The 57,671-nt window shown below is 49.2% G+C and carries 47 protein-coding genes, 1 tRNA gene and 1 pseudogene (1 of these 49 running past the window's edge); 23 read left to right on the forward strand and 26 right to left on the reverse strand.

All coding sequences use genetic code 11. The features are described from left to right. Window positions 1–89: 89 nt before the first annotated feature. A pseudogene (locus DFP83_RS11055) lies at window positions 90–329 on the forward strand (septal ring lytic transglycosylase RlpA family protein); the annotation flags it as partial. On the opposite strand, the gene DFP83_RS11060 reads toward DFP83_RS11055, so the two are convergent. Further along, window positions 330–1,076 (reverse strand): 3',5'-cyclic-nucleotide phosphodiesterase, encoded by a 747-nt coding sequence (locus tag DFP83_RS11060; RefSeq protein WP_110575703.1) that lies wholly within the window; start codon window positions 1,074–1,076, stop codon window positions 330–332. A 114-nt stretch (window positions 1,077–1,190) separates the two neighbouring features. On the opposite strand from DFP83_RS11060, the gene DFP83_RS11065 reads away from it, so the two are divergent. Genes DFP83_RS11065 through DFP83_RS11085 form a run of 5 tightly spaced genes read left to right on the forward strand, consistent with a single transcriptional unit; the run spans window position 1,191 to window position 5,602 of the window. After that, window positions 1,191–1,514 carry a heavy metal-binding domain-containing protein gene (locus tag DFP83_RS11065; protein ID WP_110575705.1) on the forward strand — a complete coding sequence of 108 codons (324 nt, stop codon included), beginning with the start codon at window positions 1,191–1,193 and terminating at the stop codon, window positions 1,512–1,514. A gap of 9 nt (window positions 1,515–1,523) precedes the next feature. Next, entirely contained in the window at window positions 1,524–2,159 is a 636-nt protein-coding gene (locus DFP83_RS11070; RefSeq protein WP_181416409.1) for a DUF998 domain-containing protein, read from the forward strand. A gap of 8 nt (window positions 2,160–2,167) precedes the next feature. After that, a complete protein-coding gene (locus DFP83_RS11075; RefSeq protein WP_110575707.1) occupies window positions 2,168–4,408 on the forward strand; it encodes a heavy metal translocating P-type ATPase in 2,241 nt (746 codons plus the stop codon). A gap of 9 nt (window positions 4,409–4,417) precedes the next feature. Continuing rightward, window positions 4,418–5,164, forward strand: a complete 747-nt coding sequence (gene murI, locus DFP83_RS11080; protein WP_110575709.1) for a glutamate racemase — start codon at window positions 4,418–4,420, stop codon at window positions 5,162–5,164. Window positions 5,165–5,173: 9 nt separating this feature from the next. After that, window positions 5,174–5,602: an MAPEG family protein gene (locus tag DFP83_RS11085; RefSeq protein WP_110575711.1), complete on the forward strand. Its 429-nt coding sequence runs from the start codon at window positions 5,174–5,176 to the stop codon at window positions 5,600–5,602. Here the strand turns inward: DFP83_RS11085 and DFP83_RS11090 are convergent. Then, window positions 5,599–6,006, reverse strand: coding sequence for a hypothetical protein (locus DFP83_RS11090; protein WP_110575713.1), 408 nt, complete (start codon window positions 6,004–6,006; stop codon window positions 5,599–5,601). The genes DFP83_RS11085 and DFP83_RS11090 overlap by 4 nt on opposite strands. 198 nt (window positions 6,007–6,204) lie before the next feature. On the opposite strand from DFP83_RS11090, the gene DFP83_RS11095 reads away from it, so the two are divergent. Continuing rightward, window positions 6,205–7,896, forward strand: coding sequence for an NAD-dependent malic enzyme (locus DFP83_RS11095; protein WP_110575716.1), 1,692 nt, complete (start codon window positions 6,205–6,207; stop codon window positions 7,894–7,896). Here the strand turns inward: DFP83_RS11095 and DFP83_RS11100 are convergent. Beyond that, a complete protein-coding gene (locus tag DFP83_RS11100) occupies window positions 7,893–9,044 on the reverse strand; it encodes a trans-sulfuration enzyme family protein (protein WP_110575718.1) in 1,152 nt (383 codons plus the stop codon). The genes DFP83_RS11095 and DFP83_RS11100 overlap by 4 nt on opposite strands. Before the next feature lie 82 nt (window positions 9,045–9,126). On the opposite strand from DFP83_RS11100, the gene azu reads away from it, so the two are divergent. The 3 genes from azu to DFP83_RS11115 all read left to right on the forward strand — a co-directional run bounded on the left by azu (window position 9,127) and on the right by DFP83_RS11115 (window position 13,815). Continuing rightward, the gene (azu, locus tag DFP83_RS11105) at window positions 9,127–9,576 is read left to right on the forward strand and encodes an azurin (protein WP_110575719.1); all 450 of its coding nucleotides are present in this window, start codon (window positions 9,127–9,129) and stop codon (window positions 9,574–9,576) included. Between the two features lie 64 nt (window positions 9,577–9,640). Continuing rightward, on the forward strand, window positions 9,641–10,702 hold the full coding sequence (locus tag DFP83_RS11110) for an efflux RND transporter periplasmic adaptor subunit (RefSeq protein ID WP_110575721.1): 1,062 nt from the start codon (window positions 9,641–9,643) through the stop codon (window positions 10,700–10,702). Then, the gene (locus DFP83_RS11115) at window positions 10,702–13,815 is read left to right on the forward strand and encodes an efflux RND transporter permease subunit (RefSeq protein ID WP_110575723.1); all 3,114 of its coding nucleotides are present in this window, start codon (window positions 10,702–10,704) and stop codon (window positions 13,813–13,815) included. Before DFP83_RS11110 ends, DFP83_RS11115 begins: the two co-directional genes overlap by 1 nt. Here the strand turns inward: DFP83_RS11115 and DFP83_RS11120 are convergent. The 8 genes from DFP83_RS11120 to DFP83_RS11155 all read right to left on the reverse strand — a co-directional run bounded on the left by DFP83_RS11120 (window position 13,796) and on the right by DFP83_RS11155 (window position 22,004). Further along, window positions 13,796–14,545, reverse strand: a complete 750-nt coding sequence (locus DFP83_RS11120) for a substrate-binding periplasmic protein (RefSeq protein WP_110575725.1) — start codon at window positions 14,543–14,545, stop codon at window positions 13,796–13,798. The two genes, DFP83_RS11115 and DFP83_RS11120, sit on opposite strands and share 20 nt — an antisense overlap. Then, window positions 14,542–15,003, reverse strand: coding sequence for a tellurite resistance TerB family protein (locus DFP83_RS11125; RefSeq protein ID WP_110575727.1), 462 nt, complete (start codon window positions 15,001–15,003; stop codon window positions 14,542–14,544). Before DFP83_RS11125 ends, DFP83_RS11120 begins: the two co-directional genes overlap by 4 nt. A gap of 22 nt (window positions 15,004–15,025) precedes the next feature. After that, window positions 15,026–16,390: a GAF domain-containing sensor histidine kinase gene (locus tag DFP83_RS11130; RefSeq protein WP_110575728.1), complete on the reverse strand. Its 1,365-nt coding sequence runs from the start codon at window positions 16,388–16,390 to the stop codon at window positions 15,026–15,028. A 65-nt stretch (window positions 16,391–16,455) separates the two neighbouring features. Continuing rightward, on the reverse strand, window positions 16,456–17,397 hold the full coding sequence (locus DFP83_RS11135) for a LysR family transcriptional regulator (protein ID WP_110575730.1): 942 nt from the start codon (window positions 17,395–17,397) through the stop codon (window positions 16,456–16,458). Window positions 17,398–17,465: 68 nt separating this feature from the next. Then, window positions 17,466–18,683, reverse strand: coding sequence for an ABC transporter permease (locus DFP83_RS11140; RefSeq protein ID WP_110575732.1), 1,218 nt, complete (start codon window positions 18,681–18,683; stop codon window positions 17,466–17,468). Window positions 18,684–18,697: 14 nt separating this feature from the next. Next, on the reverse strand, window positions 18,698–20,011 hold the full coding sequence (locus tag DFP83_RS11145; protein ID WP_110575733.1) for an ABC transporter permease: 1,314 nt from the start codon (window positions 20,009–20,011) through the stop codon (window positions 18,698–18,700). A 9-nt stretch (window positions 20,012–20,020) separates the two neighbouring features. Then, window positions 20,021–20,722, reverse strand: coding sequence for an ABC transporter ATP-binding protein (locus DFP83_RS11150; RefSeq protein WP_110575735.1), 702 nt, complete (start codon window positions 20,720–20,722; stop codon window positions 20,021–20,023). Window positions 20,723–20,732: 10 nt separating this feature from the next. Then, entirely contained in the window at window positions 20,733–22,004 is a 1,272-nt protein-coding gene (locus DFP83_RS11155) for an efflux RND transporter periplasmic adaptor subunit (protein ID WP_110575737.1), read from the reverse strand. Window positions 22,005–22,115: 111 nt separating this feature from the next. Between DFP83_RS11155 and aceK the strand changes: the two genes are divergently transcribed. Then, window positions 22,116–23,816 carry a bifunctional isocitrate dehydrogenase kinase/phosphatase gene (aceK, locus tag DFP83_RS11160; RefSeq protein WP_110575739.1) on the forward strand — a complete coding sequence of 567 codons (1,701 nt, stop codon included), beginning with the start codon at window positions 22,116–22,118 and terminating at the stop codon, window positions 23,814–23,816. On the opposite strand, the gene aceA is transcribed toward aceK, so the two are convergent. The 4 genes from aceA to argE all read right to left on the reverse strand — a co-directional run bounded on the left by aceA (window position 23,800) and on the right by argE (window position 29,738). Then, window positions 23,800–25,134, reverse strand: a complete 1,335-nt coding sequence (gene aceA / locus DFP83_RS11165; RefSeq protein ID WP_110575741.1) for an isocitrate lyase — start codon at window positions 25,132–25,134, stop codon at window positions 23,800–23,802. The two genes, aceK and aceA, sit on opposite strands and share 17 nt — an antisense overlap. Before the next feature lie 24 nt (window positions 25,135–25,158). Further along, entirely contained in the window at window positions 25,159–26,742 is a 1,584-nt protein-coding gene (aceB, locus tag DFP83_RS11170) for a malate synthase A (RefSeq protein WP_110575743.1), read from the reverse strand. Window positions 26,743–26,908: 166 nt separating this feature from the next. Continuing rightward, a complete protein-coding gene (locus DFP83_RS11175; protein WP_110575746.1) occupies window positions 26,909–28,537 on the reverse strand; it encodes a methyl-accepting chemotaxis protein in 1,629 nt (542 codons plus the stop codon). Window positions 28,538–28,577: 40 nt separating this feature from the next. Continuing rightward, window positions 28,578–29,738: an acetylornithine deacetylase gene (gene argE, locus DFP83_RS11180; RefSeq protein ID WP_110575748.1), complete on the reverse strand. Its 1,161-nt coding sequence runs from the start codon at window positions 29,736–29,738 to the stop codon at window positions 28,578–28,580. 92 nt (window positions 29,739–29,830) lie between these two features. Between argE and argC the strand changes: the two genes are divergently transcribed. The 7 genes from argC to DFP83_RS11215 all read left to right on the forward strand — a co-directional run bounded on the left by argC (window position 29,831) and on the right by DFP83_RS11215 (window position 41,290). Continuing rightward, window positions 29,831–30,868, forward strand: coding sequence for an N-acetyl-gamma-glutamyl-phosphate reductase (gene argC, locus DFP83_RS11185; RefSeq protein WP_110575749.1), 1,038 nt, complete (start codon window positions 29,831–29,833; stop codon window positions 30,866–30,868). Further along, the gene (gene argB / locus DFP83_RS11190) at window positions 30,865–31,608 is read left to right on the forward strand and encodes an acetylglutamate kinase (protein WP_110575751.1); all 744 of its coding nucleotides are present in this window, start codon (window positions 30,865–30,867) and stop codon (window positions 31,606–31,608) included. Before argC ends, argB begins: the two co-directional genes overlap by 4 nt. Before the next feature lie 21 nt (window positions 31,609–31,629). Then, window positions 31,630–32,562 (forward strand): ornithine carbamoyltransferase, encoded by a 933-nt coding sequence (locus DFP83_RS11195; protein ID WP_110575753.1) that lies wholly within the window; start codon window positions 31,630–31,632, stop codon window positions 32,560–32,562. Between the two features lie 10 nt (window positions 32,563–32,572). Beyond that, complete coding sequence (locus DFP83_RS11200) at window positions 32,573–33,775, forward strand: argininosuccinate synthase (protein ID WP_110575755.1); 1,203 nt, start codon at window positions 32,573–32,575, stop codon at window positions 33,773–33,775. 9 nt (window positions 33,776–33,784) lie between these two features. Beyond that, entirely contained in the window at window positions 33,785–35,614 is a 1,830-nt protein-coding gene (gene argH / locus DFP83_RS11205; protein WP_110575757.1) for an argininosuccinate lyase, read from the forward strand. Window positions 35,615–35,769: 155 nt separating this feature from the next. After that, entirely contained in the window at window positions 35,770–38,532 is a 2,763-nt protein-coding gene (locus tag DFP83_RS11210) for a hypothetical protein (protein ID WP_110575759.1), read from the forward strand. Between the two features lie 91 nt (window positions 38,533–38,623). Beyond that, window positions 38,624–41,290, forward strand: coding sequence for a TonB-dependent receptor domain-containing protein (locus DFP83_RS11215; RefSeq protein WP_110575761.1), 2,667 nt, complete (start codon window positions 38,624–38,626; stop codon window positions 41,288–41,290). Between the two features lie 30 nt (window positions 41,291–41,320). On the opposite strand, the gene DFP83_RS11220 is transcribed toward DFP83_RS11215, so the two are convergent. The 4 genes from DFP83_RS11220 to DFP83_RS11235 all read right to left on the reverse strand — a co-directional run bounded on the left by DFP83_RS11220 (window position 41,321) and on the right by DFP83_RS11235 (window position 44,689). Further along, window positions 41,321–42,244, reverse strand: a complete 924-nt coding sequence (locus tag DFP83_RS11220; RefSeq protein ID WP_110575763.1) for a mechanosensitive ion channel family protein — start codon at window positions 42,242–42,244, stop codon at window positions 41,321–41,323. A gap of 12 nt (window positions 42,245–42,256) precedes the next feature. Beyond that, entirely contained in the window at window positions 42,257–42,874 is a 618-nt protein-coding gene (locus tag DFP83_RS11225; protein ID WP_110575765.1) for a glutathione S-transferase family protein, read from the reverse strand. Window positions 42,875–42,898: 24 nt separating this feature from the next. Next, window positions 42,899–43,543 (reverse strand): DUF1707 SHOCT-like domain-containing protein, encoded by a 645-nt coding sequence (locus tag DFP83_RS11230; protein WP_110575767.1) that lies wholly within the window; start codon window positions 43,541–43,543, stop codon window positions 42,899–42,901. Between the two features lie 138 nt (window positions 43,544–43,681). Then, window positions 43,682–44,689 carry a hypothetical protein gene (locus DFP83_RS11235; protein WP_110575769.1) on the reverse strand — a complete coding sequence of 336 codons (1,008 nt, stop codon included), beginning with the start codon at window positions 44,687–44,689 and terminating at the stop codon, window positions 43,682–43,684. 196 nt (window positions 44,690–44,885) lie between these two features. On the opposite strand from DFP83_RS11235, the gene DFP83_RS11240 reads away from it, so the two are divergent. From DFP83_RS11240 to DFP83_RS11255, 4 genes are all read left to right on the forward strand, one after another. Next, the gene (locus DFP83_RS11240) at window positions 44,886–45,224 is read left to right on the forward strand and encodes a thioredoxin family protein (protein ID WP_110575771.1); all 339 of its coding nucleotides are present in this window, start codon (window positions 44,886–44,888) and stop codon (window positions 45,222–45,224) included. Between the two features lie 291 nt (window positions 45,225–45,515). After that, window positions 45,516–47,909 (forward strand): TonB-dependent receptor, encoded by a 2,394-nt coding sequence (locus DFP83_RS11245; RefSeq protein WP_110575773.1) that lies wholly within the window; start codon window positions 45,516–45,518, stop codon window positions 47,907–47,909. A 13-nt stretch (window positions 47,910–47,922) separates the two neighbouring features. After that, window positions 47,923–48,627, forward strand: a complete 705-nt coding sequence (locus tag DFP83_RS11250; RefSeq protein ID WP_110575775.1) for a response regulator transcription factor — start codon at window positions 47,923–47,925, stop codon at window positions 48,625–48,627. Then, window positions 48,627–49,856 (forward strand): sensor histidine kinase, encoded by a 1,230-nt coding sequence (locus tag DFP83_RS11255; protein ID WP_110575777.1) that lies wholly within the window; start codon window positions 48,627–48,629, stop codon window positions 49,854–49,856. The genes DFP83_RS11250 and DFP83_RS11255 overlap by 1 nt, the downstream gene beginning before the upstream one ends. A 171-nt stretch (window positions 49,857–50,027) precedes the next feature. Here DFP83_RS11255 and DFP83_RS11260 read toward each other — a convergent pair. The 4 genes from DFP83_RS11260 to DFP83_RS11275 all read right to left on the reverse strand — a co-directional run bounded on the left by DFP83_RS11260 (window position 50,028) and on the right by DFP83_RS11275 (window position 54,083). Further along, a tRNA-Phe gene (locus DFP83_RS11260) sits at window positions 50,028–50,103 on the reverse strand. A 90-nt stretch (window positions 50,104–50,193) separates the two neighbouring features. Continuing rightward, a complete protein-coding gene (speA, locus tag DFP83_RS11265) occupies window positions 50,194–52,104 on the reverse strand; it encodes a biosynthetic arginine decarboxylase (RefSeq protein WP_110575779.1) in 1,911 nt (636 codons plus the stop codon). Between the two features lie 4 nt (window positions 52,105–52,108). Further along, the gene (gene speB, locus DFP83_RS11270; RefSeq protein ID WP_110575782.1) at window positions 52,109–53,023 is read right to left on the reverse strand and encodes an agmatinase; all 915 of its coding nucleotides are present in this window, start codon (window positions 53,021–53,023) and stop codon (window positions 52,109–52,111) included. A 16-nt stretch (window positions 53,024–53,039) separates the two neighbouring features. Then, window positions 53,040–54,083, reverse strand: coding sequence for a 6-phosphofructokinase (locus DFP83_RS11275; RefSeq protein ID WP_110575784.1), 1,044 nt, complete (start codon window positions 54,081–54,083; stop codon window positions 53,040–53,042). 72 nt (window positions 54,084–54,155) lie between these two features. Between DFP83_RS11275 and DFP83_RS11280 the strand changes: the two genes are divergently transcribed. After that, the gene (locus tag DFP83_RS11280) at window positions 54,156–55,223 is read left to right on the forward strand and encodes an Ldh family oxidoreductase (protein ID WP_110575785.1); all 1,068 of its coding nucleotides are present in this window, start codon (window positions 54,156–54,158) and stop codon (window positions 55,221–55,223) included. On the opposite strand, the gene pdxH is transcribed toward DFP83_RS11280, so the two are convergent. The 3 genes in view from pdxH to DFP83_RS11295 are tightly spaced (at most 13 nt apart) and all read right to left on the reverse strand, a layout consistent with a single transcriptional unit that may run on beyond the window. Further along, window positions 55,220–55,861 carry a pyridoxamine 5'-phosphate oxidase gene (pdxH, locus tag DFP83_RS11285; protein WP_110575787.1) on the reverse strand — a complete coding sequence of 214 codons (642 nt, stop codon included), beginning with the start codon at window positions 55,859–55,861 and terminating at the stop codon, window positions 55,220–55,222. The two genes, DFP83_RS11280 and pdxH, sit on opposite strands and share 4 nt — an antisense overlap. Window positions 55,862–55,874: 13 nt before the next feature. Further along, window positions 55,875–57,422, reverse strand: coding sequence for a response regulator (locus DFP83_RS11290; RefSeq protein ID WP_110575789.1), 1,548 nt, complete (start codon window positions 57,420–57,422; stop codon window positions 55,875–55,877). After that, window positions 57,415–57,671, reverse strand: partial view of an amidohydrolase gene (locus DFP83_RS11295; RefSeq protein WP_181416410.1) — the final stretch only. The gene runs 1,420 nt beyond the window's last position; only the last 257 of its 1,677 coding nucleotides appear in the window; its start codon lies off the right edge, out of view; it ends in the stop codon at window positions 57,415–57,417. Before DFP83_RS11295 ends, DFP83_RS11290 begins: the two co-directional genes overlap by 8 nt.

Consider the following 57,671-nt stretch of genomic DNA (forward strand, 5'->3'; position numbering starts at 1 on the left):
CGATCACTTAGCGTAAAAAGAGGGTTATGAAAAAGAACGGCTAACAGGTGATCGGATAACTCCGGAATCGCTGTTCGGAATCACCGAAATACGCAAGTGGCGAGCGTTACAGCCATTTTGACGATACCGCGGCGCATAAAACCTTGCCGTTCGGCACCTTGGTGCGTGTGACCAATCTCGCCAATGGTGAGTCAGTGGTGGTGAAGATCAATGACCGGGGCCCCTTTATCAAAGGACGTATTATTGATCTTTCACGTTCCGCTTTTGGCGAAATCGCTGACCTCGATGTCGGTATCATTGATGTAAAAATGCAAGTGATTACTGACTAACTAAAGCACATGCCATGGCTCTGCGCGCAAAACGTCGCGGAGCTCTTCCTCGTAGCTCGGTTTAAGATGTGTTATCCAGACGCTATGTGGCGGCTTTTCGAGTTGCTCTAATAGGCGGCTGACTAATGACGGCGTCATGTGCTGGGTTTTGATTGCCACTTCTTCGAGCCTGTCAGGGAACGAACATTCCACCATCAGTGTGCTAATGGGGGGTAATTCGTTGAGCTTTGAGACAAGGGCGTCGGTCACGATGCAGTCGGCACAAAACACAAAATGTGAGTGAGCACTGACTTTGGGTTGTTGCACTGCGTACCCAATGGTGGGTATGGCGTGTGGCACTTCGAACGCGGTGAGCGTCATGCCTTGATGCTCAATGACCTGGCCTGGCTTAATCTCCACTAACTCGAGCATGGACGTGCCATTATCTTGCACCTGAGTAAAGTCGGGCCAAATATCATTATTAAAAATATGCTGTTTAAGGCGCTCTAAGCTGTGGGCGAGACCATACACTTTAAGCGGTAAACGACTTTGGTCAAACAGGTTACTGACGAAGGTGGGTAGCGCCGCTATATGATCCATGTGGGCATGGGTCAAAAAGATATGGCGGATGGCTTTCATTTCGCTGAGTTGTAGCGACGATAAGCCGGTTCCGGCATCAATGAGCGTTTCACCGTTTAATTGAATGCAGGTCGACCCTTTTTGCGGGTTACCACTGAGTCCACCACTACTTCCGAGCACTCGAAACATTGCACACCTGTTATAAAAAGAGGACACTTATCGTTACAACTATAGTATCGATTTAATTGTCAGTTCGAAATAGGATTCGCTAGGATTATTCCAGACAACTCGAAGGAGAATGAGATGATAAAAACAACAACCGCAACCATCCAAGGTCATGAAGTTGAAAAGTATCTCGATATTGTGGTGGGTGAGGCGATCTTAGGCGCCAACGTATTCAAAGATATCTTTGGTGCGGTGCGCGATATTGTGGGTGGCCGTGCGGGAGCCTACGAGCGTGAGATGACTCGGGCGCGCGAAATTGCGTTTGCAGAGGTCGAAGAAAAAGCCAAGTTATTAGGTGCTGATGCGGTGATTGGCATTGATATCGACTATGAAGTGGTTGGTCAAAAAGGTGCTATGATGATGGTCAGCGTCAGCGGTACCGCCGTTAAACTTAAAAAATAAGGAGCAACAGTGCAGACATCAACACCCGATCACACTTCCGCAAAACAAGCGATGATGCCACAACTTGTGGTGGTATCGATTTTTTGGCTGGGTTTACTGTTGGTGGCAAGCTGGGTTAAGCCCGATTACAGCCATATGAGCCAGTACATCAGCGAAATTAATGCCACCGGCACAACGGCAGCCGGTGTTCTAGGCTGGGTGGGCTTTGTACCCTTTGCGATTGTGGTGTTAAGTTTCTTGGTGTCTGCGCGTAGCCGAGTACGTGTTGAGGGTATCAGTGCACTCGGCTACGCATTACTGTTCTTTTACCCCTTTGCTTATTTGGGCGCAGCGCTTGCGCCTTGCGATGCGGGTTGTCCGATTGACGGTTCGGCATCGCAGACGATTCACAATTGGATCGGTATTCTAAGTTACTTGGGCTTTGCCGCCGGTACGTTGTTGCTCGCCTTTACTCCTCGCGCGCATTGGGTGTTGCGAATTGTCTTTGTGTTATTGGCGATCATTATCGGGTTAGGCTTTTTCATCATGCCAACCGAAAACCTCGAACCCGTTCGCGGCGCAATTCAACGGTACCTCGAAATTGCCCAGTTAGCTGTATTCTGGCTCCTACTTGGAATCACCCGTAAACACTCCTCAAACGAATAGAGGGCAGTATGGCACGCACACAAATACGTTTATCGGTCGAAGGAATGAACTGCGGCTCCTGTGCGAGTCGCGTTGATAAAGCGTTAAATAGTGTCAAAGGTATTGAGGATGTCAGTGTTAACTTAGCGTCTGATGCCGCAGAAATGACGTTGGTTTCGGCCTCGCAAGAGGATGCGATTCAGGCAATTCGAGATGCGGGTTATGATGCTCATGCGATTGTCGATCGTGAAGCCGAAATGGCGCGACAAGAGCAGCAGAAGGCGAGTGAGTTCAAGGAATTAAAGCGCGATCTGATTATCGCCGTGCTACTGACCCTGCCTGTGTTTGTCCTCGCGATGGGCAGTCATTTGATTCCAGTATTTGGCGAGTGGATTGATTCCACGCTTGGCCAATCGACTCATTTCTGGATACAAATGGTGTTGACTACCCTAGTGTTGGCATGGCCGGGGCGTCGCTTTTATCAATTAGGTATACCCGCGCTATGGCGACGTGCCCCTGATATGAACTCATTGGTTGTGTTGGGCGCGACAGCCGCTTGGGGGTATTCAGTGGTTGCTACGCTAGCGCCACAATGGCTGCCAGCACACGCGGTCAACGTTTACTTTGAAGCCTCCGCGGTCATCGTCACACTGATTTTAGCCGGGCGATTTTTAGAGGCTCGGGCGAAAAGCCACACCTCCGACGCGATCAAGCGTTTATTGAACTTACAAAGCAAAACCGCACGTCGTGTGCGTGACGACGACAGTAGCGAGACTGTCGATATCAAATCACTGAGCAAAGGCGATATGATCGAAGTGCGTCCAGGCGAACAGGTACCTGTCGACGGCACAGTCGTCAACGGCGCCAGCTATGTTAATGAATCGATGATTACCGGTGAGGCCGATCCGGTCGCGAAAGAAACGGGCGATAAGGTCGTTGGCGGCACCATTAATCAACAGGGTAGTTTCCGCTTTAAAGCTACCGCGATAGGTGAAACCACGGTGCTGGCGCAAATTATCCGCATGGTTGAACAAGCGCAAGGCGCCAAGTTACCTATCCAAGATACCGTTAACCGAATTACGCTGTGGTTTGTTCCTGCGGTTATGGCGGCAGCGGCACTCACTTTTTTGGTGTGGTTTTTTGCTAAAGGCGACAATGCGCTCACGTTTGCCTTAATTAACGCAGTAGCGGTACTCATTATTGCATGCCCTTGTGCCATGGGGCTTGCGACGCCCACTTCTATTATGGTGGGCACGGGACGCGGCGCCGATGAGGGGGTATTATTTAGGCAAGGCAGCGCATTACAGCAAATCGAAAACGCGCGTATTGTGGTGTTTGATAAAACCGGTACCTTGACTTCAGGTCACCCAGAGGTAGTGAGTTGGGAGACAACGCAAGCAGATCATGATGCGTTAACGCTCGCGGCGAGTCTTGAGCAACGTTCAGAGCATCCAACCGCTCAGGCGCTGGTTAATTATGCTGAAGCTAAAAGCAAGCAGCTGACCCAACCCGATAATTTTAATGCCTTAGCGGGGCTTGGTGTTGAGGGCAAGGTTGATGGCCGTACGTTATTGGTTGGCTCGCGTACCTTAATGGATGAGCAGTCTATTGCGGTCGACAGCGCTCAGCAGCATACTCAAACTATCGAGCGCAACGGGCAAACCCCACTCTATGTGGCGATTGATGGTCAGCTAGCTGCTGTGTTTTCGGTTGCGGATCCGATTCGACCGTCAGCAAAGGCATTAATTAACTATTTGGGTGAGCACAACATACACACCGCTATGGTGACTGGTGATGCCGAAGCGACCGCACAAAAAGTTGCAAAAGAGCTCGGTATCCGTGAAGTGGTGGCTGGGGTTAAACCCGATGGTAAAGTGGACGCGGTTAAAAAACTGCAAGCACAGTATGGTACGTTAATTTTTGTCGGCGATGGTATTAATGATGCGCCCGCTTTGGCTGCTGCCGATATCGGGATCGCTGTCGGCACGGGCACCGATGTGGCGATTGAAAGTGCCGATGTGGTGATGATGTCAGATGATTTGAATGGCGTGCGTAATGCGTTTGGGTTGTCACGTCAGACAATGCGGAATATTCGCCAGAACCTATTTTGGGCATTTGCTTATAACACCGCACTGATTCCGGTGGCGGCGGGTTTACTCTACCCATTTTGGGGCATTACCTTGTCACCTATGTTAGCTGCTGGCGCGATGGCGCTTTCAAGTGTGTTTGTCATTTCTAATGCGTTACGTCTTAAACGTATTTCTTTGTAAGGAACCTCAGTGAAGTTAGGAGTTTTTGATAGCGGCGTAGGGGGGCTCACCGTTGCCCGCTCATTGCAGCGCAGTCGTTACTTTTCCGAGTTGTTATATTTCGGGGATACGGCACGCGTGCCGTATGGTAGCAAAGACAGTAACACAGTGACTCGATACGCACTTGAGGCGGTTGAGTTTTTCAATGGTACTGATGTGGACGCTTTGGTTGTTGCGTGTAACACCGTGAGTGTGGTGGCGCTGGAAACCATGCAGAAGTTTTCTAATAAGCCGGTCTATGGCGTGTTAGAGCCTGGTGTAATGGCACTTGAGCAAGCGACTGAAGTTAACCACGACAGCCATGTACTGGTGATAGCAACACGCTCGACGATTCAATCGGGTGAATACCAGCGGCGTATAAAGCAGCTTGGTTTTGAGCATGCCACGGCGATGGCGACGCCTTTGTTTGTGCCGATTGTCGAGGAGGAACTTTACGACGGCGCGATTTTACATGCCACCTTTGAGCATTACTTTAGCGCGCTAGAGCGGCCAGACGTTGTGCTGTTAGGATGTACTCACTTTCCACTGATTAGCGATGCGATCAGTGAATATTTTAGTGGCGCAAAAACGATCCATTCGGGCGAAGCAATGGTACAGTGGTTAAGTCAGCATTTAGATCTAAAGCGTCAGTTTGAGCAAACACCGATAACCATTCACGCCTCTGAAAATGTCGATGCGGTAAGACGCGTCGCGAAACGGTGGCAATTGAGTTTATAAGGACACGTCATGTTTGAAGCATATGGTGTAACATTTTTTGCAATCGCGGTTATTTTAGCAACGGTACTGGTTCAGTGGTTGATAGCCAGCGGTCAAAAAGCAAAAGAGCAAGGGGCAATACCCGGCACGCCACCGCAGCAGCAGGGACACGAAAGTTTTATCTTTAGAGCATGGCGCACACACCAAAATAGTGTAGAGAACCTGAGTGTCATGCTGGGAACGGTGTTTCTAGCCGTTATAAGCGGTGTAAGCCCGTTTTGGACTGCGCTTTTGACGGGATTATTTGCCCTAGCGCGTATTCTGCACATGATTCTCTATTACGTGATCGCCACGAACAAGAACCCAAGCCCACGTAGCTATTTTTTTATGCTAGGTTGGCTTGCCAACGTCGCTTTATTGTTATTGACTGTGGGTCACTTAATCGGAAGCTATCTTTAAAGGGGCTTTCTATCAGGGCTGACAAACGTACGTCGGGCGGTCGCAGAGTTGAGCGTTTCGAGATTATAGTGCTGGCTTAAAATTCCGGCTAAATCATCAACTAAATCGCTATTGTGCTGTTTGAACTCGGCAAAGTCAGTGATCGGCTGTTCATTTAGACGTTGGCTCATAATACGCAGCGTTGCCACCGTTACGGTATGGTGGTAACGCTCGTTGAGTGCCATGATGTGTTGATTAGCGCGTAGCGTGGTGACCACTTCGGCGAGAGCAATAGGCCACGGTGCTCGCTTGAGGTGTATCCAAGCAAGTCTCAAATGCCAATTGTGATCAGTATCGCCTCTGCTAAACAGGCCCTGCTCGATGGACTCTAAAAAGCCATCGTCTGATAGTGAGCGGTTATCCATAACTCTTGCTTTCTAAAAAATTTAATCTATTGTGCCTCAATTACTCGTATACTGTCGATTTAGTTCACCCTTTTTGCAAGTCCATTAACCGCATCTGGTCAGTCCTGTTTTTAGAGTGTGTGCTTCGTTCAACCTAACCTGTTGATTTTCTGCTATCATCTCGGCAGTCAATTTATCTTGGTTTAGGAGTCCGAGCGCATGTCTGACGAACAAAAACGTCCTTTGTATATTCCCTATGCGGGACCATCGTTGTTAGAAACACCGTTGCTGAATAAAGGCAGCGCGTTTAGTAAAGAAGAGCGAGCGGCATTTAACTTAACGGGCTTGTTACCGCCCCGTTATGAATCAATCGAAGAACAGGCCGAACGTGCCTATATGCAATATAAGAGCTTCGAGACTCCACTTAACAAGCACATCTATTTGCGCGCTATTCAAGATAATAATGAAACCTTGTTTTATCGTTTGCTAACGGATCATTTAGAAGAAATGATGCCGATTATTTATACCCCTACAGTGGGCGATGCGTGCGAAAAATTCTCTGACATTTACCGCAGTTCACGTGGCTTGTTTATCTCCTATTCTGAACGCGATCAGCTCGATGATATTTTGCGCAACGCGACTAAGCAGAAAGTCAAAGTGATCGTCGTCACCGACGGTGAGCGCATTCTCGGTTTAGGTGACCAAGGTATCGGTGGTATGGGCATTCCCATTGGTAAGTTGTCGCTGTACACCGCTTGTGGTGGTATCAGTCCCGCGTACACCCTGCCAGTGATGCTGGATGTCGGTACTAACAACGAAAAATTGCTGAATGACCCGATGTACATGGGGGCTCGCCACAAGCGGATTAATCAAGAGCAATATGATGAGTTTTTGGAGAAGTTTATTAAGGCAGTGACCCGCCGTTGGCCCGGCGTGATGCTGCAGTTTGAAGATTTCGCGCAGCCCAATGCGATGCCGTTATTACGTCGCTACCGTGATGAAGTGTGCTGTTTCAATGATGATATTCAGGGCACCGCATCTGTCACCGTGGGCACATTGCTGGCGGCTTGTCGTCAAAAAGGCAAACAACTCAGTGAACAGAAAGTCGTCTTCGTTGGGGCAGGCTCTGCCGGCTGCGGCATCGCTGAGCAGGTGATGATTCAAATGATGGCCGAAGGACTCAGCGAAGAACAAGCGAAGAAGCAAATCTTTATGGTTGATCGCTATGGTCTTGTGGTAGATAGCATGAGCGATTTGCGTGACTTCCAACAGGCGCTAGCGCAACCTGTGGATAGTCTGGGGGATTGGCAATACAGTGGCGACTATCCATCGCTGTTAGATGTCATTCATTGTGCTGAACCCGATGTATTAATTGGGGTTTCAGGTCAGGCAGGCTTGTTTACCGAACAAGTCATTACCACCATGGCACGGTACGTGGATCAACCGATTATTTTCCCGCTATCGAACCCGTCGAAGCATGTCGAGGCGCACCCCCATGATGTGATTAAATGGACACAAGGTAAGGCGATTGTCGCCACCGGTAGCCCATTTGGTGAAGTCGAGTGGGAAGGCACCACGTATCCGATAGCGCAATGTAATAACAGCTATATCTTTCCGGGCATCGGTTTAGGTGTTATCGCGGTGAAGGCGACACGTGTCAGTGATGAGATGTTCCGAGTGGCCAGTAAGACGCTGGCGAAAGCCTCGCCGAGCGCCAACGGTAAGAATAAGAACTTATTACCCGGTTTTACCGAGCTGGCTCAATTGAGTAAAGACATTGCCTTTGCGGTTGCGAAAGTGGCACAAGAAGAGGGCGTTGCGCTTGAAATCGACGATGAGGTACTCAAGCAACGTATTGAGAAAAACTTCTGGTCACCTGAGTACCGTCGTTACAAGCGCGTCAGCATTTAAGCTGACGCCTCGATGGCATGAACTAAATCGGCGAGTAAATCTTCTTTCCGCTCAATGCCGACAGACAATCTTAGTAAGTCGTTGGGTACAGGCGTGCCCGACCCTTCAATACTGGCACGATGCTCAATGAGGCTCTCGACGCCGCCAAGCGAGGTGGCGCGGTGCCATAACCGTGTTTTGGCAGCAGTGCCGACCGCTTGGTGCTCGCCTCCGACTAATCGAATCGATAGCATGCCACCAAAGCCGCCTTGCATTTGCTTACGGGCGACTGCATAACCAGTAAAAGACGGCAACCCTGGGTAGAGCACTTCGCAAACCATGGGGTGTTGCTCCAATTGCTCAGCAAGAAACATTGCCGAGTCACAGCTTTCGCGCACACGCAGATATAAAGTACGCATCCCTCGTAATAGCTGAGCTGCATCCATCGGTGACGGTACTGCGCCGCCTTGTGCACGTATTGCCAAAATACGCTGCCAGAAATCATCTTTTTCTCGCGTGGCGAGTGCGCCGGCGATAACATCAGAGTGGCCGTTCAGATACTTAGTCGCAGAATGCATAACGATATCAGCGCCCAATTCGAGTGGACGTGTTAGTATCGGTGTGGCTACGGTTGAATCGACAGCTACTCGCGCGCCATGTTGCGTAGCAATATCGGCAATGGCGCGAATGTCACTCACGGTCCACATCGGGTTGCCGGGCGTTTCGAGCCAAATCAGTTTGGGTTGGAGCTGCATGACTTTATTTTCGACTTTATCGAGTTGCGTCATATCGACAAAGTGAACGTTAAGCCCGGCATCGGTTGCCAAACCCTTTAACCAATTACGTAATGCCCAGTACATGATGTCTGGCGCCAATACCGTGTCGCCGGGCTTCAGTGCTTGAAATACAGCGGTCGCGGCCGCCATGCCGGAGGCAAATAATTTTGCATCCGCGGCATGTTCGAGTTGAGCAATGAGTTTTTCCGGTGCGTCGTAGGTTGGATTATCGGCGCGAGAATAGACTCTTCCGCTACGATATTGATTATCCTCATCTCTTTGGTAAGTGGTTGATGTAAAAATACCGGGGATGATCGGCTTGAATGGCGTTGTTAAGTTATCCCCGCCTTGAGCGAGGGATGTTTGGAAGCTGTCGTTGATCTTTTTTGTCATAAATTTGTTTACTCAGTAATCTAATTTAGCTCTATTGCGTATGATCTGAGTGTATTTTGGTCTCAAAATGAGAGGTAATGCAATGCGTTTGTTAAAAGCTTTATTCGCGGGTTCGGTGTTGTTGGTCGCAAACTCGGCACTTGCTAACGAATGTGAACTGACAATTACTAGTACAGATAACATGCGTTATGATAAAAGTGAACTTTCTGTTCCAGCCAGTTGTTCTGAAGTAACCCTTACTTTAGAACACTCAGGCAAAATGGGTAAGAAAGTAATGGGTCACAACTGGGTGCTGAGTAAATCTAGCGATATGCAATCAGTTGTGCAACAGGGTATGTCGGCAGGCCTCGATAACAACTACGTGCCTGACTCGGATACAGTGATTGCTGCAACTGACGTGATCGGTGGTGGTGAATCAACGAGTGTGACATTTTCTACTGAAGGAATGAGCGCAGATGGAGACTACATGTTCTACTGCACATTCCCAGGTCACTCGGCAATTATGAAAGGTCAGTTCAAGCTGACTCAATAATCTGAATCTAAGCGAGTTAAAAAACCCGCGGCTGCTCGGCACCCGCGGGTTTTTATAGGGAATTATGAGACGTTTTACATCGTGTTTGCAGGTTACATTTCTAGCTACATTATTCACCTTATCAACGGGTCTTCATGCGCAGAGCTTTGGTGCAAGAGAAGCACTTGTTAATGTTGCACCGGTTCAATTCGAAAATGAGAAAAATCGAGTTGAAGCTGTAGGTACAGCTGAAGCACAGCGAGCCGTGACGTTATTCTCTCCGGTCAGTGAACGTGTAACTCAGGTTAACTTTGAACCCGGCGACCGTGTGCAAGCGGGCCAAGTATTAGTGCAACTCGATGATCGCCGCGAACAGGTGGCATTGCGGCAAGCACAAATCAGCTTAAAAGATGCTGAACGCACCGTGAAACGTTTAAGACAAAGTTTTGAGCAGGGCGCCGTCCCGCAATCGGAACTCGATAATGCGATTTTACTGCGCGACCTTGCTGAGGTTGAGGTCGATCGTGTTAAAACAGAAATTGCTGACCGCACCATCATTGCGCCCTTCAATGGCATCGTGGGTATTACCGATATTGAAGAAGGCGACCGCATTAATGAACAAACACAGATAGCAACGATTGACGATCGCGACACATTGTTAATTAATTTTCAGATCCCCGAGGCAGCGGTCTATTTGCTTAAGCCGGGGGTTACTCTCGAAGTCGAACCGTGGCGCTATTCGGGGCAGCCGGTGAATGCCGAGATCGTTGAACTCGACTCACGCATTAACCCAACCACCCGGATGTTTAGAGCACGTGCAAAAGTCGATAATAAAAACGATGATTTCTTACCTGGCACAAGCTTCCGTACTGCGATAGAAGTCGCAGGTGAGGAGTTTGCCTCGATCCCCGAAGTGGCGCTTTCTTGGGGCGCTAACAACCCTTATATTTGGCTTGCCGAAGATAACAAAGCAAAGCGGGTTGAGGTTCAAATTGAACAACGGCTTGAGGGGCGTGTACTGGTATCCGGCGAGATTAACCGTGATGACACCTTGATTGTTGAAGGTGTGCAAAGTCTTCGTGATGGTCAACCCATTAAGTACGAGTTAAGTGAGTTAGATGCAGGCGCTGAAGAGGTGGTTGAGTAATGTCTGACAAACAACAGCTGCCTGCACACGAGGGTAATGACCTACCATCCGTGTCAATTCGCCGGCCGGTACTTATTGTTGTACTCAATATTCTCATTGCACTGGCGGGCGTGGCTGCGCTCATGGGTGTAGAAGTACGTGAACTACCCGATGTCGACCAGCCGGTAGTTACGGTGCGTGCCTCATTACCTGGCGGGGCGCCCGAAACAGTTGATGCAGAAGTTACAAGTATCCTAGAAGGTGCCGCTGCACGCGTATCCGGGGTTAAATCGATTCGCTCGCAGTCAGAGGAAAACTCTGCTCGTACTGTGGTCGAATTTCAGCCGAGCGTTGATCTGGATGTTGTGGCGGCAGAAGTACGCGAGGCGGTTAACCAAGTTAGACGCGAATTACCTGAGGACGTTGAGCAAGTCAACGTCGTAAAAGCGGATGACGATGCCCGCGCGGTATTGGATATCGCGGTATCGAGCGAAACGCTTAGTCTAGAAGAGTTAACGCGCCGCTTAGAAACTGACTTTGCGCCAGAGTTTCTGTCGATCGAAGGCGTAGCCGACGTGCGTTTGAATGGAGCGCGTGAGCGCGTCCTCCGAGTCGCTCTTGATCCACTTCGATTAACCAGTTTTGGCCTGTCTGTCACCGATGTCGCTGACGCGTTGCGGCAAGCGCCCTTTGATGTGCCTGCTGGCAGCCTAAGGTCGACTGACCAACGTATTATTATTCGTGCCGATGCGACGTCGGTTAACGCTGAGCAAATCGAAAATATCATCATTTCGGGTGACACCCGTATTGGCGATGTTGCACAAGCTTACTTTGGCCCCGCGGATGCCGATAGCTTTGTACGTCTGAACGGCAAGCCGGTGGTCGGTGTTGGTGTTATCCGTCAAGCGGGTTCAAATACCATTGAAATTTCCGACCAAGCGTTAGCCATGTTGGAGCGCTTGCGTGAGCGGTTTCCTGACATGGAAATGACCGTCACCAATGATGACGCGCTATTTATTCGTAAGTCGGTCGCCGAGGTGGTGACCACGCTAGCCATTACCATTGCCTTAGTGGTTGCCACTTTGTGGGTCTTTATTGGTTCATTCCGTGCGACCATTGTGCCGGCGCTCTCAATCCCCGTGGCGTTATTTGGCGCGATTGCGGCGATTTGGCTGATGGGCTTCTCGATTAATATTCTCACCTTGCTCGCGCTGGTCTTGGCGACGGGGTTGATTGTCGATGATGCCATCGTTGTGGCGGAAAATATTCAGCGGCGTCGTGCCATGGGCTTGGGAAGCCGGGCGGCAGCAGTGCTGGCGACGCGTGAAGTGTTCTTCGCGGTTGTCGCGACAACCGCCGTGCTGGTTGCCGTGTTTGTTCCTATCGCCTTCCTGCCTTCAACCGCCGGACGATTGTTCCGAGAGTTTGGCGGCGTGCTTGCAGCGGCGGTCGTTATCTCCTCCTTTGTCGCGCTATCATTGGTGTCCGCGTTTACTGCGAGATTGCCAAAGAATGCCGGTAAGAAGAATATTTTTGGTCCGATTGGCCATTGGTTTAAGACAGGTTATGAGCGGACGTTGAAGCTCGCGCTCAATGCGTCCTGGGTCATTGTCGCTTTCTCATTGATTGCAGCGACGGGGGCGGTTTTTGTATACGATAATGTCGCCAGTGAGCTGTTACCGAACGAGGATCGAGGCGTCGTACGTATTTTTGCTCGTGGTCCTGATGGTGTTGGTCTCAACTTTATGGACCGGCAAGCCCGTGCACTGGAAGAGGTGCTGATTCCGTATCAGCAAGAAGGTGCGTTCGAAACACTCTACACCGTGGTGGGTCAATGGGACCCTAATATCGCGTTTATTACTGCCAACATGTATCCGTGGGAAGATCGCGATATTACGCAACAAGAAGTGATTAACGAAATTCGTGGCCCACTGGGACAAATCCCGGGTGCTCCGGGGCGTGCTTTTGGTAGTAACTCATTGAATGTTCGCGGTGGACAAGGTGGTGGTGCCGTTGAAATGGCTATAACGGGTGAAAGTTACGCCGAAATTTACCAAGCAGCGCGTCAGTTTACGGCGGCTGTGCAAGCGCGCTCCGAAACTTACAGTAACCCGAATATCTCCTATCAACCGACTCAGCCTCAGTTACGGTTTAAAATTGATCGTCGCCGTGCCGCTGAATTGGGTGTTTCATTAAACGATATTTCTTCAACCTTACGCGCTGCGATCAATGGTGATGATGTCGCCGATCTGAATGTCGGAGACCAACAGATCCCGGTGATCTTACAGACGCGATTAAATGCAATTAAGTCGCCGCAGGATATGCAAAACCTTTACGTATCATCGACCTCAGGTGAGCTCGTACCTATCTCGAGTGTTGCTGAGATTGTCGAAGAAGGCGTGTCAGCCGAACTCGAGCGTCATGCGCAACGACGTGCGATTGAGGTAGAAGTAGAGATACCACCCGAGTATCCGCTGTCTGAAGCTACTGAAGAACTGCGCGCGATTGCACAAGACGTGTTGCCTGACAGCATGGGCCTCATTTTCTTGGGCGAAGCACAAACATTTGAAGACACCAATCGTGAAGTTGCGATGACTTACATCCTGGCATTTTTGATTGTGTTGTTGGTGCTTGCTGCCCAGTTCGAGAGTGTTAACAGTGCCTTTGTCGTCATGCTTACGGTGCCCTTTGGTATTGCCGCGGCCATTTACGCATTGGCGTTAACCGGGATATCACTGAATATTTACTCTCAAATAGGTTTGGTGATGTTAATCGGGTTGTTGGCGAAAAACTCGGTATTGTTGGTCGAGTTCGCGGACCAATTGCGCGACCGTGGACTTTCGGTGCGTGATGCGGTGGAGCAAGCGGCATCTATCCGCTTACGTCCTATTATGATGACCTTGGTCTCAACCATTTTAGGTGGATTGCCACTGATTCTCTCGACAGGCGCGGGTGCAGAGGCACGTAACTCAATTGGTTGGGTTGTATTTGGAGGACTCGGTTTAGCAACTGTCTTTACGCTTTACCTCACGCCTGTGCTGTATTTGTGGTTAGCGCGCTTTACTAAACCACGGGCTGACGAAGCGCAACGTCTGCACGATGAACTCGAAGCGGCTAATCAGCAGGGTCATTAATCGACCATTTAGCCTTGATACGTTGCAAAGTGCCGTTAGCACGCAGGGTATCAAGGCTACGATTAATCCGCTTAACCAGCTCAGGGTTAGTACTGGTCACACCGAAGCCGACGGGCGTTGGCTGCGGTGATTCCCATAACACTTTCAACTTAATATTAAGTTTATCTGCGATATAAAAAGCGACGCGTTTGGGCATAATAACGGCTTTAACCTTGCCTTTAGCCAACGCATTCATCGCCTCTGATTTGGAACTCATCTGCTCGATACGAAACTGACTTTTTAATCCCAATTGGCTCAAATACGACTCTAACGAGGAATGACGATCGCCCGTAATATGCTCACCGACCAAGTCTTTTACGCGCCGAATGTTTTGATTATTCGCCAGTGTGAGTAAGGCGGGCTGACGAGTGTAATACGAGTCGGTAAATAGAAAATAGGGCTTTCTGGCGGCACTGACTTCGGCGCCCACGGCAATATCGATAGCGTGATGGCGGAGTAAACTCATGACGTCATCCCATGTGTGGGCTTCAAAGCGATAGTCCGCTTGCAGTTCATTGAGTATTGCTTTCGCGACATCAACATCGAATCCAGTTGCTTGCCCCTCAGTACTAACAAACTGATAGGGTTCAAAGCCTGTGGCGAGTCCAACGGTGAGTGGGTCCTGCGCACTGACTGAGGTCGATACGAGTGATATGAGTGAGGTCATACCCAGCCAGCAGCGACGGTTCATTGAACGGACTCTTGCGCCGCTAACTTACAACGAATGTAGTCGGCGTGATCAATATAAAGTAAGTCGGCTAATTTGCGCAGCATGCTCTCTTCATGTGGGTCGAGCGCGCCATCGGCATATGCAACTTGCCATAACGACTCGAGTAACATGACCTTATCATCGTAAGCGAGTGCCTTTAAGGGGGCTGTAGCGTCATAGAGAGAGGCCGCATCGCGGACATGCGCTTTGGCATGGGCGATAAGTTCATTGGCCGACTCCGCCGACTGTTTAAAGTCTTGTTGTAACTCGTGTACGAGGTAATCGTGCTCGCTCTGTTCAAATTGGCCATCGGCTAAGGCAACTTCCATCATCAAAATGAGGCTTAATGTCTCATTCGCGTCCAAGTTACCAAAGTGAGGGCGAGTGTCACTTTCGTCCGCAACGCGGGTATTCAACCATGTTTTCAATTTTTGTAGCATGATACTTCGTTCACTCTCGTGTTCAGTCTAAAATATTGGGTAAACGCACAATAAAGGTAGTGCCTTCATTGAGTTGCGATTGCACCTCTATGGTTCCATTCAGTTTGCGTTGAACCAAATTGTAAACAATGGACAAGCCCAAACCTGAGCCACCATCGTCGCGAGCAGTGGTATAAAACGGCTCGAATATCTTATGCTGAATAGCCGGATCGATGCCTGCGCCATTATCGGTAATACGTAGCAACGCATCGTTATCTTGCTTTTCTACGAAAATATCAATCTGATGGTTCTTATCGGGCGCTTTAAAAGCATGCTCGGCACAGTTGCTGATCAGGTTGGTGATAACTTGAGCTAAGGCGCCCCGATAGGTTTTAATGGTGAGCTCTTGTTTGCAGTGCGTATTGATACTGACTTTTTTATTTTTCACCATCGGTCGCAAGCTCATCACGAGCGAACTAATGTAATCGCAAAGAGCGCATTCAACGAGCTCAAAGCTCGATTGGTCAACCGCAGTTTTTTTGAAGTTCTGAATTAAACTTGCCGCTCGCTCTAAATTGCTGTTCATCAGTGTGTAAGCATCGAGCGTGTCGTCGATATACTGGGTGAGTGCATTGCGTGAAATTTTGCCGTCTTCAAAACTCTGCTTGAGCTTTTTTAGTCGATGTTCGCAGTGTGTGGTGGCGGTGACTGCGATACCGAGTGGCGTATTGACCTCATGTGCGACGCCCGCTACCAGCTTGCCTAAGGCGGCCATTTTTTCAGTTTCTACGAGACGATCTTGTGCCTGCTTGAAATTGCTCAGCGCATCTTCTAACGATTGTGTTCGTTCTGCCACCCGTTGCTCGAGTTGCTCGTTGTGGCTAATTAACAGTTGCTCATATTTGACACGCTCGGCAGCACTGACGGCGCGACCATAAATATCGGCAAGGATACCGACAAAGGCGACTTCATCGCTGCTCCACTGGCGATTCTTTTGAATGCTTTCGCAGCACATCACGCCTATCATTTTGCCTTTATGGCGCAGAGGAACATCGAGCATGGCAACAATGCCATAATGCGCTAGGTAATCTTTGAGTTCAGATGTCGCTGGGTGCTCGATTGCGCGATTAGCGATAATAGTGCGCTCTTGTTTGAGTGCGTTGAAATAATTAGGGAAATCGACTGCGCAGACCGTCGCGGATGACTGTTCGCCCTGATTGGCATCAAGTAAGTAATCACTTTTGATGCATGCGCTCTCGTCATCATAGAGCCAAACACCAACGCGACTAATATCGAGCCCTTCAATGACAGACTTTACTATCAGCTGCGTTGCTTGTTCGAGTTTTCCTTCGTCGATAATCGGCGACTTAGAAACCTGCAAGAGGATGTTCTCGAGTTTCTCGACCATGATATTAGGTATCGATTGCTTGTAACCCCACTATACAACAGTGGGGACTATTGTCGAACCCTTCATCAAAAGGCTTCATTTGCCGCTGTGTCAGCGACCAGCTGTCGGAACCAGCGGTGCCCAGCATCATGTTGTAATAACGGGCTCCATATCATGGTCAAAGTGAGTCCAGGAATGCGGAATGGCGGTTCCTTCGTGACAAGATAGTCATCGTCCTTGTAGAGCGCCGCCGCACGGGTTGGTAGGGTTGCAATCAGCCCTTGGCGAGCGAGGTACATCGCTACGTGGTAGTTTCGTGTAAACACTTTAATTTGTCGGCGTTTACCCAGCTCTGCGAGTGCTTCATCGACCCAGCCCAGCTTTTGCACATCTTGTGGATCCATACCTACGCCCACGCCAAATCCGGTTTTTGAGACCCACACGTGTTGTGCTTTTAAATACTCGTCTAGGGTATAGTTGTTAAGTAAAGGGTGCTGGTGATGGATTAAACAGGAGAACTCGTCTTGCCAAAGTACCTTTTGGTGAAAGGATTGTGGCAGCTTTTCAAAGCGGTTAATGGCTAAATCAACTTTACCATTTTCGACGTCGTGAAAGCTGATATCACTGGGAGTCATGATATCAAGCGAAACGTTGGGTGCTTGCTCTTCGAGTTGGCTCAGTAATCGTGGCATCAGTGTCGATGCAGCATAATCCGAAGCCATGATACGGAACACACGCTTGCTAGTCGGCGCATCAAATTCACGTACGGGTTGGATCATCTCCTCTACAGAATACAAAACAGTGCGTAATGACTCTTGCATATCCAAAGCGCGCTGTGTTGGCGTCATGCCGTCAGACGTGCGCACTAAGATAGGGTCATTGAGTAAGTTGCGTAGCCGTTTGAGACCATTGCTCATTGCCGGCTGGGTAATATTTAATTGCGCAGCTGCGCGCGTGACGTTGCGCTCTCTAAGCAATACGTCTAGATAAACCAGAAGGTTAAGGTCGATATCCTTGATGGTATTCATAAAACGCAAAAATCCCGATACAAAGCATGTATCGGGATTATAAATGTTATGAATGTGTAACGCTAGTGTTATACATTACGTGTTGCCGTCGCTGGTGAAATCTGTGCAGCACGCAGCGCAGGACCCCAGACAGCAAGTATACCAATCACCCACATCGTTAGCATTGCGATGGGTAAGTAGATATAGCTTAATCGTGGCAGATTAAAGCTGCTCACTAACCACATATTAAGTGCTATGCTGCCTGCGACGCCCACAAAAATGCCGACACTTGTTACTAGGATGTTTTCTGTTAAAAAGTAACTCATGATGTCACTTTTTTGTGCGCCTAATGCGCGGCGCGTGCCAATTTGACGGCGGCGACGGTTAATTGAGAAGCTCACTAGGCCGACAATACCTAACGCAGTGATGATGCAAAGAATGACAATAATGGTCCATAGAATGGCTTGTAATGCCGAGTCGCCGCGGTAGCTATCCATGCGTACTTGCGTCATGGTTTCGGTTTCTCGCACCATACGACCTACATCCCTTTGTTTCATAAATTGCTCAACTTGTGCAATCGCTTCATCTCGTTGTCCAGGCTTGGCTCTGACCAAATAACGAGAATAGGGCGAATCAAACTTGTTTGGCACCAGCATGGCATGGTTAATGGTTGTCCATCCGGTCCATGGCGCTTGCAAGTGGTCCATGATGCCAATAATCGTTAACGGCTCGTTACTTTGGATATAAACCGTTTGCCCAACGATCTCTGTTGGACTCAGATCAGGAAATAAGCTAGTTGCTAACGCTTCAGTCAATAAGACAGACTGCGGCCAGTCGCGTGTGTTGCGATCGCGATAACTGACTTCTGTTGCTTTGAAATTCTCGCCTGCAATCAGCTCAACATCCAAAGTATTTAAACCGTGCTCATCGGTCATATACAGCGCAGTCGGCACGGAGTTTTCGCCCTCGCCCGCTTTGGTTTGTAAGCCCATCGACCAACCTCCATTACTCATGGGGATAGCGTTAATCTGGACGGCATCAGTCACACTCGGAAGCTTGCGAATAGCGTCTAAATCGGTATCGATGACATAAGGGGCGTCAAAGTCTGTCGCGTAACCCACACTGGTAACGTAAAACTGGTTGTCCTCATCAAGACCCGATGAGCGGCTAATTAAGTCACCACGTGCGTTGATCAGGTGTATGGCGTTGACGATGATGGTCATGGTGACAGCCACTTGCAGGGCAATCAGCAGTGCACCTACCTTGTTGCGCATCAGAGATCTAAAAATCGGTCCTATCTGACTCATGGTTCTCTCCTCAATTACTCTGATTTAAGTTGTGAAGCAGGTGGAATACGGCAGGTTCGCCAGGTCGGGTAGGCACCCGCGAGCACGCTACTGATAATCGCGAGTAAGATACCAATACCGAGTAACGGTAGGTTGAGCGACGCGAGATCGTTGACTTGCTCACCATATAAGTACTCAATACCAAGGAGCCCTAGCGCGGCTAAAATCAGTCCGCCAATACCGCCGGCGATACCAATCAATACCGTCTCAACGAACTGTTGCTGATAAAGCTGCATACGGGTTGCACCGACTGCCCGTCGTAAGGCAATTTCGCCGGTTTTAAAGCTGAATTTAGTGAGTAATAGACCGATGGTGTTAAGTAAGCAGACAGCCAAGAACATCAATGACAAGTACATCATCACTTCTGCATCGTCATCGACGACATTTTCATGTTCCATCCAACCCATGACGTCGGTCAAACGGTTGTTCAGCGGGCGAGGGAAGCGACCAAGCTTCTTCTGCTCCTCAACATAAGCATTCAGAAAACTCATGTATTCTTGTTTTGCTTGTGTACTGTCGAGCTGTGCCCAGAACTGAAAGTTCACACACTCGGAGGTTAAAAAGGATTTAAACCCTTCACCTTCGGGCATTTTCCAACAGTTGGTATTACCGCTATTCGGCAGCTCCATGGTCTCCTTAAGTTTGAACGGGAGATAGGCATCCTCCATCTCATTGAAGGCACCTGTCGTCACGTCGTAAAAGCGCGGCTTCAGCACCCATTCATCGAGCACACCGACGACACGGAACTCTTTACCTTCTAAACGTACGGTACGACCCACTGAGTTTTCACCGGCAAATATCTCTTCATTCGCGGATTTGCTCAGTACGATGCTCCTATCACCGGTTTCGTCGGCACTATCACTCCAGCCTTGCCCATATAAAAAGGGTGAGTTGAACATCGAAAAGAAGTCGTTATGGGTGAGTCGTAAGCGAGCCAAGAAGGGCTCCTTGCCCAAACCTTGCGGCTCGATGACGCCACCTGACTGCGCCATCGCCGTTTGCAGTTGCGCAGGCGCTTGTGCTTTAAGTGCCGTGGCATCGGTATAAGTCAGTTGATCCGGTGGCTCGTTAGGCTCGTCATAGGGTTCATTGGGCGACCAGTTATCTAATTGAACATAAAACAAGCGGTCACTTTTTTCAGGAATAGGGTCGGCCGACATTAAATAATTAATGGTGATGGTTGTCATCGCCGCGCCAATCCCCAGCGCAATAGCGCCACTCATCAGTAAGGAAAGTAATGGATGGCGTTTTAAGCTGAGCCATGCAAGCCGGGTGTAATATAACCACATAAGCGCCTCCTATGCGTTGACGGTGGCAAGCTCAGGCTTGCTTAGTTGTTGTTCAGTTACTTGACCGTCCAGTACCTGAATATGACGGTGGGCACGTTCAGCCTGTGACAAATCGTGCGTCACCATCACGATAGTGGTACCTGTTTGATTAATGTCCTCAAGTAAACTCATGACACTGTCCGCCATTTTGCTATCAAGGTTACCGGTTGGCTCATCGGCGAGAAGAAACAGCGGATTACCTGCAAGCGCGCGAGCAATGGCGACACGCTGCTGTTGCCCACCCGAAAGTTGCGACGGCAGATGACGCATCCGGTTGGCGAGTCCCACCACATCCAAGCTGTGTTCAATGCGCTCTTTGCGTTCAGCTTTGCTAAGTTTGCGATAACGCAAAGGAACGTCCACATTATCGAACAAGTTGAGATCGGGAATTAGGTTAAAGCTCTGGAAGATAAAACCTATTTTCTCGTTTCGCAATTGCGAAAGTTGCTTGTCGTTGAGGTGTTTAACCGAACGTCCGTCGAGGGTGTATTCACCGTCGTCGAACGACTCGAGTAAACCGGCAATATTCAAGAATGTTGTCTTACCCGACCCCGAAGGGCCGGTGACAGCAACAAAGTCGCCTTCATTTACCGTTAAGCTAAATTGCTTAAGGGCATGGGTTTCGACGGTTTCGGTACGAAATACTTTGGTGATGTTGTTCATTACGAGCATGGTGTATTCCTTATTGATTAATGACGACGCTTTCGGCACCGTTAAATGATTGGGTATCGGAGATAATCACGCGATCGCCAGCGGTTAGACCCGAAATGATTTCAACTTTAGAGAGGCTGCTGGCGCCGGTTTGAATCGGTGTTTTTAAGGCAATGCCATCGGTGACTACATAAGCAACGCGGCCGCCTTGGTTTTGCAGAAAAGGACCTCGTTGCAAGGTGAGGACATCATCTTTTTGATCAAGAATAATCCGACTGGTGAGGCGTTGGTTTTGACGCAAACCCGCCGGTGTCTCGTTGCTGAATCGCAGCGTACCGATGACCTCGTTATTGCGAATTTCAGGTGAGACAGCGACTAAGGTGGCGCTATGTAGTTGACCGTTGTAATTGATTTCGGCCGCCATACCAATCGCCAGGTCGTCCGCATAACTTTCTGGGATACCAAGCTCAACTTCAAACTCGGATAAGTCGACGACACCGAGCACCGCTTGGTTTTTCGCCACTTGATTCTTTTGGTCGACTTCGAGGTTACCGACGATCCCGCTGACAGGAGAGACAATCGTTAACCCATTAACTTGACGCTGCAGTTCGTTGACTAACAGCTGTTGGCGATCGACTTTAAGTTGCAGTGATTGAATGTCAAACGCAAGGCTTTCGCTATTGAGCTTGGCATCCTGTACCGCATGTTGATAAACGACTTGTGCGTTGTTTAACTCATCTTGTGCTTGTTCGTAGTCGATTTCGCTGATGGCTTGTTTTTCCCACGCGCGATCGGCGCGGCGCTTCTCGCGATCAGCCGCGGTTAGCGTCACGTGCGCTAAATCAACGAGCTTTTGGTTCTCAAGAGCGGCTTTCTTTGAGTTAATGCGCTGGCGATCAAGTTCCATTTTTAAACTCGCCAAGCTTGCCTGCTCTTGCTCAAGTTTGCTCTTTAGTTCGGGGCTCTCAATGGTGGCAAGCGCTTGCCCCTGCTCGACCGCATCACCCGCACCGACATGATAGGTGATGACACCTTCAGCAGGCGCATACAGGGTTGGGCTTACAGCAGCCACTACTTTGCCCTGTATCGATACATCGCGAGTAAAGTTACCCTGTTCGACGGTAGCAAAGCGAAGCTCACTTGATTCGACCGCGGCTTCGGCGGATGACCAAGTCACGAGCATCGGGATGGCACTTGCAATAAAAGCAGCGACGACGGCGCCGCTGATGCCCCATTTTAGCCAAGGCTTTTTTTTAGGTGCACGAACAACGTCTTGTCCGCTGGTATCTGATATCTTAGTCATAAGGTTCCCTCTGATTTAACTTGATTAGTAAGTCGCTATGGGGGAGAAAAGGGTTGTATTTTGATGTGTGTAAGAATGTAAGCAGATATATCAACGACGAGAAAAAGCCGAATGAGCACTGATTTAAACCGCGCCGATGAACTTGCACGACTTATTTTAGCGGGCTTTCATAGCCACTTTAGCCGTTTTCAATTATTGACTCAGGGTGCGCCTGAACGGTTTCTTGGGCAGCGCTGGCAGGATGTGATTGGCGCAGCGGCGGAGCGAATTAGTTACTACGATAAGCAGGTGGCACTCACAAGTGACGAGCTATTGCAGTATCAAACACAGTTTGATGAGACGCTTTGGTTAAGTGTTCGTCAACGGTATCAATCGCTGTTACAGTTTCACCCTCAGGCGGATTTAGCCGAAACGTTTTATAACTCGGTTTTTTGTCGTGCGTTTGAAAGACAGTATTTTCATAATGCTTTTATCTTCGTCGAATCAACACTGGAAGAACGCACACCTGTCCCAGTTGAACATGTTTATCAATCCTACTTCCCGGTTTATCAAGGTTTTACACAAACGTTAGAGCAGCTATTTTTGGATTTAGGTTTAGGCGATACTTTTGAGAACCTCAAACACGATGTTGAACAACTCAGAGCCACGTTTTTACAGCGTGCGGTCGAGGATGATGTCGAACCTCATGAGGTACGTATTGATGTGCTTAAAACGCCTTTCTATCGAAACAAAGCGGCTTACGTGGTTGGGCGCATCGTCACACAACAGCACAGTTACCCATTTATCGTACCGATTTTAATTAACCCTGAAGGGCGTCTTTACGTTGACGCATTTATTACGCAATCAGACCGAATGGCCGCGATATTTGGTTTTGCGCGTTCATACTTCATGGTAAATACCGAAGCACCCTCGGCACTGGTGCGTTTTTTAAAGCAACTGATGCCGCGCAAAACGTTTTCTGAGCTGTATTCGTCGATTGGGTTCCATAAGCAAGCCAAAACTGAGTTCTATCGTGACTTCCTCAAACAGCTTGCCAGCTCTAATGAACAATTGACTGCGGCACCTGGTGTGAAGGGAATGGTGATGACAGTATTCACGCTGCCCTCATTCCCTTACGTATTTAAAGTTATCAAAGATGAACTGGGAGACACTAAGAGTTTTGGGCGCGATACAGTGGTGAAGCGCTACCGTATGGTTAAGCAGCATGATCGTGTAGGGCGCATGGCAGACACGCTCGAGTTCTCTGATGTCGCGATTCCGAAACACCGCATTGCTGACGACCTAATGGATGAGCTTTTAGCGACCGTGGCGAGCAGTATTCGCTTTGAGGGTGATTTGCTGGTCATTAGCCAGTGTTTTATTGAACGGCGAATGATACCGCTGAATATGTATTTAGAGTACGCCAGTGAAGCGGAGCAGGCGGCAGCGATTGATGACTACGGTCGTGCCATCAAGGATATGATTGCGGCGAATATATTCCCCGGCGACATGCTGTTGAAGAACTTTGGTGTGACACGTCATAAGCGCGTCGTGTTTTATGATTATGACGAAGTTCGCTACCTAACCGATATGAACTTTAAAGCACTGGCTAAAGCCGATCACGAAGTGTCGTTTGCCCCCGACGATGTGTTCCCCGAACAGCTTGCGGTCTTTGCTGTGCCTCAGCCACGTTATCGTGAGCTGTTACTCAGTGCACATCCCGAGTTAATCGATCCAAATTATTGGCGGCAGCGCCAGCAAGATATCAAGGAGGGGGTGATTAAAGATATCTTCCCGTACGCTGCCGACTTACGTTTTACGCGGTCGTTTTAAATTGATCTTCCTCGGTTGAGCCCGTCAAGGCAGTCACTGATGAGGCGCCACCTTGAATCGCATTGGTGAGCGCGTCGAAGTAGCCCGTGCCAACTTCTTGTTGGTGTGCAACAAAGGTGTAGCCCTTGTCAGCGGCATCAAATTCTTGCTGCTGCAAACGGACATAGGCTGACATATCATTACGGGCGTAATCGTGAGCAAGCTCAAACATGTGGTACCACATATTGTGCACACCCGCTAACGTGATGAACTGAAACTTGTATCCCATCGCTGCCAGCTCGCGTTGGAACTTAGCGATTGTTGCGTCGTCGAGGTTACGTTTCCAGTTAAACGAAGGCGAGCAGTTGTAGGCTAATAGCTTGCCTGGATATTTAGCGTGGACAGCCTCGGCGAACTGACGTGCCTCGTCAAGATCCGGTTTCGCCGTTTCACACCAAATGAGGTCAGCATAAGGCGCGTAGGCAAGACCGCGCGAAATGGCTTGCTCAATGCCTGGCTTAACGCGGTAGAAGCCCTCTGCGGTGCGCTCACCGGTGACAAATGGCTTGTCATTGTCGTCAAAATCCGAGGTCAGTAGGTCGGCCGCGTTGGCATCTGTACGCGCGACAATCAGCGTCGGCACGCCCTCGACGTCGGCCGCAAAACGCGCCGCAATTAATTTTTGCACCGCTTCTTGCGTAGGAACGAGTACTTTACCGCCCATATGACCGCATTTTTTGACTGACGCCAGTTGATCTTCAAAGTGCACGCCCGCTGCCCCACATTGAATCATTCGCTTCATTAATTCATAGGCGTTTAAGACGCCGCCAAAGCCTGCTTCAGCATCGGCAACGATAGGCGCAAAGTAATCCACGTAGCGTTCGTCGTCTGGGCTAATACCTTTTGACCACTGGATCTGGTCAGCGCGGGCAAATGAGTTATTGATGCGTTCAACCACCGTAGGCACAGAGTCAACGGGATACAGCGATTGGTCCGGATACATGTTACGTGATGAGTTATTATCCGCGGCGACTTGCCAACCGGAGAGGTAAATCGCCTGTAAACCCGCTTTGACTTGCTGCACCGCTTGGCCGCCGGTGAGCGCGCCGAGCGCGTTCACATAGTCCTTGCCAAACTTTTGTTGTGCTTCGCCATTAATCAATCGCCAAAGTTTTTGTGCGCCCTGTTGCGCATAGGTGTGCTGAACTTGCAACGAACCACGTAGTTTGACCACCTCTTCTGCGCTATAGGGGCGCTGAACCTGTGCCCAACGTGGGTCGTTTTTCCAACTTTGTTCAAGCGCTTTTGCTTGTTCGGCTTGTTGTGTTGATATAGTCATGATGTTGTCCTGTTATTTGAGTAATTAATCGAGTTGTTGGTAGCCGGGAAGTGTGAGGAAATCCACTAACTCATCGGCGGTTGTGATCGCTTCAAGCAGTGCTACTGCTTTATCAAACGGTTGTTGTTGCCAGGTCGACTCGCTTACTTCTTGCTTCACGTTGTTTGCTTCTTCAGCGAGCATTTGCGTGAACAGGGCTTTAGTGACCGGCGTACCGTCACTGAGCTGTTTCTGATGCTTAATCCACTGCCAAATTGATGCACGCGAGATTTCGGCGGTGGCGGCATCTTCCATCAGTCCGTAAATAGGGACACAGCCGCGTCCATCGAGCCACGCGCTGATGTACTGTAATGCCACGCGAATATTGGTACGCATACCTGCCTCGGTGCGCTCGCCCTGACATGGGGTCAGCAATTGAGATGCGGTGATGTGTTGATCAGATTCGCGGAGTACGTGTAGTTGGTTGTCCCCTTTGAGTTGGTCAACAAAAATGGCACGTACCGTATCGGCGAGACCTGGATGCGCAATCCAGGTGCCATCGTGACCATTGTCGAACTCAAGTTGTTTGTCCTTCGCGACTTTGGCGAGAATTTGCTCGTTCTCTGCACTGTCTTTGCTGGGAATAAACGCCGCCATGCCGCCCATCGCGAGTGCGCCACGTTTGTGGCATGTGTGAACCAACAAGCGTGAGTAGGCGTTGAGAAAGGGCTGTGACATAGTGACTTGTTGGCGATCAGGTAGCACGCGATCGGGATGATGTTTGAGGGTCTTGATATAGCTAAAGATGTAATCCCAGCGACCGCAGTTTAAAGCGGCGATATGATCGCGTAGCGCGTGCAGAATTTCATCCATCTGAAATACCGCGGGTAGTGTTTCGATAAGCACCGTCGCACGTATGGTGCCCGGCTTAAGCTGAAAGCGTTGTTCTGAGTAATGGAACACATCGCTCCACCACTGTGCTTCGCTGCTGTGCTCTAACTTCGGCAAGTAAAGGTAAACACCTGTTCCTTCGTCTAATCGAACGCGGTAGTTATGATAAAAATATAAAGCGAAATCGAGCAGTGCTCCAGGCACCGCATGGCCCTCAAAGGTTAAGTGCTTTTCGGGTAAATGAAGTCCGCGCACGCGTGCAATTAACAGCGCAGGGTTCGGTGCAACGTTGTACTCTTTGCCGCTGTTGGGATCGGTGAAGCTGAGCGTATTGCGATTAGCGTCAATTAAATTGATTTGTCCATCCAGCAGACCCTGCCAGGTGGGCGACTGAGAGTCCTCAAAGTCAGCCATATAACAGTCGACGTTGGCGTTGAGTGCATTGATAACCATTTTCCGGTCAACAGGACCTGTAATTTCGATACGTCGACGGGTGAGATCTTTGGGTAATGGCCGAATTTGCCAATCGGCCTCACGTATTGCAGAAGTCGCAGGATCAAAGTCAGGGAGTGTACCTGCGTCAATAGCTTGCTGCCGCTTTGAACGAGCCTCTAGGAGTTGCGCGTGACGAGGCATAAACCGCTCGCATAAGTCGACAAAATAGGACATGAATTGTGGTGTAAATAAACGCGCTTGGTGGGGCACGTGTTCCACAGTAAATGAGAGTCGAGATGTCATAATCTGAACCTAATGTTAGTGATTTGTTAACACAGATTCAGCTTAGAGGGGATTTAGTGTATTCGTCTAATTTATGCCAATGATTATGGCTATTTCTGAGAGTTATTTTACTTCTTTCAATGGTGTGGTTAAAAATTGTGCGGGGACCTTCGTCCCCGCATACTGATCATGAGACTTTAAAGCGCTCAACCAAGTTGTTTAGCTCTACCGCTAAGCGAGAAAGCTCTTGGCTTGAGGCACTTGTTTGTTCGGCGCCTGAAGCTGTAGAGTTGGATAGGTCGCGAATACTCACTAAGTTCTTATCAACATCACGTGCAACATTAGCTTGTTGTTCAGCCGCACTTGCAATCGAAGTATTGTGTGTATTTATTTCACTCACTGCGGTAGCAATTTGCTTGAGTGCCGAACCGGCTTCACGCGCTATATCAAGTGTTTTAGCGGCACGTTCAAGGCTTTGCTTCATGGTTGTCACTGAACGATCACTTGAGGCATTAATGGCAGACACCATTTCCTCAATTTCGACGGTTGACTGCTGAGTTTTGTGAGCCAGTGAGCGCACTTCATCGGCGACCACCGCAAAGCCTCGACCCGATTCGCCCGCTCGTGCAGCTTCTATCGCAGCGTTAAGTGCAAGCAAGTTGGTTTGTTCAGCGATGCCGCGAATAACCTCAAGCACTTTGGTAATGCCAGTGACCTTGTTAGCGAGCTCAGTGACGTTGTTCGATGAGTCGCCGATTTCCTGAGAAAGCTCTTCAATTGCCGTCACTGTTTTAGATACGCGGTCGTTACCGTACTGTGCTTGTTCGTCGGCAGCCTCTGAAGCTTCAGATGCGCTTTGTGCATCTTGTGCCACGTTTTCGACAGCGGCAGTAAGCTCGTTGACTGCGGTGGCTGCTTGCTCTAACTCTTCTGTTTGCTGTTGGATAGTGCGTGTCGAGTCATCCGTGACTGAGCTGAGCTCCTCTGAAGTCGAGGCAAGCTGTTGTGATGATTGCGCAATTTGACCAATGGACTCACGTAACTCACGCTGTGTGTTAATAAGCTGACGAAGTAACTGGGCTGGCTCATCTTTGCCTTGTACATCTATCTGTTGCGTTAAGTCTCGCTGTGCGATGGTCTCAGCAAAGTCCAAAGCGCCGCGCAATGGCGTAACAATGCTCTTCGTTAGTAAGACTGCAAAACATGCTACTAGTATGATCGACACGACTATGGCGATAATCACTGCTGTTTGGGCTGCGCTCGCAATATCACGTGCCTTAGCAGAAACTCGATCGACTTGTGTCATCTCTTCGGACAGGATTTCATCAAGCGTTGCAGAAATTTTGTCGGTCAGCGGAAGAATCGTGTTTTCACGCAACGAGGCAACGGGTTCTTCGAGATTGGCATTAACGAGCTTCATAAATTGTTCGTCATGCTTCCAAAACTCCGTCAGTAAGCTCTTTAGCTTTTTAAACTGACTGGCAATCGCCTCTCTCTGGATAAGTGCTTCATACTCTGAGAGGTTTCTTTCGAGGTTAGTTTTTGCATCGTTGTATTTCTTTAGATAACCCTCTAACCGCGCAGCATCATCCATGTAAGTGGTAATGTTTGCGGCATGGACGCGCACACGCAAAAATTCGCGGTCAAGGTCGTTCACATTATCAATAGCTGGCATCTGTTGTTCGGTAATTGAGTCTAGTTGCGTCACAACATTATCGAGTCGCATCAATGAGAAAACACCGAGCAGCAACACGATTGCTCCAAGCATCCCAAAGGTGACAGCTAATCTCGCTCCAATCGAGAAATTTCTAAACATAAGTCCCTCTAAAAAGTTTAGTCTTTATCTAACAAACAACTTATCGGCCTGTTTCTGCGAAACATAAGTGATTAATTAAAGTGTTAAATCGTTTACTGGCTGTTTCGATATCACTTAACTCTAAAAACTCGTTCGGCTGGTGTGCTTGGTTTATAGAGCCAGGTCCCATGACCAGTGTTTGACAGCCAAGTTGTTGTAAAAATGGCGCTTCAGTACAGTAGTTTACTGCGCATGAGGGACTCGCTGCAATTTTCTCTGCGAGTGAAACGAGTGCAGAGTCGGCTTGTTCCAAAAAGCCCGGAATGGGTTCGTGCATTGGCACTAAATCAATGGCATTGGGATATTCTTTCATGATTGGTTGAAGTAGTTGCAAGAGTTCGGCGTAGAGATGATCAATGTGCATGCCAGGTAAAGGACGAATATCTAACTGCAGTTCGCAACATCCACAAATACGATTGGCGTTATCCCCGCCATGGATAGAGCCTAAATTCATCGTGGGAAAGCTCACATCAAATAGCTTATTTGAATACTTATGCGAAATCCTGTTTTTAAATTCAAGCAGCTGAGTCGTCACCTTATGCATGATTTCTATCGCGTTCAATCCGAGCCGAGGATCGGAGCTATGACCAGTACGGCCGATGACTTTGATTGCTTCTGTCATGTGCCCTTTGTGGGCTCGGATAGGCTGCATTTGGGTGGGTTCGCCAATGATGCAGTAATCGGGTTTTAAATCAGGAAAGTGATGTAATTCCCGTGCGCCCGCCATGGTTGTCTCTTCATCTGCGGTTGCCAATATCATAATAGGTTTTGTCTGATACTGCTCGGGTAGACGCTTTAGCTCCTCAATAATAAATGCAAAAAAGCCTTTCATATCAATGGACCCAAGACCATACCAGCGATTATCCCGTTCAGTTAATTTGAAGGGATCAGAATGCCAACGGTGCTCGTCGAACGGCACGGTATCAGTGTGACCCGAGAGGAGAAGGCCACCCTTGCCGGATCCTCGTCTAGCGAGCAAGTTGTATTTATTAGGGTTGTCATTTAAAGGCTGTATCTCAACCTTAAAATTAAGCGCCTCTAACCACTCTGCAAGTAAGTCGATGACCGCCTTATTGGAATGATCCCAACTGGGATCGAGTGAACTGATCGACGGGCGAGCAATGAGTGCTTGGTACATATTAAAAAAGGAGGGGATCGACATAGATAATTATCCATAAAAGTTGCATAAATATATTTATTCAGTTAGTCTGCATATAAATTTAGCGAGATGCAAATAACTAAGCAGACTTTGAGATGGAAAGAAAGCAGGCAAGCAAAAAATATTCGCTCCAGAATGTCGTGGTGATTGGTGCCAGTGGTTACGCCGGTGTCGAGCTTGTGACGCTGTTGAGTGAACATCCTCTGGTCGGCGAACTGACACTGTACGTTTCGGAGCAAAGCCAAGACCGCAATACATCGATTTCTGATCTCTACCCTCGTCTCAAAGGTCGCGTTGAACAGTCTTTAATGGGGCTGCCTATTGGAAAGGTAACTGATGAACTGGCGAGTGCCGATGCTATTTTTTTGTGTACCTCTCATGAGGTGAGTTGCCAATGGCATGCGCAATTGAGCCAGCTCAAGGCGACTGTATTTGATTTGTCAGGCGGTTTTCGGCTGCCGGATGCGAAGTTATACCCCGATTATTATGGTTTTGAACACCCCGCAGCGGATGCTTTGTCATCGGCAGCATATGGTCTTGCCGAGTGGTTAGATGAGCGTTTTGATAGCGCGCACTGGGTCGCGGTACCCGGTTGTTATCCAACGGCAGCACTGTTGGCACTTAAGCCACTCGCTTTGTTTAATAAAGATGTGAGTCATGTCGTGATAAACGCGGTATCGGGGGTGACCGGAGCAGGGCGTTCGCCGAGTCTTAAAACACAGGGTGCGGAACTCTCGTTGCAAGGCTATGGTGCCGGTGTTCACCGTCATCAACCTGAGATTGATCACTACTGCGGTCTAAACACTCTGTTTTTACCGCACTTAGGCGATTTTAAGCGGGGTATCTTAGCGACGATTACCGTGCATTTCACTGCGCCGCCTACGCAAGCGCAAGTCGAAGATGTTTACCAAGTGTATCAGGCCAGTGAACTTGTTCATGTGACCAAGGCAGGCTATCCGGCGTTGAAGGATGTCGTGAATAGCGGTCAGTGCCACATCGGTTGGCACCTACAGGGACACTCGCTTGTGGTGTATAGCGCGATCGATAATTTATTGAAAGGCGCAGCCAGCCAAGCCCTGCAGTGCTTCAATATTAAGCTAGGTTTGCCGAGCGCTGAGGGAGTACCGCTATGAATGTGATTAAACTCGGCGGAAGGGTGCTTGACGACCCACAAGGTTTGGCTGCCCTGTTTCAACAAATTACGCAGCAGCAAAACTTCCAACCCACGCTCATCGTGCATGGTGGCGGACAACAGGTGGATGACTTGTTTGCCAAACTCAACCTATCAGTCGTTAAGTATCAGGGGCTGCGGGTGAGTGTTGCCGAACAAATGCCGCTGATTGTCGGTGCGCTCGCTGGCACTGTCAATAAACAGTTACTGACTATTGCGATTAAACAAGGATTGCAACCCGTCGGCCTAACACTTTATGAAACAGGGCTTCATGTGCAACAGGGCAAACCTGAGCTAGGTCTAACGGGTCACTGTGTTGCACCCTTTGAAGTGAGCACGTTGTTGCTGACTTTGCTAGAGCAACGCTACCTACCAATTGTTAGTTGTGTCGGCTTTGATGCTGATGGGCAGTGGCTCAATGTAAACGCAGATGAGGCGGCTGCAGGGTTGGCTAAGGCACTGTCGGCGACGTTGACCTTTGTAAGTGATGTGCCCGCCGTGCTGGATGAGCACCAACAGCCTATTGATGAGTTAGACAGTGACACGTTACAGCAACTTATTGACGCTGGGACGCTGAACGGTGGTATGCGAGTCAAAGTGGAGCATGCGTTGACCGTTGCTCGATTTCTACAAAAACAAGTGCGAATCTGCGGGTGTTCGTGCGACACCCGTCATCACTCCGGCACACTGATTAATCCTTAATTTTTAGTATTCGAGATTCGTATGAACAAGCACTTTTTAACGGGTAATGAGCTTACCCAAACTCAACTCACACAGTTAATTGAAACTGCGATACAGCAAAAAGCAGCTCCGCAAAATTATACCCAAAGTTTAGCGGGCAAGAGCATTGTAACCTTGTTTGAAAAACCCAGTCTTCGTACGCGGTTATCATTCGACGTTGGTATTCAACGTTTAGGTGGTCACTGTGTGTACCTCGATGAGCAAAATGGACAGCTCGGTAAGCGCGAAACAATTGCTGACTACGCCAAAAACTTGTCGTGCTGGTGTGATGCCATCGTGGCGCGTGTCAATCAACATGAAACCTTACAAGAACTCGCCAAACATGCCTCGGTCCCGGTGATTAACAGTTTGTGCGATCAGTTTCATCCTTGCCAAGCTCTTGCCGACTGTCTGACGCTGGTAGAGACCTACGGAGAGGTCAGTGGTAAGCAGTTGAGCTACTGGGGGGACGGTAACAATGTGGCGCGTTCGTTAGCGCTTTATGCCGCGTTGCTCGGTATGGATGTGACGTTGGTTACGCCACCTCACCATGGCTTAAGTGATGCAGATATTGAGCTGCTCAATAAAGCGGGGATCGGTTCAGTCAAGCAGATACATGATCCCAATGCGTGTCAACAGAGCGACATTGTCTACACCGATACGTGGGTTTCGATGGGGCAACAGCAAAGTCTTGATGACGTAAAGGCGACCTTTATGCCGTATCAAGTCAACGCATCCTTGATAAAGCGTTTGGGTGCCACCGCCGTGATGCATTGTCAGCCGGCTCACCGCGACTACGAAATAACCTCTGAGGTAATGGATAGCGATTACTCACTGTGTTTGCAGCAAGCAGAAAACCGGCTTTTTGCGCAAAATGCCTTGTTGCATCTTCTATTAAATTCAAGTGCCACACTCACCCTACAACACGCGAGCTAAGGAGCGAGTAATGAACAAAGTAGTATTGGCTTATTCAGGTGGTTTAGATACATCCGTCATCGTACCTTGGTTACGTGAAAATTATGGCTGCGAGGTGGTGGCGTTTGTCGCCGATGTAGGGCAGGGCGCTGAAGAACTCGAAGGGGTCGAGGCGAAAGCAAAAGCATCGGGCGCAAGTGAGTGCCATATTGTCGACCTCAAAGATGAGTTCGCCGCAAACTATATTTACCCGAGCTTAAAAACCGGCGCAGTGTATGAGCAAAGTTATCTGTTAGGTACGGCGATGGCTCGCCCTGTCATTGCTAAGGCTCAAGTTGAACTCGCGCGTAAAGTAAACGCGGATGCGCTGGCACATGGTTGTACCGGTAAAGGTAATGATCAGATTCGGTTTGAATCATGCTATGCGGCGTTGGCGCCGGATCTCACTGTGATAGCGCCTTGGCGTGAGTGGGACTTAAGTAGCCGCGAGAGCCTGTTAGATTATCTCGCTGAACGCAATATCCCATGCTCAGCTTCGCTGAAGAAAATTTACAGCCGAGATGCCAATGCATGGCATATATCGCATGAGGGTGGAGAGCTTGAAGATCCGTGGTGTGAACCCAGTGACGAAGTGTGGACGTTAACCTGTGCACCCGAACAAGCGCCTGACCGACCTGAATATGTGAAAGTAGGTATTGAACAGGGAGCGGTTGTCAGGGTAAACGGCGAGGCGCTTTCGCCGCTGCAGTGTTTAGCACAGTTGAATGCGCTTGGCGCGAAACACGGCATTGGGCGCGTTGATATTGTCGAAAACCGTTTAGTGGGCATGAAAAGTCGCGGGTGTTATGAAACGCCTGGAGGCACCATTATGATGCATGCGCTGCGCGGTATCGATGAATTGGTGCTCGATAAAATGACGCGCTCATGGAAAACCCAGCTCAGCGAGCAATTTGCACAATTGCTATACGATGGGCGCTGGTTTACGCCTAACCAAGCATCCGTGTTGGCCGCAGCAGAGAGCCTGAGTCACGTTGCTACGGGTGAGGTGGTGATTAAGTTATATAAAGGTAACGTAACTGTCACGCAAAAATGTTCTCCTTATTCTCTTTACAGTGAGGCATTTGCCACGTTTGGTGCGGATAATGTTTATGACCAAAAGCATGCCGCTGGGTTTATTCGCCTTTACTCATTGTCGAGCCGGATCCGTGCCTTAAAGCAAACGGATAACGTGTAGGAGGCGATTATGACCAATGGACTTTGGGGAGGCCGGTTTAGCGCGCCTCCTAGCCAAGCCTTTCAGCAGTTTAATGACTCCTTGCCATTTGACTGTGTCCTGCTTGAATTTGATATTCGGGGCAGTATTGCTTGGGCGCAATCATTGCAACACGTGGGTGTGTTAACGGCTGATGAATACAGCCATATTCAACACGCGCTACATGACATCTTGCAGCATTGGAGTGGTTGCTTAGGCGATGTCGCGGTTGCTGGTGATGAGGATATTCATGCGTTTATTGAGCGTCAACTGATTGAGCGTATTGGCGATCTCGGCAAAAAGCTACACACGGGACGAAGCCGTAATGACCAAGTGGCTACCGATATTCGACTGTGGTGTCGTGCGCAAGTTGAAACCCAGTGGCAGCGTCTCCAGCAACTCATTGCAGCGCTTGCCGACTTAGCTGAGCGCGAAGCAACCACGGTCATCCCTGGTTATACTCATTTACAAAGAGCGCAACCGGTGCTGTTTTCGCACTGGTGTTTAGCCTATGTTGAGATGTTTAAGCGCGACCAGGCGCGATTAAAAGATGCATTAACGCGCATTAATGTGTGCCCATTGGGAGCTGGCGCCCTGGCAGGCACGGCTTATCCCGTAGATAGAACCGACTTAGCACATCGCTTAGGTTTCAGTGAACCCGCTACAAACAGTCTTGATGCGGTGTCGGATCGCGACTTTATTGTAGAGCTGTTATCGATCGCCTCGTTGTCAATGATCCACCTATCTCGTATGGCAGAAGACCTTATTTTCTATGCGAGCGGTGAAGCGGGTTTCGTTGAATTAGCCGATGATGTGAGCAGTGGCTCTTCGCTGATGCCACAGAAGAAAAACCCCGACGCATTGGAACTTATTCGTGGTAAGTCGGGACGTGTCGTGGGCGCGCACGTGGGCCTGCTGATGACGCTGAAAGCATTGCCGCTGGCCTATAACAAAGATATGCAAGAAGACAAAGAAGGTCTGTTTACAAGTTTCACACAGTGGGGCGCCTCTATCGATATCGCGCAACAGTGTGTCAATGGACTGACTGTGAATCGACCACGTGCACTGCAGGCGGCACAAGGCGGCTATTCTAATGCCACTGAACTTGCCGACTACCTGGTGAGTAAGGGCGTGCCTTTTCGGCATGCTCATGAGGTGGTGGGCGAGTGTGTACAAATTGGACTGCAACAGCAAACGCCGTTAGAAGCTCTCCCATTGGCGACGTTGCAGAGCGTCCATTCGGCTATTGAAGACGACGTTTACGATTGGCTAAGCATTGATGCATTGCTTTCTAAACGCAACGCCTTGGGTGGCACCAGTGTTGAACAAACGCAATCTGCACTGAAAATGCTGCAACAAGAGCTTCGTATTGTTGTACGTGATGCAACACTTGATGATATCGACGCAATCGTAGGACTCGTTGGACACTGGGCCGGGGCTGGCGAAAACTTGCCGCGAGCGAAAGACGATATCGTGCACTCGATTAACGAGTTCGCTGTTACCGAAGTGGATGGACAAGTCACGGGGTGTGCCTCACTCTACATCTATACAACAGGTTTAGCTGAAATTCGGTCGTTAGGTGTGAACCCTAAAAGCCAAGTGCGTGGGCAAGGGCGCATGCTGGTGAAGCATTTATGTCATAAAGCACGACAGATCCGTTTAAAGCGTGTAATCGTTTTAACACGTGTCCCAGATTTCTTTAAGCAGCAAGGCTTTAGTGTGTGTGAAAAAGCACAATTGCCAGAGAAAGTCATGAAAGACTGTGAGCTGTGTCCTAAAAAGCATTGTTGTGACGAAATCGCCATGGAGTATGGGCTGTAGAGCAGCCCATCGACTTCACCCGCTACGTTTCAGTTGGGTTACTCTATTATGAAGATTTGATGACAGTTCGTGTTTGTCACAAATTTGTCACGCTTGCTCTCTAACATTCTCCTCGACTTTTAACCTATGGATAACATCCAAGTCGGGAGAACCCAATGAATCTGAATTCTTTGTTCAAAGCATCTGCAATCGCAGCAGCCTTAGCGCTTGCTGGTTGTGGCGGCGACATCAACATCAACTCAGGCGCTGACGTAGAGCAGCCAGACAACGGCAACGGCGGCGACAATGGTGGCGATAACGGCGGCGACAACGGCGCTGACTTGCCGGGCACTACAAGCGGCTCACTTTCGTTAGCAGCGTCGGAAGCGCTGGGCGAAGAAGTACAAGTTCAAGTAATCTCTGGTCGTATCACAGCTGACACCACGTTGGTTAACAGCTTAGATGACGGCACTACTGTTATGTACGCTATCGATGGACCTACTTTCGTTGGTGGCGATAACACCGACTCAGCAACACTGACTATCGAGCCAGGTACAGTAGTATTTGGTCGTCAAGGTAACGACTACCTTGTCATCAGCCGTGGCTCACAAATCATGGCAGACGGTACTGCCGAAGCGCCAATCATCATGACTTCATCACAAGACGTTTTGGGTGAAGAGACTGGCGCAGGCCAATGGGGTGGTTTGGTTATCTTAGGTAACGCATCAAGCAACAAGTGCCCTGCAGACGGCTCTGATTGTGCATTGCAAGTTGAGGGTGCTGAAGAAGGCGCAGTATTCGGCGGAACTCAAGACGACGATAACTCTGGTACGCTTCGTTATTTCGTTGTTAAGCACGCTGGTTTCGAAATCGCACCTGATAACGAATTAAACGGTATCACTTTTGGTGGCGTAGGTTCAGGCACGACTGTTGACTACTTACAAGTTCACGGTAACGCGGACGACGGTATCGAAATGTTCGGTGGTACGGTTAACTTCAAGCACGTTGTATTAACCAGCATGCAAGATGACAGCATCGACTGGGATAACGGCTATCGCGGTAAGATGCAATACGTTTACGTTGAGCAAGATCCAAACGGTGGCGACGCTAACCGTGGTATCGAAGCAGATAACGACGGCAGCGATCCGGCTGCAACCCCAATGTCTAACCCAACGATTGCTAACCTGACTATCATCGGTAATAACTTCCAAGGTGAAGATTCATCTGAAGGTATCTACCTACGTGAAGGTACTGGCGCGCAATTGTACAACGTTGTTGTAACCGGTCCATCTGAAATGGGCGAGTGTTTAGAAATCGAAGGCAGCCCGCAATCACAAGCTAATCTCGGCGATGGCACTATCACCATGGAAAACTCTTTCATGGCGTGTAACAACGGCGAAAACTTCAAGTTTGGTGCCAACGACGTAGACCTTGAAGACTGGTTCCTTAACCAGCAAGAAGCTAACGAAGTAAGCACTTCAATTATGCTAGGTGCGAACGGTCAGCCAATGGCTAACTCACCGCTATTAGGTGCAGGTCAAGACGTTGCGAATACCGTTGACGGTAGCTTCTTCGAATCAGTTGATTTTGTGGGTGCAGTACCGGGTGACAGTGATTGGCGTCAAGGTTGGGCATTTGGTTTCGGCGGCGGTGAAGTCACTGCGGGCGGTTCAGAAGCACCTGTAGCAGGTTGCCCAGCGGGTACTGAAGCAATTACTCCAGTTGACGGCTCAACCACAACGTGTGAGTTAGAAGGTGCTTACACTAGCGACTTGACCTTAACAGCTGGCAACATCTACGCGTTAAGCGGTCCAGTATTCATGGGTGGCGACAATGCTGACTCTATGACGCTGACTATCGAGCCAGGTGTGACGCTTTACGGCCGTACTGGTGGTGATTACTTAGTGATTAGCCGTGGTTCTGACATCATGGCAGAAGGTACTGCAGAAGAACCTATCACTTTAACTTCAGCAGCTTATGTTGAAACGGGCGAAGGTCAGCCTGGTCAGTGGGGTGGTTTGGTTATCTTGGGTAACGCACCAAGCAACAAATGTCCATCTGACGGTTCTGACTGCGCATTGCAAGTTGAAGGTGCAGCAGAAGGCGCTGTATTCGGTGGTACAGACTCAGCTGATAACTCAGGTACGTTGCGCTATGTTCGCGTAATGAACGGCGGTTTCGAAATCGCACCTGATAACGAATTGAACGGTATCACCTTTGGTGGTGTTGGTTCTGCAACAACAGTTGAGTACTTGCAAGTTCACAACAACTCAGACGACGGCATCGAAATGTTCGGTGGTGCAGTTAACTTCAAGTATGTTGTGTTAACTAACATGCAAGACGACAGCATTGACTGGGATAACGGTTATCAAGGTAAATTGCAGTATGTATTGGTTCGCCAGAACCCAGACAACTCTGATGCAAACCGTGGTATCGAAGCAGATAACGACGGTAGCAACCCAGCTGCAACGCCAATGTCTAACCCAACGATTGCTAACTTGACTATTATTGGTAACACGTTCGAAGGTGAAGACTCTTCTGAAGGTATCTACCTACGTGAAGGTACTCAGGCTACTTTCTACAACACTATCGTTTCAGGTCCTGCAGGCATGGGCGAGTGTTTGGAAGTTGAGAGCAACCCAGTGAGCCAGCAGCACTTGCAAGACGGTGGCATCGCGATGACTCACTCAGTTATGGCATGTGACAACGGCGAGAACTTCAAGTTCGGTGCGGGTGATGTTGACTTGGAAACTTGGTTCACCGGTCAAGAAGGCAACAGCATTGTTGCAGCAGCTGATGCACTTAACGGTATCTTCAGCATCTCTGACGCAACTGCAGCAGACCTCAGCGGCGATACATTCTTCGATAACGCATCATTCGTAGGTGCAGTTGAAGAAGGTAACGACTGGACTGCAGGTTGGACTGTAGGATTAGAGTAACCCCTTAAACAGCACATCGTGCTCTTTAAAAGCCGTGAGGTGTTCTTCGGGACACCTCCGGCTTCCATAGTAACAAGAGGTAACTAATATCATGCGTGCCAACCGATTCCCTCTGGCAAATATTTCTCTCGCAGTGCTTGCGTGTTTAGCAACACCTGCGGCTCTCGCTTGGCAAGATGCTGAGCAAACTGAAACTGAAACAGAGCAACAAGCCAGCAATCCTGAACAAGTCATCGAGGAAGTGGTCACCACGGGCACTCGTTTGCAAGGTAGCGCGGCCGCCGTTGTTCAAGAACGTAAAGAGCAGGCGTTCGTTGCTGATATCATGGGTGCAGATCAAATCTCGCGTACCGGTGACTCGGACGCTGCAGCTGCATTACGCCGTATCACTGGCTTAACGCTGGTTGATGGCAAGTTTATCTATGTACGTGGTTTGGGTGAGCGTTATTCAAGTACTCAGTTGAACGGTATGTCGGTACCGAGTCCTGACCCAACACGTGCTGTTATTCCACTGGATTTATTCCCTGCTGATATCATTTCAAGCTTGGCAGTTCAGAAGTCTTATTCGGCATCAATGCCTGCCAATTTTGGTGGTGGTAACGTTGATATCCGTTTGAAGTCGGCACCTTCAGAAGAAGTGTTTAACGCCTCGGTTAAAGTGGGTGGCAACTCTGAGAATTTTGATGACGCCTACTGGTATGACGGTGGAAGTAGCTGGAAAGGTAAAGATGACGGCACTCGTGCAGCACCGCAAGTGTTGCAGAACTTGTGGGGACAACGCACGTTTCTTGATGAAATTAGCATCGAGGAAAACCGCGACGTCGCTTTAGCGCTTAACCGTGACTATGACCCAACGTTACAGTCAATCGATCCAGACTATGGCATCGACTTGACCTACGGTAACCGCTACGATTTGACTGACAAATGGGCGGTAGGCTTTTTAGCGACCGCTGCATACGATAATGAATGGGAAGTGTCTGAGCAGTTTTTGGGTGAAAACTTCCGTTTGAACCCCGACGATACATACACTTTGGTTCGTGGCTGGGATGACGTTGAATCAACCGAACACCAAGTGACATGGTCGGGTATGTTTACCTTTGGCTTAAACTACGGCGCTAACCATAAAGTTGATTTCAGTCACGTTATTTTAAACGATACCGAAGATCGCCTGCGTGAGAAGTTGGGTAATAACAACAACATCAACTTTGGTTCAAACCAGCGTATTCGCGAGTTTGATGTGAACTACCAAGAGCGTCGCATGGTGGCAAACCAAATTAAGGGTATGCACACCTTCACCGACTGGAACTTCTTGGGTGTTGATTGGAAATACTCAAAATCTCGTTCTAGCCGTTACGCACCAGGCAACTTAGAAACGCGCTTCATTATCACGGACCGTAATGAAGATGGCGTATTCGATCGTGAAGGCGAGAGTAACTTAACTAACGCGACAACCGCCGCGCGTTACTCATTCCAAGACCTTAATGACGAAGTTGAAAACTGGGGTGGTAATGTGACCCTGCCTATCATGCTTGATGATTGGGATATCACATTGAAAGCGGGCGCAGATTTCGTACAGAAAACGCGTTATGCGACTAACCGTCGTTTTGACATCAATACCCGTGCGTTCTCAGACTCAAGCGTTTTGAATGGCTATCAGTTAGGCGAAATACTTAATGATGACCTCATCGCGAATACGGAGCTGAGTTTCACGCCTATCTTAAACGACACCACTGTTGCGGGCGATGATTACATCTCTGCACAGACGATTGATGCCTACTATTTTGAAGGCGACGTGTTCTTGAAAGATGAGTGGCGTATCACCGCGGGTGTGCGTTGGGAAGATTTCCGTCAAGTAGTCGTACCTTTGGTACCCACTAACGGTCAAATTGATTTACCAACGAATCCAACGACGGATGATTTAGCTGACTTAGCGTTCCAAGAAGATGACTTCTATCCATCACTGGCGCTGACTTACTTCTTAACTGACGAACAGCAGTTGCGTTTTAGTTACGGACAAACGGTCGTACGTCCTGACTTACGTGAAGTTTCAAGCTCGACGTACTTGGATCCGCTGACTCTGTTCCCAGTAGGCGGTACGCCAGGTCTACGTACAACGTCTATTAAGAACTATGATGCACGTTGGGAATGGTACCAAGAAAACGGCGATACCTTGTCACTGGGTATGTTCTACAAAGACATGACCGACCCGATTGAATCGGTTCAGTCACCTGGGCAGGATGGTCCGCCATTGGTGCGTATCGCGAACGCGGAAACGGGTGAAGTCTACGGTGTCGAGATGGAGTGGTTGAAGTCAATCAGCAACAACTTCTTCGCATCAGGTAACGTTACGTTGAGTGATTCAGAAATTCAGCTGAATACTCAGAACATCGTGGAACAAACCGGTGTTTCGACCTCGATTACTAATACTGAGCGTCGTTTGACAGGTCACTCAAAATGGGTCGTGAACAGCCAGCTAGGCTTTGACTCTGACAATGGTAAGCACTCTGCCTCGTTGGTTTACAACGTATTTGGTGAGCGCATTATCATTCCAGGTATCGATGGCCGTGGTGACTCATTCGAGCAACCGTTCCATAGTTTAGATGCGGTTTACAGCTACTACCCAGACTTTAATTCTCAGATCACGGTTAAGGTGCAAAACATCTTAAACCAAGATAAAGAGATTGAGTTTGATGATACCTTGCTTCGTTCAGAAACACGTGGTGTTAGCTTCTCGTTAACCTACAAACGTGAATTCTAAATAAGCCGAGGCTCTTGATAAAAAGCGATGCTAACTAGCATCGCTTTTTTTTGCCCGTTGAATAGATACTTCGAGTGGTTTTAAGGTATCAAGATGGATGTCACGTTGTGGGAAGGCGATAACGATATCGTTTTCAGCAAAAAGTGCATCGATCTTATAGCGTAAGTCTGACTGAACTCTGCGTAAGTCCATCGGGGCGCTGACTGAAGTCCAAAAAAGTAAATTAAAAGTAAGACTGTTGTCCCCAAAGTTTTCGAACAACACCTCTATCGGATACTCCGTATTAATTTTGGTGTGTTCTTTTGCCGCTTCTAACATCAAGTCACGCACTTTCTCCGTGGGTGAACCATATGCCACGCCGACACTGACAATGCTTCGAATATCCTTAGAAACCAGTGTCCAGTTAACGACTCGCTGCTCTAAAAAGTAGCTGTTTGGGACCAGCACATGGATGCCATCGAAACGACGAATACGTACGCAACGATTGCCAATCTCTTCAATACGACCTTGCTCGTTCTCTAACTCAACGATGTCGCCAATCCGAATTGGACTCTCGGTTAATAGGATAAAGCCGGATATTAGATTGTTGAGTAAGTTCTGCGCACCAAAACCCACACCAATGGCAAACGCGCCACCGAGTACCGCAAATATCGTAATGGGGATACCGGCTAGCGGCAAAGCGAGTAAGACCAGTAGCAAATAGGCGACAAACTGGAATAGGCGACGAAAGGTAAACAGGGTGTTTTCTGATGCGCCGTTGCGTACCAGCGCTCTGTTCAGTAAATGTCGTCCGATAATTCTGACAACAATGACACCGATAATAATAATCGATAGTGCGATGACGACCTGACTAAAATGGATTTTAGTATCAGCGGAGGTATACAGTGGCATTTGCCATAGTGTTGAAAAGGCGGAGCTAAAGTCCGCCCATAAACTCGAAGCTTCTTCTTGCATATAAGGCTCGTATTAAACTTTAGCAGAAGCGCGTTGCTTCATCGCTTGATACCAGCGGTATAAATTAGGACGACTATCATCAACGCGAAGGTTAACAACCTTACCAAAGTCGACCGAACAAAAAGCATTGATGTCAGCCACGGTGAGCTGACCGCAGGCAATAAAGTCTTTACCCTCGAGCTGGTCGTTCAGAAAATCAAAAAAGCGCTCGGCTTCCTTGATATTGTGCTGACCCCACTCGCGAATTGGCTGCATGCGGTGCTTGAAATAATCGGTGGTGTGCTGAAAACCCATGCCAATAGGATAGAACAGATAAAAGTCTATCCAGCGCGTCCACTGTTCGATAATCGCTTTATCGTTGGCATTCTCACCGAGTAGTTTGGGCGTATCTGGGAACTGGTTCTCAAAATAATGACAAATTGCCGTGGTTTCGCACACATAGGTCCCGTCATCAAGTTCTAACACGGGTACTTTTTGCATCGGATTTTTTGCCTTGAAGGATTCACTCAGGTTTTCGCCTTTTGCTAAATCAATCTCGACGCGCTCGACTTTATCGAGCAAGCCCTTTTCGGCTAAATACATTCTCACACGGCGTGGGTTAGGGGCTTTCGCCATTTCGTATAACTTCATTGATTAGACTCCATGTTGTTGTTTTTAGGCGGTCCAAGTGCGCTTTAACTTATCAGCAAATGCAATAAAACGCTCGCGCATGGTTTGGCGCACTTTGATATCAATAGAAGAGAGTACGGAATAACCTGAAATATGGATGTGAACCTTAGGTTCTTGCACAGGCGCCTCGAGATGATTATCGAGAGAGCTGATGATGTTGGCGACATTACAGGTCACACGAGCAAACTCAGGTACGAAAATTTTGATGTCGCCCACAAGGTCGAGTAATTGAACATGAATCTCATTGCTCTCAAAGTGCGCATCAGTGAAGTCGATCTTGAGTGAACCAAGTACGCTGTAGGCTTTAATTTTAGCGGGTACTTGCCAAGCACCTTTCATGCTTTGCGATGAGAGTACCGCTACAATCGAGTGCTCGCTGCCGGCGAATATTTTGGTGGAGTGTGCGTCAAAGCGCGCGGCTTTGCTTTGCTCGTATTTCGCATCAACCTGCAGGGGCAAGTCTTCAACCAAGTCGGCGAGCTGCTGATGAGTCGTGGAATCAAATGCGTGATCGAGTCGCGCCTCAAAAGCCTCTTGCGATAACTCACCATGACTGTAATTCATAACCAGTTGGTCTATCACCTCTTCGCGGACTTTATCCAGCGGACGGTCTTCAAATTTTACAGCCATAATGGCTCCAAATGTTAATAAGATGTTTAGTTATAAAAGTATGGATCGCTTCGAGCGCTTTTCAAAGCACATTTTTACACATTTCATACAAATGCTAGTATTAAAGTTAGAATGGAGCGGCAGGCGCCGCTCTATTCATTATTGTAACGACGGAAGCTTGTTCAGTAGCGCTGGAGGTAGTTTTGACACCAAAGCGCTGCGGAGCGGGTGCCAGAACACCGACACAAGCAGTAAGCCGGCACCGACGATTAGCCCCATAACCGCACTGCCTAAGTCCACCAAACCGACACTGGTGAGTACCTGACTGAAGATAAAGATCACGTACGCGAGCGCAGAAACCATTAATGCGCGACGGTCGATAATCAGTGACACAACACTTAAAACCAAGTAAAGCACCAGTGTGGCTGCTGCCTGAGTGACACCAATTTCAAAATCACTGCCAAGGATCACATTGAACAACGGGTGGATCATCAGTGGTGCTGCCAGCAGATGAAGCCAAAATGCGACATCCGAACGGCGACTGGTGCGATCAACGTCTGAGGCATCCCAGTACATGGCAATGCCAAAAGTCACCAGCCCGCCCGTCATGATCACTAAGTCAATTAAGATACTGTCTAACAGCCAGGTGGTGCTTAAGAACGACACAATGATACCAATGACCGTAGCGACCCCAGCCGCGAGTGTGATAGGAACGCGGAACCGGAACCAATGCGCTGTGGCAACCGCACTGCTGGCAATAAACGCAACACCACTGGCGATGTCGGGTCGTACTGCCATGGCAAGCAATTGCATAATCACGCCACCCAAAGTGCCGCCCAACGCGGTAACTAATAGCACGATGGATGGCAGTGCCATATGTCGGCGACGGGTGAAGTATTCCGACAACAGCCAACTTGCAACGGCCACTAGACCACCACCGATCAGCGGCGATACGGTATTACCAATTGTCCAGAGACCGGCTAACGCAATCACTGCGGCGATCACGACAAAAATGTCGTTAAATCCGTGCACTAAAGGAATATATTCTTGATCCTGATTGAGCACGCCACCGCGTTGTTGTTGTATAAAATCACGAAACGCATTCGCCGTTTGTTTAGGCATGACGCCCGCTTCTACAGCCGCGCGAATATCTTTGTCACTGTACATGTCAACGCCCTCATAATGACTTTGATTAAACAATAATCACGCGCGCGTAGAAAAGCGAATCTGCTTTGTTACAAACTGTAAGCGGTGAAACAAATCCGGCGCGGCGACTGTGCCGAGTGCAAAAGAGTGACGCGATCTTGATATAAAGTTGATGTACTCTGGTTAGAATGAATCATTTAAATGAGGAGCATGAACAATGAAAACTGATATACAGGGCACTGAGCAAGACTACGCGGAAGAAACATTAACGTTTGAGCAAGTCAGTGAGCTATCGGGTGATGTTGTGCTTGAGTTCGGTGCGCCATGGTGTGGATATTGTCAGGCTGCACAACCGGCGATAACAGCGGCGGTTAACGAACAGAAGGCGATGCGCCACATAAAAATATATGACGGCAAGGGTAAGCCGTTGGGCAGGGCATTTAAAGTGAAGCTTTGGCCCACATTGATATTTTTGCGTGATGGCCAGGAAGTCGCGCGCATCGCAAGGCCATCGAGCGCGGATGAGATCCGTCAGTTAATTGCAAAAAGCGATTAGCGCGTAACACGGCAAGGATAGACGACGAGGAGGGTAAGCATTTGGATGTTATTAGGAGAGTGGTGTCCAGAGGCGGAATCGAAAAGATCTTTCAACTTTACTCACTCCTAATGAAAAAGACGATACAGCGACAATCGTACAAATAAGAATCGTTTGTAATATAAGGTTTGGGTGTAATCCAGTCTTAATGATCATGTAGCGTTCATATTATGGCGACTTTTTAGTCACATCAGTTTTGCTAGCCTCGCAGCGATCCATAAAAAATGACAGTGGGTGTGAGAGGGTAACAACATGAGTAGACAATTTAGTACGGTATGGTGGCTTGCGCTGTGGGCAGCTTTGGTCAGTTTTCCATTTTTTACCTACGCAGCAGAATCGCCCGGGGCGTTGACTTTTATCATTAAAGATCAGACCACAGACAGGCCGCTGGCGAATGTGGCGATTACGCTGATAGAGCGGGAAACAAGATCTACAAAGTCGATAGAAACTGACGCCGAGGGCCGTGTCATCATTGAACAACTCGATCCGGGCTTATATTCCGTGGCTGTGAATAAAAGCGGGTTTGCATCACTTTATGAGCCGAGTGTGCGCGTGGTGACGCGGAAAAACCTCAAAATTACGTTTGAACTGCTCGAAGTTAGAGCGGAGGCTTTAGAAAGAATCTCGGTCGAAGGTCAGCGAGCTGAGGCTTATGCATCCGCTAGCAGCACCTACTTGGACAGAGAAGCGTTGCGCAGTGCCGTTGGAGGAGGAGCCGATCCGCTGCTCTCCTTGGACGGCTTGCCGGGCTTGGCATCCGCCAGTGAATTTGCCAGTTTTAGTGTTCGCGGCCGCGGACCCAGAGATAATTTGCTGTTCGTTGACGAGTTTCCTTTTGATAAAGCAATTCACTTTGATGCAACGTTAGGTGAAGAGGAAGATGTTGGCGGTGGTGGTCGTTTCTCGATTTTTGCACCCAACGTCATCAGTGGTGCCGAGTTCTCGCCGGGTGGCTGGAGCGCCGCTTATGGCGGCCGGGCTGCGTCGCTACTCAAACTGGAAGTGGCTGACGGAAACCCAAGCCCTTCCGCTAGCTTTCGCTACGATCTGGCAGGCTATGAAGTGGGCTATGACGGCCCTAGCGGTATTACCGAAGATGCCACAATGCTGGTCTCGGCACGGCGACTGGATTTTGGTTCGCTGTTCGAAACTATCGACGAGCTCGACATTGGCGAACCGGTGTTGAGAGATGTCATCATCAAGTCGGTCACCCCCATTAACGATAAACACACGTTAGAGGTGTTGCTTATCGACACTCACGAAGATTATACGCGCGGCGTGACTCACGTAGCCGAATCGCCTAATTTTGAAGATGTTGCGTTGCAAGACTCTGAGCAAGACAGTGACCTGTACGGTCTGACGTTGCGCTCGTGGGTTGGTGACGACTCGGTGTGGAGTAACAAGATCTACTATCGCCAAAGCGATAAACTGAGCTCCGAAGGCGAGGCGTTCCCTGATCTGGTACCCGAGGGCTCACCCGCGTCCAGCTTTCCGGTACGTGAAAACATCATTACCATCGGTGAAGGTGAAACGGAGATTGGCTGGCGCAGCGACTTTGAAACATTGAACCAATGGGGCGTATTAAGTGCCGGTATTCGATTAACCCAGCTTGAGCTGGATTATGATACGGTTTTGGATGGTACCTGGACTCGGTTTGTTTATGACGACGATGACTTCAGAGCCGACCCGGATCAAAAGTATATCGTGTTGACGCCTGAGAACATCAATTCGTCACTGAACCGGAAAGAAACCAATTATGCGGGTTATGTCGAGCAGGTTTTTGAGCGCGGCGATTGGGATTTTAGCACGGGACTGAGGTTAGAGCGGGACGGCTTTGCAGACGAAAGCCTGGTCTCGCCTCGCTTTAGCGTTAACTGGCGGCCGAGTGCAAAAGTACGATACTTTGCGACTGCTGGCCTCTTTCATCAGTCACCTCGGTTTTTAGAGCTGGCCGCAAACGAGTCGAACAACCTTAAGAACGAGGACATCAGGCACAGTAGTGTCGGTTTTCAGTTTTTTCCTAGTGAGCGTTGGTCGGTGTTAACGGAAGCCTATTATCAAAGCCTCGATAATCTGGTGGTGGATCTGGATCGCGCAAACGGAACCTTTGCCAACATTGGCGAGGGCTCGTCCTACGGTGTGGATATTGTCGCAAACGGCATGATCAGAGAGGGTTTATACGCGACCGCAACATACTCCTATAATGATGCGGTCGTCGACCGCAAAGATGGTCGCGGTGATGTAGCGGCTGAGTTTAGTCGTGAGCATGTTGCCACGCTCGGTTTGACCTGGGAAATTAACGACCGCTGGAAAGTGGCGGGTCGCTACAAATACCTGTCCGGTCGGCCTGATGATCAATTTATCATTCATGCTGACGTGTTGGGACCGGGGCAACCGGTGCGCTATTCAAAAGAAATCACCGAGCGTAATATCGGTCGTAAAAGCGGTTCCGGCTTGTTCAATGTCCGCGTTGACTATCGGCGTGCGTTTGGCCCAATCGATGTAACGGCCTTTCTAGACGTTATCAACGTAACGGCAGCGTCCTCGAGCGACGACGCAGAGTTTGACTATCGACGAGGTGTGCAAGTAAAAGACGAAAGCGAAGCAGAGCCTCTGATTGGCCTGCGAGTGGATTATGCCTGGTAAAGGAGAATAACAAATGGCACACGTTCTTGGTGCAGAGCCTAGCAGAGTGTTGATTGTCGAAGACAATCGCGACATCTGCGGCAACATTGCGGCATACCTCGAAAAGCATTGTTACCTACTGGATTTTGCCTACGATGGTATCAGTGCATTGCACCTGGCGTTGACTCACCCATTTGACGTGATTGTTCTCGATCTTATGCTTCCAGGGATGGATGGCTTAAGCTTTTGTCAAAAGTTGCGTGCTGAGGGCAATTTAGATACGCCGGTACTTATGCTGACGGCGAGAGACACATTGGATGATAAAATTAAGGGGTTCGCAGCGGGAGCGGACGACTATTTAGTGAAACCTTTCGCCTTACAGGAACTGCATGCACGACTGCAGGCGCTTCGTAAACGCAACCGCGGAAGAACCGACAACCTGTTAACGGTGGGGGACTTGACCTTGAACCGCTCCACCCGACAAGTTCATCGCGCGGGACAACGAATCGAGCTCAACCCTGCGGGCATGAAACTGCTGCAGCGACTGATGGAGGAGGCACCCTCGGTTGTTACACGTGATGCGCTCGAAACCTTATTGTGGGCTGATGAGCCGCCAGACGGTGACGCACTTCGATCGCATATGTACAAACTGCGGCAGGCGATTGATCGGCCATTTGAGCGAGCCTTAATTCACACCGTACATCGTATTGGGTACCGAATCGCAGAAGGTGCTGAGTAATGTATCGGCACAGTTTGCGTAAGCGTGTCGCGATTGCATTTGCTATTTGTGTGGCGGTGCTTAGCGTGGTCTGGGGGTTTGCCTTTTTCGCCGCGATTAAGTTAAGCGAAGACCGTGTTATGACGCATCAGCTACAGCGTGCCGTTGAGAGCTACCCGTCCATGCCAATAAACCTGCGCGGATACGAATCGATTGAGAGCTTGCCGGCATCCATCAGGCCGTGGGCACGAACAAACCCCGGTGAGGGGATTTACGAGTTTGAGAAAGAAGAGTTACATGTTGCGGTAATACCCGGTGGTGAAGAACAACGACACGCCTTTGTGGTGTTCGATGTTGCCGGTATTGAGGCGGAGTCCTCAGAGGATTGGTGGTGGCTCCTGGTGATCACCGGCGTTGTGGGTACGTTAGGGATTCTTGGTTTTGGGCTGGGGATTGTTGTTATGCGCAGGGCTGTTGCGCCAGTCGCGCACCTGGCCAAAGCTGTTGCCAACATTGATCCTAAGCAGCTGTCGGTTGATGATCATAAACGCATCGCGTCCGGCCGGTTCGGTGACGATGAGGTTGGGCTGCTCGCCAGAACCATTGAGCAAACTCTAAAGCGCATCAGTGCGTTTGTCGAGAGAGAGCGTTACTTTACTAGTTCAGCCAGCCACGAGTTACGCACCCCCATTACAGTGATAACTGGAGCGCTTGAGCTGCTTGAGCAAAGTGATTTACCCGCCGATGACGTAAAAGCTTTAGAGCGCGTGAGAAGAGCCACACTCGACATGAGAACGACCATTGAAATGTTTTTATGCCTATCTCGGGAGATGGACGATGGGCTGTATAACCAACAATTCTTAGTCATGCCGCTGGTAAACCAGGCCGTTGAGCAACAGCACTATCTGTTAAAAGACAAATTCGTCAGCGTGGATATAGAGGAACTCGCAAACCCAACCGTTTGCGGGCATCCACAAGCTTTCTATATCGCCGTGAATAACCTGATACGTAATGCGTTTGAACATACGCTTAGCGGACATGGGCCCATCACGGTTCGCGTTAAGCAGAATGAGCTGTTAGTCACCAATCAGGTGAGTAGTGTCGCTAACGAGCAGACCCCATCAGCCGAGGCATCATCTAACGGGTATGGTCTCGGGTTAGGTATCGTGGAGCGGCTGTGCGAGCGCAACGGGTGGTCCTTTTCGCTGCTCTTTGGTGAGCAGCGTGTGATGGCCCGGCTTTCTTGGTGATAGTCTAGAGAGTCGATCAGACAAAAAAGCCCCGCTATTGCTAGCAGGGCTTTTTCAGAATAGTGGTGCCCGGAGGCGGAATCGAACGCGTCGTGCAACAGCACCGACACGCGTGTCGGTATGCAGATACAAAAAAGCCCCGCTATTGCTAGCAGGGCTTTTTCAGAATAGTGGTGCCCGGAGGCGGAATCGAACCACCGACACGAGGATTTTCAATCCTCTGCTCTACCGACTGAGCTATCCGGGCGACGAGGCGTATTAAACGTTTTTTTCGTCTTCGAGTCAACCGCTTTTCTTAGGTTTTTTACCGTTTGGTCAGTAAATCACCGTTTTGCGGTTAATCTACGCGCAAATAGGTGCTGCCCGCCAAACATTTCTCGTAAAAGTTAGTCCAGCGCACGCCTTCACGCGGTTGCAGGTGACCTTTACGTACCTGACGATCAATATGCTTTTTAACCGTCTTAGCCATATATTCGGTGTTGTATTGCATCGTCGTCAGCACTTTTTCAGCGGATGTACCCGGTACAACTTCCTCAATATAAAAGTCACCTGGTTCGTCGTCATGACAATACACGTGCACTTCGGTTAAACGGCCAAACAAGTTATGCATGTCACCCATGACATCCTGATAGGCGCCCGTTAAGAATAAACCAACATGATAGGCTTCATCCTTCTTCAGTTTATGCATCGGGATGTTTTCACGAATTTCTGTGCCTTCAATGTACTTACTCAGCTTACCGTCACTGTCGCAGGTAATATCAGCAATAGAGCAACGCACTTCGGGCTTCTCGTCAAGGCGCGAGATAGGCACAATCGGCAGTACTTGACCAATTGCCCAGGTGTCCGCAGCTGACTGGAAAATCGAGAAGTTACACAGGTACTGACTCGCCAGCATGTCTTCAAGCTCATCCAGCTCTTGAATAAAAGCACTTTCTTCATCAAGGCCGGTGTGGATATCGGCGAGAATACGCCAATACATGGTATCTAGCTTAGCCATCTCTTTCAGCGAGAGGATACCGAGCTTAAATGCCTCGTATGCGCTTTGCTTGTAGCCTGCCGCGTCGTTATAGCGCTCTTGAGGGTGATATTGTGCGCCATTAATGAATAGGTCGCGCATGTTTTTCACCAAGATGTGCTCATCCTCGGTGGCACTCAAGTCAAAGTCGGTGCCTGATGGGTTTACTTCACCCACAATATTCGAGACCACACAGCTGTGATGCGCGGTCATGGCACGGCCACTTTCGCTAACGATATTAGGATGAGGGACGTTCTCGAGGTCACAGACCTGCTTAATGCCCCATACCACGTCGGCAACATATTCCTCGGTTGAGTAGTTACGCGATGAGTCGGTGGTAGAACTGGTGCCGTCGTAATCGATGCCCAAACCGCCACCGATGTCTAAGTACTCAAGTTCAACGCCTTCTTGTACCAATTTGGCGTACAAACGCGCGCCCTCAGATACCGCTTCTTTAATTTTGCGAATATCCGAGAGCTGACTGCCGATATGAAAGTGTAATAACTTCGCGCAATGCAGCATGTCTTCTTCGCGCAAACGTTCAATGGCATTAAGAATTTCGGCAATACTCAGACCAAACTTAGCGCGATCGCCGCTTGAGCCCGCCCATTTACCGGAGCTACGCACCATCATTTTTGAGCGCAAGCCAATCATTGGCTCAACACCGAGCTGCTTCGCAAGCGGGATCAGCATTTCGAGTTCACTGAACTTCTCGACAACGATGATCATCTTACGCTTCAACTGACGTCCAAGCAGCGCCAATGTCAGGTAGTCTTTATCTTTGTAGCCATTTAAGACTGTGAGCGCCTCGGGATTGTCATTATAGGCCATGACAGCCATGAGCTCTGGCTTAGAACCCGCCTCTAATCCATAGTTGTAGGGTTCGCCTGCGTCCATGATCTCTTCGACCACCTCGCGCATCTGGTTGACCTTAATCGGGAACACACCACAGTACTTGCCCTTGTATTCAGCTTCTTCAATACATTTGCTGAACGTTTCATTTATAATCTCAACCTGAGATCGCAGAATGTCGTGAAAACGAATCACTGCCGGTAACTCAATACCTTCAGCAATAATTTCATCCACGACTTCGCGCATGTCGATGGTGATATCCGGTAAACGATGGTTGGGTGCAATTTTGATGTTACCGTTCTCGCCAATCGAGAAATAACCTGCGCCCCAACGATTCACACCGTAAAGTTCTTCAGCTTGGTCGATAGTCCAATCTGCCATCGGCTTATGCTCCTGCTTGCTCAAGGGTTAACAATACTTCGCGAACAATTTTTGCTGCGAATACATCTGAGTTGCCCGTTGGGTCAATTTTGGGGGATAACTCAACAATATCTGCGCCAATAAAGTTTTTCTCGCGCAGGATCTTCATCAAACTGACGAATGAATGAAAGTCCTCTCCCCCCGGTTCTGGTGTGCCTGTACCGGGCATAAAGGCCGGGTCAAAGTAGTCAAGGTCGAGTGTCAGATAAATAGGGCGGTCGCCGGCTATGTCCTGAACTGACTTAAGAAAGTCCTGACGTGACTTGCGGATCGTGCCTTGTTGGTTCATCCAGGTGTATTCGTCTCGGGTACCTGAGCGGATGCCGTACTGAATGAGTTGGTGTTCGGGACCAAAATGGTCGACCACGCGACGGATAATCGACGCGTGCGAGAAATGATAGCCCAAGAAGCCATCTCGCAAATCCGCGTGTGCATCGAGGTGCAACAATACCATATTGGGGTATTGCTTAAGATGCTTGACGATAGGGGCATACGAAATCGAATGCTCACCCCCTAAGGTGATGAGCTTGGTCTTAGTTGCCGCTAAATCAAGCGGTTCAAAAATCTGATTAAAGTCATTATTGGCGTGGTGCCATTGTGCTTCGACATCGTCGTCAAAACCCAAGCGCAGGTTACCCAAGTCAAAAAACTCGTAATCTTCCAGATCGGCATCCAGATAGGGGGAATAAGACTCTATATCTTCTGAGACCGAGCGAAGTCCATCAGGACCTTCTTTGGTTCCCTTACGAAAACATGCGGTTCCATCAAAGCCAAAGCCAATGATGTGGATACTGCCAGGATGGATCGAAAATGAACGTTCGGCGCCAAAAAATGGGCGAACAGGATCATTGGTAGCCACTGGTAGTGAAATTTCTGACATGGGCACAATACCTTACTTACGCTTTATCGACCGTGGCTTTATGGCGATCTTTTTTGATCGGGTTAAACCATTTGGTCTGTATATCTATTAATTCCTGGCTCAGCACTTTGCGCTTGACCCAAGTGTCTTCGAGCGGGGTGGTGACCAGCTCGTTTCTCTCAATACCGGCCATCACGCCGGTAATTCCTTCTTGCACTAGTTGTACGGCATAAACGCCTAAACGGGTCGCTAAAATACGATCCATTGCGGTAGGACGCCCACCGCGTTGCACGTGGCCGAGTAAACAGGGGCGGCAAGGGAAGTTCAGTCGATCTTCTAATTGCTCCGCCAAACGTACGGCGCCACCGGGCCATTGGTTTTCGCAGAGTACCATCACGTAGCTCGAGTCGCCTCGTACGCGATTAACACCTTCGACGTGTTTAACCAATGCATCGATGGTGAGCGGTTTATCTTTTTGTAACTCAGGCAAAATCATACGTTCGGCACCACTCGCCATGGCGCTACTGATAGCAATATAGCCTGCATTACGGCCCATCACCTCGACAATGAATACGCGGTCCATGGCTTCTGCTGTATCACGAATTTTATCGAGTGCGTCCATCGCGGTTTCTACCGCGGTGTCATAGCCTATCGTGTGGTCAGTTCCGTAGAGATCGTTGTCGATGGTGCCGGGGATGCCAATAATAGGACCTTGCCAAAATTTAGCAAGGTGATTTGCACCTCTAAATGAACCGTCGCCACCAATGACAATAAACGCATCGACATGCTGAGCATCAAGATTGCGAGCCGCCTCGATACCCCCCTCATCGGATTTAAAACGTTCGCTACGCGCACTCTTTATAATAGTGCCCGAATACTGCAGTATATGTTCGACTTCATGACGACCGAGTTTCATATAGTCATTGTTCAGCAAGCCTTCATAACCATGACGAAAACCCACGACGTCGATGCCGTCGTGTTCAGCAGCTAATACCACTGCGCGTAGCGCGGCATTCATACCGGGCGCGTCGCCGCCGCTGGTAATTACGGCAATGCGTTCAATTGATCGACTAGATGACACCTGTTCTACTCCTTGCTATGGTCATTAGTGTAAGCTTACCGTTAGTAGTGTCGCTGACCAAGAGGAAATTTGATGAGCGAGCGTGATTGTCTGTTTGATTACAATGAACTGTTAGATTGGGCATCGGAATGCCTGCAAACGGCGGGTGCGTCTGGCGAAGTAGCGCGTCACGTGGCGTATTACCTTTTAGAAGGGGATTTGTTGGGTTATAGCACCCATGGACTTATCCGTCTCCTTAATAACTGCCAGTGGCTAGACCGTGGTGAGAGCCTGCCTAAAGGGCAACCTCAGGTATTGCAACAGCGGGCGGCAGTGGCCAACTGGGATGCTCAGCGCTTACCAGGGCCTTATGTTGTGCCGATGGCGATAAACGAAGCGATTCTTATGGCGAAGCAAGCGGGTACGGGGACTATCACCGTGCGCCGCAGTCAACATATTGCTTCGCTAGCCGCTTATTTAAGTCTCGCCACTGAGCAAGGGATGATGATAAGCCTTATGTGCTCGACCCCAGGACAGCGTGCGGTTGCGCCGTTTGGTGCTAAACAAGCGGTGTATTCGCCGAATCCGTTTGCAGTGGGTGTGCCGAGCTCAAGCGACCCTATTCTGTTGGATATCAGTTTATCCATGACTGCCGCAGGTAAGGTGCGCCAAGCAAAAGCGAATCAGCAAAAACTACCTTACAAAGCACTGGTGACCGAGCATGGCGAGTGGACGGATGATCCTGAGACCTTTTTCTCGGAGCCCGCAAGCGCCATTGCTCCCTTAGGTGGCGAGCTACTCGGTTATAAAGGGTATGGCTTAACCTTGTTCAGTGAGTTGTGGACGATGGCACTGGCACAGTATGGTCGTAGTCAGGGCAAAGACGAGGGGGATGCCAACACCGTTTGGATCCAAGTGATTGATCCCTCGGCATTTGGTGAGCAGAAAACCTTTATTGCGCAGGTCGATGAATTGATCCGCGATACGCTATCAGCCGAGGCTATTGATGCCAATAACCCCGTGCGTATTCCTGGTCATCAAGCGTTGGCGCGAAAACGACAACAGATGGAGCTGGGAGTACGTTATGCGCCCGCGACGCTCAAGGTGCTCAATAAATGCGCTGAGTTCTGTCAGCAACCGTTACCCAACGCAATCCGTTAAGGTTGTAGTCGCTGCACGACCCAATCGCCGTTACTTTCTAAGCGATACAAGAAACGGTCGTGCAGGCGATGTTCGCCACCTTGCCAAAACTCAACCTCGCTGGGTACGATGCGGTAACCGCCCCAGTGTTTAGGGCGCGGTACTTGCTTACCTTGGTACTGCTCAAGTTGATCCTGATAGTACTTTACGAGCTCATCACGACTGCCAATCGGCTGACTTTGGTTCGAAATCAGTGCAGCGATTTGACTCTCGAATGGGCGCGAATAAAAGTAATCGTCGTTTTGTTGTTCGCTGAGCGGCTCAGCATGACCACGGAAGTGCACCTGGCGCTCGAGTGCAAGCCACGCAAAGTGGCAGGATACCTTGGGGTTAAGTGCAAGGTCTTTGCCTTTATGGCTTTGCTTGTTGGTGAAAAAACGCAGTCCAGACTCGTCGAAACCTTTGAGTAGAACGATACGCTGACTCGGCTGACCTTGACTGTCAACGGTCGCCACGGTCATCGCAGTGGGGTCGCTATTTAAACCACACTCCACGGCATTGCTAAGCCAACTTTCGAATAATGTAAACGGCGTATTGGGTACGTCCGCTTCTGTTAAGTGCCCAATATTATAATCCCGACGAATGGACTGTAGATCCATGATAGCCTCGCAATTAAATGATATCTGAGTAGCGTTGTCTGATTTTTTCCATCGCATCAATGTGGTCAATCATAATCCCCACGAGCTCTGGGTCGAAAAACTCGCCCGAGTGCAGCGTGAGATAGTCAATGGCGGCACCTGTATCTTGCGCTTCGCGATAAGAACGTTGCGTCCGCAGTGCATCGTATTGACTAGTGATTGACAGGATACGCGCATTGATATCAATGGCTTTTCCCTTTTTCCGACTGGGAAAACCGCGTCCATCCCAACGCTCATGAATGTCCTGAGCAATACGGGCGGCAAGTTGAGCGATCTCGGTATCGGTTTGACTCAGGTAGTCATGGCCTTTGATCACATTACTCATAATTTCTTCGTAATCGTGAATCGAAAGGGCGTCGGCACTTTGCGCCAACTCCATTTGCACGGATACTTTGCCGATATCATAGACTGATGCCGCTTGTTTCAGCTTTTCAGCTTCCTCACTGCCGGCGCCTGTGGCAATTAATAATTGCCCCGCCATCTCTGCCGACCGTTTGACATGATGACTGATATTATCCACCGAGCGTTTTTCGATTGCTTCACCCACGGAGTAAAGTAATTCGCGTTGCGCTTCACGTTCTGTTTCGCGCAAATTCAAGTTGTCGATAGCAATAGAGCTATTATTCACAAATAGACCGAGCAAGTTTTGATCGAGCTCAGAAAGTTCGCGAACATCTTTGATGACCAATAGATATTGACGACCACCGGTGGTTTTGTAGAGACCATAGTAATCATTATTATGGATCCTAAAAACAACCGAACGCTCTAAGTTCTGTAATTCGTTAACCAGCGTCCAATCAATGTCTTGCGTGACCGATTGACCAACGGCTCGGGCGTAATCGCCGGTACCACCAATAATTTCAAACTCTTGGTTGTCACGCGTTTTAGCGGTCAAGCCGTGCGTACGACAGTACATGGCATCGTCAGAGTGCGTGATAAGGGCGACCAACTGTTCCAAAATACCTTGGCACAACGAGTGCATAGAGCGGGCGCTGAATACCTCGGCAGATGCGTTAATCACCTTTTCTAAGCCGCGTTTGTTGCGCTCAATAGCATTGAGATCGCGATATGCACGTAAGCATGAGTACATTAGGGTTACCAGCTTACGGTAGGTGAGTTCCGTCTTCTCTTTGTAGTCATCAATATCGTATCGGGCGATGACATCTTCTTCTGGGGCTTGGCCCGGTTGTCCAGTACGCAATACGATACGGATCAGGCGGTTCTGCAATTCTTGGCGGATCCAACGCGCCACATCGAGTCCGGCATGGTCGGTTTCCATCACGACATCAAGCAGTGTCATCGCGATCTGTTTATTATCTGCCAAAAATGCCTTCGCCTGTTCGCCTGAATAGACGGAATGAAACTTAAGTGGGCGGCCATCCAGTTTAAAGTCGGCGAGCGCCATCTTGGTGATGGTATGAATTTCTTCATCATCATCCACGATTAAAATTTCATAAGGAGGGGCTGTCGAGACAACCTCCTCCTCTGGCTCGTCCTCAGAAAATAGGAAATCATCATTCATTTGAAAATACCTGTTCACCAGCGACAAAGGTTTGTTCAACACCCACTTGCCAAATTTCTTTTGCATCAATGGCGAACGGGTCACGGTCTAAGACGATGAAGTCGGCCCATTTACCAGGTTCAATCGAACCGAGGGTGTCCTCTTGCCATCCAGCATACGCCGCATCGATGGTAAACGCACGTAGCGCTTGTTCAAGAGACATTGATTCTTCCGCGTACCAACCGCCGGCTGGCATGTCTTGGCGATCTT

This window comes from Idiomarina fontislapidosi (genome assembly GCF_003226255.1).
Classification (GTDB): domain Bacteria; phylum Pseudomonadota; class Gammaproteobacteria; order Enterobacterales; family Alteromonadaceae; genus Idiomarina; species Idiomarina fontislapidosi.

Coding starts and splice junctions, on each gene's coding strand:
- DFP83_RS11060 (WP_110575703.1), bottom strand. CDS start 1,076: ATGTTTCGAGTGCTCGGAAGTAGTGGTGGACTCAGTGGTAACCCGCAA.
- DFP83_RS11065 (WP_110575705.1), top strand. CDS start 1,191: ATGATAAAAACAACAACCGCAACCATCCAAGGTCATGAAGTTGAAAAG.
- DFP83_RS11075 (WP_110575707.1), top strand. CDS start 2,168: ATGGCACGCACACAAATACGTTTATCGGTCGAAGGAATGAACTGCGGC.
- DFP83_RS11085 (WP_110575711.1), top strand. CDS start 5,174: ATGTTTGAAGCATATGGTGTAACATTTTTTGCAATCGCGGTTATTTTA.
- DFP83_RS11090 (WP_110575713.1), bottom strand. CDS start 6,006: ATGGATAACCGCTCACTATCAGACGATGGCTTTTTAGAGTCCATCGAG.
- DFP83_RS11095 (WP_110575716.1), top strand. CDS start 6,205: ATGTCTGACGAACAAAAACGTCCTTTGTATATTCCCTATGCGGGACCA.
- DFP83_RS11100 (WP_110575718.1), bottom strand. CDS start 9,044: ATGACAAAAAAGATCAACGACAGCTTCCAAACATCCCTCGCTCAAGGC.
- azu (WP_110575719.1), top strand. CDS start 9,127: ATGCGTTTGTTAAAAGCTTTATTCGCGGGTTCGGTGTTGTTGGTCGCA.
- DFP83_RS11110 (WP_110575721.1), top strand. CDS start 9,641: ATGAGACGTTTTACATCGTGTTTGCAGGTTACATTTCTAGCTACATTA.
- DFP83_RS11115 (WP_110575723.1), top strand. CDS start 10,702: ATGTCTGACAAACAACAGCTGCCTGCACACGAGGGTAATGACCTACCA.
- DFP83_RS11120 (WP_110575725.1), bottom strand. CDS start 14,545: ATGAACCGTCGCTGCTGGCTGGGTATGACCTCACTCATATCACTCGTA.
- DFP83_RS11125 (WP_110575727.1), bottom strand. CDS start 15,003: ATGCTACAAAAATTGAAAACATGGTTGAATACCCGCGTTGCGGACGAA.
- DFP83_RS11130 (WP_110575728.1), bottom strand. CDS start 16,390: ATGGTCGAGAAACTCGAGAACATCCTCTTGCAGGTTTCTAAGTCGCCG.
- DFP83_RS11135 (WP_110575730.1), bottom strand. CDS start 17,397: ATGAATACCATCAAGGATATCGACCTTAACCTTCTGGTTTATCTAGAC.
- DFP83_RS11140 (WP_110575732.1), bottom strand. CDS start 18,683: ATGAGTCAGATAGGACCGATTTTTAGATCTCTGATGCGCAACAAGGTA.
- DFP83_RS11145 (WP_110575733.1), bottom strand. CDS start 20,011: ATGTGGTTATATTACACCCGGCTTGCATGGCTCAGCTTAAAACGCCAT.
- DFP83_RS11150 (WP_110575735.1), bottom strand. CDS start 20,722: ATGCTCGTAATGAACAACATCACCAAAGTATTTCGTACCGAAACCGTC.
- DFP83_RS11155 (WP_110575737.1), bottom strand. CDS start 22,004: ATGACTAAGATATCAGATACCAGCGGACAAGACGTTGTTCGTGCACCT.
- aceK (WP_110575739.1), top strand. CDS start 22,116: ATGAGCACTGATTTAAACCGCGCCGATGAACTTGCACGACTTATTTTA.
- aceA (WP_110575741.1), bottom strand. CDS start 25,134: ATGACTATATCAACACAACAAGCCGAACAAGCAAAAGCGCTTGAACAA.
- aceB (WP_110575743.1), bottom strand. CDS start 26,742: ATGACATCTCGACTCTCATTTACTGTGGAACACGTGCCCCACCAAGCG.
- DFP83_RS11175 (WP_110575746.1), bottom strand. CDS start 28,537: ATGTTTAGAAATTTCTCGATTGGAGCGAGATTAGCTGTCACCTTTGGG.
- argE (WP_110575748.1), bottom strand. CDS start 29,738: ATGTCGATCCCCTCCTTTTTTAATATGTACCAAGCACTCATTGCTCGC.
- argC (WP_110575749.1), top strand. CDS start 29,831: ATGGAAAGAAAGCAGGCAAGCAAAAAATATTCGCTCCAGAATGTCGTG.
- argB (WP_110575751.1), top strand. CDS start 30,865: ATGAATGTGATTAAACTCGGCGGAAGGGTGCTTGACGACCCACAAGGT.
- DFP83_RS11195 (WP_110575753.1), top strand. CDS start 31,630: ATGAACAAGCACTTTTTAACGGGTAATGAGCTTACCCAAACTCAACTC.
- DFP83_RS11200 (WP_110575755.1), top strand. CDS start 32,573: ATGAACAAAGTAGTATTGGCTTATTCAGGTGGTTTAGATACATCCGTC.
- argH (WP_110575757.1), top strand. CDS start 33,785: ATGACCAATGGACTTTGGGGAGGCCGGTTTAGCGCGCCTCCTAGCCAA.
- DFP83_RS11210 (WP_110575759.1), top strand. CDS start 35,770: ATGAATCTGAATTCTTTGTTCAAAGCATCTGCAATCGCAGCAGCCTTA.
- DFP83_RS11215 (WP_110575761.1), top strand. CDS start 38,624: ATGCGTGCCAACCGATTCCCTCTGGCAAATATTTCTCTCGCAGTGCTT.
- DFP83_RS11220 (WP_110575763.1), bottom strand. CDS start 42,244: ATGCAAGAAGAAGCTTCGAGTTTATGGGCGGACTTTAGCTCCGCCTTT.
- DFP83_RS11225 (WP_110575765.1), bottom strand. CDS start 42,874: ATGAAGTTATACGAAATGGCGAAAGCCCCTAACCCACGCCGTGTGAGA.
- DFP83_RS11230 (WP_110575767.1), bottom strand. CDS start 43,543: ATGGCTGTAAAATTTGAAGACCGTCCGCTGGATAAAGTCCGCGAAGAG.
- DFP83_RS11235 (WP_110575769.1), bottom strand. CDS start 44,689: ATGTACAGTGACAAAGATATTCGCGCGGCTGTAGAAGCGGGCGTCATG.
- DFP83_RS11240 (WP_110575771.1), top strand. CDS start 44,886: ATGAAAACTGATATACAGGGCACTGAGCAAGACTACGCGGAAGAAACA.
- DFP83_RS11245 (WP_110575773.1), top strand. CDS start 45,516: ATGAGTAGACAATTTAGTACGGTATGGTGGCTTGCGCTGTGGGCAGCT.
- DFP83_RS11250 (WP_110575775.1), top strand. CDS start 47,923: ATGGCACACGTTCTTGGTGCAGAGCCTAGCAGAGTGTTGATTGTCGAA.
- DFP83_RS11255 (WP_110575777.1), top strand. CDS start 48,627: ATGTATCGGCACAGTTTGCGTAAGCGTGTCGCGATTGCATTTGCTATT.
- speA (WP_110575779.1), bottom strand. CDS start 52,104: ATGGCAGATTGGACTATCGACCAAGCTGAAGAACTTTACGGTGTGAAT.
- speB (WP_110575782.1), bottom strand. CDS start 53,023: ATGTCAGAAATTTCACTACCAGTGGCTACCAATGATCCTGTTCGCCCA.
- DFP83_RS11280 (WP_110575785.1), top strand. CDS start 54,156: ATGAGCGAGCGTGATTGTCTGTTTGATTACAATGAACTGTTAGATTGG.
- pdxH (WP_110575787.1), bottom strand. CDS start 55,861: ATGGATCTACAGTCCATTCGTCGGGATTATAATATTGGGCACTTAACA.
- DFP83_RS11290 (WP_110575789.1), bottom strand. CDS start 57,422: ATGAATGATGATTTCCTATTTTCTGAGGACGAGCCAGAGGAGGAGGTT.